The 57,671-nt window shown below is 46.8% G+C and carries 49 protein-coding genes and 1 other RNA gene (2 of these 50 running past the window's edge); 7 read left to right on the top strand and 43 right to left on the bottom strand.

The window, feature by feature from the left end; all coding sequences use genetic code 11:
* The 34 genes from CWI73_RS09085 to CWI73_RS08920 all read right to left on the bottom strand — a co-directional run.
* On the bottom strand, positions 1-1,089 hold the beginning of the coding sequence (locus tag CWI73_RS09085; protein ID WP_126752484.1) for a coiled-coil domain-containing protein. It extends 1,743 nt beyond the left edge of the window; only the first 1,089 of its 2,832 coding nucleotides appear in the window; its start codon is at positions 1,087-1,089; the stop codon falls past the left edge of the window.
* A gap of 44 nt (positions 1,090-1,133) precedes the next feature.
* Positions 1,134-2,537, bottom strand: a complete 1,404-nt coding sequence (locus CWI73_RS09080; RefSeq protein WP_126752483.1) for a hypothetical protein — start codon at positions 2,535-2,537, stop codon at positions 1,134-1,136.
* A 16-nt stretch (positions 2,538-2,553) separates the two neighbouring features.
* Positions 2,554-3,810 carry a glycosyltransferase family 4 protein gene (locus CWI73_RS09075; RefSeq protein ID WP_126752482.1) on the bottom strand — a complete coding sequence of 419 codons (1,257 nt, stop codon included), beginning with the start codon at positions 3,808-3,810 and terminating at the stop codon, positions 2,554-2,556.
* Positions 3,699-4,751, bottom strand: a complete 1,053-nt coding sequence (locus CWI73_RS09070) for a capsular polysaccharide export protein, LipB/KpsS family (RefSeq protein WP_126752481.1) — start codon at positions 4,749-4,751, stop codon at positions 3,699-3,701. Before CWI73_RS09070 ends, CWI73_RS09075 begins: the two co-directional genes overlap by 112 nt.
* Complete coding sequence (locus CWI73_RS09065; RefSeq protein WP_126752480.1) at positions 4,735-5,832, bottom strand: KpsE/RkpR family capsule polysaccharide export protein; 1,098 nt, start codon at positions 5,830-5,832, stop codon at positions 4,735-4,737. The genes CWI73_RS09070 and CWI73_RS09065 overlap by 17 nt, the downstream gene beginning before the upstream one ends.
* Positions 5,833-5,834: 2 nt before the next feature.
* Positions 5,835-6,584, bottom strand: coding sequence for an ABC transporter ATP-binding protein (locus CWI73_RS09060; protein ID WP_126752479.1), 750 nt, complete (start codon positions 6,582-6,584; stop codon positions 5,835-5,837).
* Positions 6,584-7,384 (bottom strand): ABC transporter permease, encoded by an 801-nt coding sequence (locus CWI73_RS09055; RefSeq protein WP_241968879.1) that lies wholly within the window; start codon positions 7,382-7,384, stop codon positions 6,584-6,586. Before CWI73_RS09055 ends, CWI73_RS09060 begins: the two co-directional genes overlap by 1 nt.
* A gap of 19 nt (positions 7,385-7,403) precedes the next feature.
* Positions 7,404-9,173 carry a polysaccharide biosynthesis/export family protein gene (locus CWI73_RS09050; protein ID WP_126752478.1) on the bottom strand — a complete coding sequence of 590 codons (1,770 nt, stop codon included), beginning with the start codon at positions 9,171-9,173 and terminating at the stop codon, positions 7,404-7,406.
* Positions 9,170-9,532, bottom strand: a complete 363-nt coding sequence (locus tag CWI73_RS09045) for a hypothetical protein (RefSeq protein WP_126752477.1) — start codon at positions 9,530-9,532, stop codon at positions 9,170-9,172. The genes CWI73_RS09050 and CWI73_RS09045 overlap by 4 nt, the downstream gene beginning before the upstream one ends.
* Positions 9,533-9,827: 295 nt before the next feature.
* On the bottom strand, positions 9,828-12,242 hold the full coding sequence (locus CWI73_RS09040; protein WP_126752476.1) for an Ig-like domain-containing protein: 2,415 nt from the start codon (positions 12,240-12,242) through the stop codon (positions 9,828-9,830).
* 156 nt (positions 12,243-12,398) lie between these two features.
* On the bottom strand, positions 12,399-13,871 hold the full coding sequence (gene pgi / locus CWI73_RS09035) for a glucose-6-phosphate isomerase (RefSeq protein WP_126752475.1): 1,473 nt from the start codon (positions 13,869-13,871) through the stop codon (positions 12,399-12,401).
* A gap of 24 nt (positions 13,872-13,895) precedes the next feature.
* Entirely contained in the window at positions 13,896-15,806 is a 1,911-nt protein-coding gene (locus tag CWI73_RS09030; RefSeq protein ID WP_126752510.1) for a nucleoside-diphosphate sugar epimerase/dehydratase, read from the bottom strand.
* A gap of 43 nt (positions 15,807-15,849) precedes the next feature.
* Positions 15,850-18,723 carry a YjbH domain-containing protein gene (locus CWI73_RS09025; protein ID WP_241968878.1) on the bottom strand — a complete coding sequence of 958 codons (2,874 nt, stop codon included), beginning with the start codon at positions 18,721-18,723 and terminating at the stop codon, positions 15,850-15,852.
* An 8-nt stretch (positions 18,724-18,731) separates the two neighbouring features.
* Entirely contained in the window at positions 18,732-19,418 is a 687-nt protein-coding gene (locus CWI73_RS09020; protein ID WP_126752473.1) for a YjbF family lipoprotein, read from the bottom strand.
* Positions 19,419-19,537: 119 nt separating this feature from the next.
* Positions 19,538-19,834, bottom strand: coding sequence for a hypothetical protein (locus tag CWI73_RS09015; protein WP_126752472.1), 297 nt, complete (start codon positions 19,832-19,834; stop codon positions 19,538-19,540).
* 125 nt (positions 19,835-19,959) lie between these two features.
* The gene (locus CWI73_RS09010; protein ID WP_126752471.1) at positions 19,960-22,722 is read right to left on the bottom strand and encodes an SLBB domain-containing protein; all 2,763 of its coding nucleotides are present in this window, start codon (positions 22,720-22,722) and stop codon (positions 19,960-19,962) included.
* A gap of 123 nt (positions 22,723-22,845) precedes the next feature.
* Positions 22,846-23,901, bottom strand: coding sequence for an NAD-dependent epimerase (locus CWI73_RS09005; RefSeq protein WP_126752470.1), 1,056 nt, complete (start codon positions 23,899-23,901; stop codon positions 22,846-22,848).
* Positions 23,898-24,446 carry a sugar transferase gene (locus tag CWI73_RS09000; protein WP_126752469.1) on the bottom strand — a complete coding sequence of 183 codons (549 nt, stop codon included), beginning with the start codon at positions 24,444-24,446 and terminating at the stop codon, positions 23,898-23,900. Before CWI73_RS09000 ends, CWI73_RS09005 begins: the two co-directional genes overlap by 4 nt.
* Positions 24,447-24,460: 14 nt before the next feature.
* Positions 24,461-25,408: a UDP-glucose 4-epimerase family protein gene (locus tag CWI73_RS08995; protein WP_126752468.1), complete on the bottom strand. Its 948-nt coding sequence runs from the start codon at positions 25,406-25,408 to the stop codon at positions 24,461-24,463.
* Positions 25,401-26,249, bottom strand: a complete 849-nt coding sequence (locus tag CWI73_RS08990; protein ID WP_126752467.1) for a glycosyltransferase — start codon at positions 26,247-26,249, stop codon at positions 25,401-25,403. Before CWI73_RS08990 ends, CWI73_RS08995 begins: the two co-directional genes overlap by 8 nt.
* A gap of 4 nt (positions 26,250-26,253) precedes the next feature.
* On the bottom strand, positions 26,254-27,366 hold the full coding sequence (locus CWI73_RS08985) for a glycosyltransferase family 4 protein (RefSeq protein ID WP_126752466.1): 1,113 nt from the start codon (positions 27,364-27,366) through the stop codon (positions 26,254-26,256).
* A 40-nt stretch (positions 27,367-27,406) separates the two neighbouring features.
* Complete coding sequence (locus CWI73_RS08980; protein WP_126752465.1) at positions 27,407-28,510, bottom strand: EpsG family protein; 1,104 nt, start codon at positions 28,508-28,510, stop codon at positions 27,407-27,409.
* A 58-nt stretch (positions 28,511-28,568) separates the two neighbouring features.
* Positions 28,569-29,672, bottom strand: coding sequence for a glycosyltransferase (locus CWI73_RS08975; RefSeq protein WP_198675174.1), 1,104 nt, complete (start codon positions 29,670-29,672; stop codon positions 28,569-28,571).
* A 4-nt stretch (positions 29,673-29,676) separates the two neighbouring features.
* On the bottom strand, positions 29,677-30,561 hold the full coding sequence (locus CWI73_RS08970) for an ATP-grasp fold amidoligase family protein (protein ID WP_198675173.1): 885 nt from the start codon (positions 30,559-30,561) through the stop codon (positions 29,677-29,679).
* Between the two features lies 1 nt (position 30,562).
* The gene (locus CWI73_RS08965; protein WP_157980632.1) at positions 30,563-31,498 is read right to left on the bottom strand and encodes a glycosyltransferase family 2 protein; all 936 of its coding nucleotides are present in this window, start codon (positions 31,496-31,498) and stop codon (positions 30,563-30,565) included.
* A 51-nt stretch (positions 31,499-31,549) separates the two neighbouring features.
* On the bottom strand, positions 31,550-32,962 hold the full coding sequence (locus CWI73_RS08960) for a lipopolysaccharide biosynthesis protein (RefSeq protein ID WP_198675172.1): 1,413 nt from the start codon (positions 32,960-32,962) through the stop codon (positions 31,550-31,552).
* A gap of 40 nt (positions 32,963-33,002) precedes the next feature.
* On the bottom strand, positions 33,003-34,046 hold the full coding sequence (locus tag CWI73_RS08955) for a sulfotransferase (RefSeq protein WP_126752461.1): 1,044 nt from the start codon (positions 34,044-34,046) through the stop codon (positions 33,003-33,005).
* Between the two features lie 36 nt (positions 34,047-34,082).
* The gene (locus tag CWI73_RS08950; RefSeq protein WP_126752460.1) at positions 34,083-35,096 is read right to left on the bottom strand and encodes an ATP-grasp domain-containing protein; all 1,014 of its coding nucleotides are present in this window, start codon (positions 35,094-35,096) and stop codon (positions 34,083-34,085) included.
* Positions 35,097-35,111: 15 nt separating this feature from the next.
* Positions 35,112-36,320: an alanine racemase gene (locus CWI73_RS08945; RefSeq protein ID WP_126752459.1), complete on the bottom strand. Its 1,209-nt coding sequence runs from the start codon at positions 36,318-36,320 to the stop codon at positions 35,112-35,114.
* 17 nt (positions 36,321-36,337) lie between these two features.
* Positions 36,338-37,432, bottom strand: a complete 1,095-nt coding sequence (locus CWI73_RS08940; RefSeq protein ID WP_126752458.1) for a DegT/DnrJ/EryC1/StrS family aminotransferase — start codon at positions 37,430-37,432, stop codon at positions 36,338-36,340.
* A 5-nt stretch (positions 37,433-37,437) separates the two neighbouring features.
* Positions 37,438-38,307, bottom strand: a complete 870-nt coding sequence (rfbA, locus tag CWI73_RS08935; protein ID WP_126752457.1) for a glucose-1-phosphate thymidylyltransferase RfbA — start codon at positions 38,305-38,307, stop codon at positions 37,438-37,440.
* On the bottom strand, positions 38,304-39,389 hold the full coding sequence (gene rfbB / locus CWI73_RS08930; protein WP_126752456.1) for a dTDP-glucose 4,6-dehydratase: 1,086 nt from the start codon (positions 39,387-39,389) through the stop codon (positions 38,304-38,306). Before rfbB ends, rfbA begins: the two co-directional genes overlap by 4 nt.
* A 69-nt stretch (positions 39,390-39,458) precedes the next feature.
* Positions 39,459-40,451 carry a Wzz/FepE/Etk N-terminal domain-containing protein gene (locus CWI73_RS08925; protein ID WP_126752455.1) on the bottom strand — a complete coding sequence of 331 codons (993 nt, stop codon included), beginning with the start codon at positions 40,449-40,451 and terminating at the stop codon, positions 39,459-39,461.
* Positions 40,452-40,482: 31 nt separating this feature from the next.
* A complete protein-coding gene (locus tag CWI73_RS08920; RefSeq protein WP_126752454.1) occupies positions 40,483-41,649 on the bottom strand; it encodes a nucleotide sugar dehydrogenase in 1,167 nt (388 codons plus the stop codon).
* A 595-nt stretch (positions 41,650-42,244) separates the two neighbouring features.
* Between CWI73_RS08920 and CWI73_RS08915 the strand changes: the two genes are divergently transcribed.
* Together CWI73_RS08915 and CWI73_RS08910 are read left to right on the top strand one after the other, a co-directional pair.
* Positions 42,245-42,526 carry a helix-turn-helix transcriptional regulator gene (locus tag CWI73_RS08915; RefSeq protein WP_126752453.1) on the top strand — a complete coding sequence of 94 codons (282 nt, stop codon included), beginning with the start codon at positions 42,245-42,247 and terminating at the stop codon, positions 42,524-42,526.
* Positions 42,527-42,602: 76 nt separating this feature from the next.
* Complete coding sequence (locus CWI73_RS08910; RefSeq protein WP_126752452.1) at positions 42,603-44,006, top strand: MBL fold metallo-hydrolase RNA specificity domain-containing protein; 1,404 nt, start codon at positions 42,603-42,605, stop codon at positions 44,004-44,006.
* A 24-nt stretch (positions 44,007-44,030) separates the two neighbouring features.
* Here the strand turns inward: CWI73_RS08910 and CWI73_RS08905 are convergent, their stop codons facing one another.
* From CWI73_RS08905 to CWI73_RS08890, 4 genes are read right to left on the bottom strand one after another with little or no spacing between them, the layout of a single operon-like run.
* The gene (locus tag CWI73_RS08905; RefSeq protein WP_126752451.1) at positions 44,031-45,203 is read right to left on the bottom strand and encodes an FAD-dependent oxidoreductase; all 1,173 of its coding nucleotides are present in this window, start codon (positions 45,201-45,203) and stop codon (positions 44,031-44,033) included.
* Positions 45,200-46,366: a 2-octaprenyl-6-methoxyphenyl hydroxylase gene (gene ubiH, locus CWI73_RS08900; protein ID WP_126752450.1), complete on the bottom strand. Its 1,167-nt coding sequence runs from the start codon at positions 46,364-46,366 to the stop codon at positions 45,200-45,202. The genes CWI73_RS08905 and ubiH overlap by 4 nt, the downstream gene beginning before the upstream one ends.
* Positions 46,348-47,670: a Xaa-Pro aminopeptidase gene (gene pepP, locus CWI73_RS08895; protein ID WP_126752449.1), complete on the bottom strand. Its 1,323-nt coding sequence runs from the start codon at positions 47,668-47,670 to the stop codon at positions 46,348-46,350. The genes ubiH and pepP overlap by 19 nt, the downstream gene beginning before the upstream one ends.
* 3 nt (positions 47,671-47,673) lie before the next feature.
* Positions 47,674-48,240, bottom strand: a complete 567-nt coding sequence (locus CWI73_RS08890; protein ID WP_126752448.1) for a UPF0149 family protein — start codon at positions 48,238-48,240, stop codon at positions 47,674-47,676.
* Between the two features lie 133 nt (positions 48,241-48,373).
* On the opposite strand from CWI73_RS08890, the gene zapA reads away from it, so the two are divergent.
* On the top strand, positions 48,374-48,685 hold the full coding sequence (gene zapA, locus CWI73_RS08885; RefSeq protein ID WP_126752447.1) for a cell division protein ZapA: 312 nt from the start codon (positions 48,374-48,376) through the stop codon (positions 48,683-48,685).
* Positions 48,686-48,710: 25 nt separating this feature from the next.
* A non-coding RNA gene (ssrS, locus tag CWI73_RS08880) (6S RNA) lies at positions 48,711-48,895 on the top strand.
* 22 nt (positions 48,896-48,917) lie between these two features.
* Here ssrS and CWI73_RS08875 read toward each other — a convergent pair.
* Positions 48,918-50,504, bottom strand: a complete 1,587-nt coding sequence (locus CWI73_RS08875; protein ID WP_126752446.1) for an amidohydrolase family protein — start codon at positions 50,502-50,504, stop codon at positions 48,918-48,920.
* 47 nt (positions 50,505-50,551) lie between these two features.
* Here CWI73_RS08875 and CWI73_RS08870 point away from each other — a divergent pair, with 47 nt between their 5' ends.
* The 3 genes from CWI73_RS08870 to serA all read left to right on the top strand — a co-directional run bounded on the left by CWI73_RS08870 (position 50,552) and on the right by serA (position 53,119).
* A complete protein-coding gene (locus tag CWI73_RS08870; protein ID WP_126752445.1) occupies positions 50,552-51,139 on the top strand; it encodes a 5-formyltetrahydrofolate cyclo-ligase in 588 nt (195 codons plus the stop codon).
* A gap of 82 nt (positions 51,140-51,221) precedes the next feature.
* The gene (gene rpiA / locus CWI73_RS08865; protein ID WP_126752508.1) at positions 51,222-51,893 is read left to right on the top strand and encodes a ribose-5-phosphate isomerase RpiA; all 672 of its coding nucleotides are present in this window, start codon (positions 51,222-51,224) and stop codon (positions 51,891-51,893) included.
* The gene (gene serA / locus CWI73_RS08860; protein WP_126752444.1) at positions 51,893-53,119 is read left to right on the top strand and encodes a phosphoglycerate dehydrogenase; all 1,227 of its coding nucleotides are present in this window, start codon (positions 51,893-51,895) and stop codon (positions 53,117-53,119) included. Before rpiA ends, serA begins: the two co-directional genes overlap by 1 nt.
* Here the strand turns inward: serA and phoU are convergent.
* The 4 genes from phoU to CWI73_RS08840 all read right to left on the bottom strand — a co-directional run.
* Positions 53,116-53,838 (bottom strand): phosphate signaling complex protein PhoU, encoded by a 723-nt coding sequence (gene phoU, locus CWI73_RS08855; RefSeq protein WP_126752443.1) that lies wholly within the window; start codon positions 53,836-53,838, stop codon positions 53,116-53,118. The genes serA and phoU overlap by 4 nt on opposite strands.
* 10 nt (positions 53,839-53,848) lie before the next feature.
* Positions 53,849-54,667, bottom strand: coding sequence for a phosphate ABC transporter ATP-binding protein PstB (gene pstB / locus CWI73_RS08850; RefSeq protein ID WP_088769337.1), 819 nt, complete (start codon positions 54,665-54,667; stop codon positions 53,849-53,851).
* A gap of 61 nt (positions 54,668-54,728) precedes the next feature.
* Positions 54,729-56,390, bottom strand: coding sequence for a phosphate ABC transporter permease PstA (pstA, locus tag CWI73_RS08845; RefSeq protein WP_126752442.1), 1,662 nt, complete (start codon positions 56,388-56,390; stop codon positions 54,729-54,731).
* Between the two features lie 20 nt (positions 56,391-56,410).
* A protein-coding gene (locus CWI73_RS08840) for an ABC transporter permease subunit (protein ID WP_126752441.1) crosses the window boundary here: on the bottom strand, positions 56,411-57,671 show its 3' portion. 1,007 nt of this gene lie beyond the right edge of the window; the window shows 1,261 of its 2,268 coding nt (coding positions 1,008-2,268); its start codon lies off the right edge, out of view; it ends in the stop codon at positions 56,411-56,413.

Below are 57,671 nucleotides of genomic sequence, written 5' to 3'. Positions count from 1 at the left end.
CTCCGCTACCGCTTCTTCCAGCTGAGTCTGCAAGCTATGTGCCCACTCGGTCTGTTTTTGCTTTTCTTCGTTGGCCTGGCTTACAACCTGCTCTAACTTTTCAACTTTTGTCTGGGCACTATCGGCTTGTTCTGACTTCTCGTTGAACTGTTGTTTGAGTTGCTCGAGCTCCTTACTCGCGTTCGAAGCATTAGCTGCGGCCTCGTCGCGCTCTTCGCTTACCTCTTTGACGCTAGCTTGCAGGTCTTCAATTTGGGCTTCCGCCTTTTCTGCGCGCTCGGCTAACTTGCCTTTCTCCGCTACCGCTTGTTCTAACTTAGCCTGTAAGTTCCGCGCCCACTCTGTTCGCTTATGCATGGCTTCATTAGCATGCTCTAGCTCGGCTTTAACCTCGTCGCGCTCTGCATTGGCTTTTTCTATTTGCTCTTGTGCTTGTTTTAGTTCGTTAGCTTGCTTCCACTCGGTATGACTTAACGCAAAATGCATTTTCGGAAAGTCAGGGTCGTCGACTTCTTCATTGCGAGTGTGGTAGCCATTTCTTAGCAACCAGCTTTTTAGCTCGGCGGTGCTATTAGAATTTTCAAACAATTTGTCGGTTTGCGAGGTAATACACATAAAGTTAAATGTGCATTTATAGGACGACTCCGAAACCGCTTTAGCCAGCGCTACCCCTTGTGCAGGTATATCGATAATCAGTAAATTATCGCCTTCCGTTATATTCAACTGGGCGAGTATCTCTTCCACCGGCGTCGGTGTTACAGACTCGGTATTAAGAAGCTTTAACCCCGGGAACAGTGCGGTAAGCTCGCTAGCTTTATGTATGCCATTAAACTCGGCCAGGTTGTAGTTATACCAGGTCACTTTTTCCGCGTTAGTGGCGACCACTTTTTGCTGAACGTCTATAGATACACCCTGCTCTTGCAAACTTTCGCTGACTTCAGTGAGCTGTTGGGTGTTATTTTCGTCGCCGTCTATAACGCTCCAGTGCTTTGCCGTTAAGCTTTGGGCGAGTTGCTTAAGCTCTTCACCTTGGCCTGCGCCAATGTAGACAATATGTTCAAATGCTACGTTACTGAATGGGTGCGTCATATGCTGTTTATTCCGGGTTAACTTTAGTATTTATTCGTAATTGCTTAATAAGGCTTGGGCATGCGTGCTTCGTCTTTGCCATGCAGCTCGTAATGCAGTAATGGGTTTGTACCTTCGGCTGCTACATCGGGGTTCGCCTGAAGGTAAAACTCGCTATTAAAACTGTCGCTTGGGTTGCGCCCTTCAAAGCCGCCAAAACGCAAATAATGCTCGGCGGGGTCTATTTTTTCTTTTGCTATGTCGGGGTAGGTCTGCAAGTACCAGTTGGCGTCAAAGTATATCGACTGGGCAATAAGGTCGCGGTGCTGCTTAGCAAGGCCATTGCTTTTGTTCTTTTTTACCAAGCCGAGACGCCGTTTTATTCGGTAAAACAGCGAACGCTTTGGCTGCTGTATTGTTTGTGGAGCGTCACTTTTGTCGGCGACCAGCGCTATGTCGTTGTCGTTGGGCGTGCCGGTGCTTTTTTTCAGCTGAGTTATGCTGTGTTGTTGCTCTGCGCATTGCTTTTGCGCGTCTTGATACTTAATAAAGTAGTTTTCCAACTCTTCTTGCACTTGCTGCAGTTGCAACAGCAGTAGTTCGTTTTCTTCTTCAACTTCTTTTAGCTTTTCGGGTTGCTCTGGTACAACAGCTTTAGCGTCGGCGGCTTCTTTTTTCAGAGATTCAACTTGAGTGGTTAACTGTTTATTCTGAGCGTTAAGTTGCTCTAGTTCGCTTTTAAGTTCACTTTGTTGCCGCTCCAGCTCCTGCGCTTTCTCGTCTTTCTGTTTTAATTCGCCTTCATGGCCTTTACTAAGCTGCTGCTTACTAATAAAGGTGGTTTCAAGCTCTTCTTGTACTTGCTGCAGTTGCAGTAGCAGTAATTCGTTTTCTTCTTCTATTTCTTTTAGTTTTTCGTGCGCCGCTTTTGCCTCTGCTTCAGCGTCTTTCGCTTTTGCGTCGGCCTTTACCGCTTCGGCTAGTGCTGACTCGGCGTCAACCTTTACCTGGTACGGCTGTTCTTCTAGTTGCAGAGTTAACGCTTCAAGGCGGTCTAACCGCGATATAATACCAGGGTTTTGCAGCACTATTTGGTGCCCGGCCATAAGCACTAAGTCACTGGGTTGAGCATTAAAACCGGCTAATGCACTTGCAGCTATGCCAGTCTGCTCTTCCAGGCTAACAGATTGCGCTAAGGCATTTTGAATGCATATAAGGCGAATACGACGCCGGTTTTTACGTTGTATATTCAGTATGTCGTCAATGCGCGCTAACCAGTCATTACAGGCAGTTTGGGCGTCTACCCCATTGCTTAGCTTATTAGCAATGTAAACGCTGGGGTCACTGTAAAACACATATACTGTGCCGCTTTTCTCGCTCAGTTGCTGAGTTATGTGGTCTTTGGTAACGGCGGTTTGTTGCTCATTAAATACATGAACGCTGTTAATCGTTGTTAGGTTGTCGGTCATGTCCTGCCTGTTCCGTTTACAAATTTAATACGTTAAGTAAGCGCCGATTAACGTCGCGCACATTAAACCGTTGCTCTGCCATTGCACGGCTAGCATACCCCATGCTCTGTAACTTGTCAGGGTGACTGAGCATTTTCAGTACGGCGTTTTCCAGCGCATTGGTGTCGTGCCGTGGCACCCGGTACCCGTTAATGCCGTCTTCGACGGTTTCTTTGCAGCCTGGGCCGTCGGTTGTAATAACAGGGCGCCCTATAGCTAAGGCTTCCTGTGTGCTGCGCGGCAGCCCTTCACGATAATACGAAGGCAGCACAAATACACTACTGCTTTCGATATAGGGCACAACGTTTTCAACATGCCCTACGTAGTCGATAATACCTTGCTTTACATAACGTTTCAGCTCGGGCAGTGAAACACCCTGCTTAGCAGTAGCGCCACCAACCACTTTAAACAACACGTCGGGGTGCTTGGCTTTTACCCGCTCGGCTACCCCTAAAAAATAGCGGATGCCTTTTTCGTCTAATAACCGTCCTACAAACACGAAGGTAAGAGGCTTTAACGGCACCGGCGAACATTGGAATTGCTCTAAACACACGCCTATACCACCTAAAATCACGGTGTTCGGCATGTCGACTTTGCACTGCTCTTTTAAGTCTTGTTTGTCGTCTTCGTTAAGCACTATTAATGCCGTACTGCGCGGCAATACCATGCGAAACAGCCAGCACTGTACTTTTTTAACAGCGCGCATTTTTAGGGTTAAGCCGTTTGGGCCTACGGTAAAAGGCTTGCCTAAGCCTTCAATTTTGGCAATGCGCTGTGGTACGCGCGCTAGCCAGGCCGCCAGTGTTCCGTATATGGCCGGTTTCGCGAAATAACAATAACTTAAGGTAATGCGATGCTTTTTATAGGCCCTATATAACTGCCACAAGGTCTTTAAGTCGGCTAACGGGTTTGCCGAGTAACCGTTAAGCGAAAATTTTACCGGTATAAAGCCCATTTCACGAATTTTTAGCTCGCTGGACGTGTCGTAGTCAATGGCAAAGGCGTAAACCTTATGGCCTTTGGCGGCTAATTCGCGCATAAGCTCGCCGCGAAAGCCCAGCATAACGTTTACTTCTTTGCCGACAAAGGCGATGTGCTGTGGTGTCGCTTGACTCATACCGTTTACCGCTTGGCGTTCAGCAGCTTGCGTACTGACTTTTTCAGCAGTGTGCCTGGTAGAGCTACTGCCTTTGCAATAAGGGTGCTTTGTTGCTGGCGTTGTTTCTGTAAACATGCAATGACTTGCTCTGGCGTAACACTTTGGCTGCCACTGTGCGCCAGCCGATACATAGGATAATGAATTAGGGCCGCAGCGACCAGTTCGCTTAGCTCTAATGTTCGTGTGCGTCGCGGTTGCGGATTGTAGTCTGTTGTTAAACCCCAGCCGCTGTAAAATGGCTGCCCATAGCAATGCACTTTTTTCCCGCGTATCAGCGCTTCAAAACCACTTAACGAGGTTAAGGTATGCACCTCGTCGGCGGCGGCAAACACCTGATTAATACTGGCGCTGGTTACGTAGTCGTCACATAGCTGTTTTGTACGCTCTTCGCCTTGCCCGGCCGCTCTGGCACCGGCAACTACGTCGGGGTGCGGTTTGTAAATAATAAAGGCGTCGGGGTTTTGTTCGCGTACTTGCTGCAACAAACCCATATTGGTTTTTATAACCGGCGAGCCCAGCTGTATGCTGGCGTCACTTTCTACCTGACCGGGCACTAAAATAATGCGCTTATGGGTGACCGGTGGCTGCCAGCTGTTGCTGCCGGTGTTGTATTTATTCACACCCGTGGTGTTCAGCTGCTGAATTAGCGCTTTAGCCCGGTGTTTGTCTTTGTCGGTAAAGCTGCCGTTTTGTAAAAGGTGCTCTAGGTCTGACGACTGGGTTGCGTCAAAGTAAAGGCCACGGCTGTCGACCACCCAAGAGCAAGGACGGGTAAATTCAGCACCCAACCCTACGGAGCGAAGAAAACCGTCTTCTACTCTGTATACCTTTACTTTATTGTTGAACGCGCTTTGTGGTGTTTGCAGGCCCCATATTAATGCGCTGGCTCCGGCTGGTACCTGGCTTGGTTTGGCCACAAATTGCGGCTGCAAATAGCCGAAAAACTGTTGCCAGCTGGGTTTCCAAAAGCGCTTTACGCCAACAATGTAAACCGGCGGCTTAATGCTTGTGATCACGTACTATGGCGCGCGCTAGGTGAATAATGGCCGTAATAAATACGGTAAACAGCAAAAACACCATAAAGTTATAGGTGCGGTCTGGCTTGGTGGAATATTCCGGCAGCGTTGGAAACTCTAATATCGATATTTGTTTTAGTTTTCGGGCGGCTTCAATGCGTGTACTTTCCAGTGCAGTAAGTGTGTTGGTGTAAAGTTGAAGCGCAAATTCGGCACGCAACTGCAGGGTTTCAAACTCCGCAGAGGTTTCATTTAAGGCAGTACCGGTTTGGCTGGCCATTTTGTCTTGTTCAAGCTGAGTTTGCTGCTCTAACGAACGAATTTCGCGGGACAACCGCATTACTTCCGGTGAAGTTTCGCTTTGATAGTCGAGCAATGCCTTTTTGCGCGCTTCTAATGCGGCGATTTGCGCTTGCAATTGCGACACCGTAGTAAAAATAGCTTGTACGGTTTGTGTGGGCGACACTAACCCATTTTCGTTCTGAAACTGCAGCATTTTTTCGCGCGCTGCAAATAAGCGCTCTTCCGCTTGTTTTGCCTGCTGGTCTATGAACTCAACTTGCTCTTCAGCCAAGCGCTGCCCCATGCGGTTCATATGTTGCTCACCCTCGTCGAGTAAGACCTGAACTATAGTTTGCGACATTTTTCTGTCGTAGGCTTGCACCTGAATTTTTAGTATTGCTGAGTACTCATCGAACTCGATACTCATATGACTTCGAATGTACTCGTGGAACTTTTCAATGGGAACATCGGCACTGTCGAGCCTGGACCAGGGGTCGATAAAGTCTTGCGAATAGTGACTGCGTAAGTCGAGATCTCGCTGCAGTTTTTTCAGCATCGTCACTGACAATAAGTGGTCGCGCAGCAGTAGCAAGTCGCCCGAGCCCTGGGTACCGCTTAACAGCGATGATATGTTCATGCTGGACATATTCACTTCCGGGCTTTCGAGCACAATGTGCGCTTTGGAAACGTAGCGGTCGGTAGCAATAAGCCCCCAGTAAACAGCAGCCACCAAAATTAAAACCAATGCTATGGCCCAGTGCGGTTGTCGTTTTATTGTCCGTATTAAGGGCGAGTTCAAAGCTATGTCCTCTTATTATCAATTAGGTTTTCTGGGTCGTAGCGGCCCGGTTTCTGTTTTTCATTATAATTGGGCGTTTGACCAATACTTTCATAGTAAGCGTCGAGCGCGTCGTCGAGTTTGTCATACCATATGGCTTTGCCTTCATGCAGAAAAATGCCCGACTGACATAAGTCGCGTAAAATTTTCACCTGATGCGACACCATAATAAGGCTGGAACGGCCAATGCGGTCCTGAAAGGCCTGGGTTGCCTTGTTTTTAAAAGTAACATCGCCTACGGCGGTCGCTTCGTCGGACAAGTACACGTCAAAGTCAAAGGCCAGAGACAACCCAAACGCCAGGCGTGCCTTCATACCGCTAGAGTACGTGGCTATGGGTTTATCAAAGGCTTTGCCTATTTCTGCAAAGGCTTGTACTTCTTCAATAATGTCGTCGACGTATTTATTACCACCCTGTATGCGGCTAACAAACTTGACGTTCTGACGGCCTGTCATAGATGGCTGAAAGCCGCCACTTAAGCCTATTGGCCAGGAAATACGGCAGCGTTCAATAATTTCGCCTTTGTCGGGCGCGTCCATGCCGCCTATCATTCGCAGTAGTGTAGACTTACCCGCGCCGTTTTTGCCAACAATGCCCACCGATATGCCCCGGGGTATGGTAAAGTTAAGCCCTTTTAACACCCAGTCACCGCCAAAGGGGCCGTGGTAACGCTTCCACACATTGCGTGCTTCTATTACTGGCTCTGCAGACATTAGCTTGAGACCATCCGCATTTTATAGCGAACCTGCAACGCCAGCCCAAGTAACAGTGTGCACACGCCCCACTCGTAGACGTAGCTGAGCTCTACGTCCCGCACCATGTGGTAAGTTGAGAAGAAGCTCCCGCGAATAAGCTCAATGGCGTGTAACATGGGGTTATAAAGCAAGTATTCTTGTATGCCGTGCGGCATAAGCTGTATGGGGATCATAACACCGGACAGCAGGTACAGCGGTAATGACACTAGCGCGACAATTTTCGCCGCCTCCGGGAAAAAGGTGACCAATACAGAAAAGCTCATAGCCATACCCAGCCCCAACAATATAACGGCTAGCCAGACTTCTATTGCACCGAGTGGGTCGGCGGGCACCATGTCGAAGCCCAACATCACAAATACGGTTATCATAATTAATGTGACGACGCTGTGCAGTTTGGCTTCCATAGCGCAGCGAATGATCACAGTATCGGTTGGATGCACTTGCCGGTAACAAAACAGCGCTTTATTGCCGTTAATGGCGGTCATGCCGCGGTTCCAAAGTGAACGGAATAAAAAATAAGTGAGTAGGCCAATAACCAGCCAGGGAATAAACTCTGCGCCTGGTACTATGCGGCCTCGGCCAATTAAGTCACGCACCGCAACAAGAAGGACCACATGCAGTATCGGCTCTAAAAACAGCCAAACCGGCGCAAAGCGGTCCTGCGTTAACCGCGCTATGAACTCCCGCATAAACAATGCGGTGTAAACATGCCATGTGACAAGCCACGGCGAGCGCGGTTTTGCCTTGGGGATACTCACGTTATCTCTCGCTTACCGCTTATAAGTCCAGCGCCACTTTGGTCGCTACCGCAATTTGATACAGAATTTGTGTAATAGACTGCGCTAGCTGAACGTTTTTGCTGCTAACCGCTGGTAAAACCAGTATTTCATCGCCCGGGCGCAGTTGAGCGTTGTCAGCATTCACAACTTCGCCATTTTGACGAACAATGAGTATACGGTCGTCGTCGGCTCGGTTAGTGAAACCGCCGGCGCCTTCTATGTACTGGTAAACGTCTTTGTTGTCGACATACACCGCTGACTGAGGCACATAGACTTCACCGCTGACTAATACCGAGTCGGTACGTGCTGGCAGTGTTATGACGTCGCCATGCTGTAAGCGGACGTCGACAAGTTGGTCGTTATTACTGACCACAAGGCGGCCTGAGGGTTTTACGTCGCGCGCTTTTTCCACAAACTGGCTTATGAGTTGCGCTTCCTGCGCTCGTATACTGGCCTCTTCCGCGGTTGACGACGGCGCACCTAAGTAGGTTTGCTCAAGACGATCTAAGCTTTCTTCCAGGGCTTTCTTTTGACGCTCGGCAACGCTTTGACGTCTTATGGATATGTTTTTGTAGTCGGTTTCTTTAGGGTCAATAGAAACCGTGTTTAAAAACTCCATTAAGCGAGCGTTTTTCGGTAAGACAAAATACGATTGTCCGAGGTACTTACCTTCCAGCTGCACCACAATTTGCTCGGGGCGTTTGTCAGCAAAAAAGGCAATTTCGTCGCCGTCTTTTACCGGTACATTTTCAAACTGAGACAAAGTGACATAATCTGCCACGGGGCCGTTGTTGCGAGTACCCACTAACAACGCGTGTGAAACGCCGGCTTTAAGTTGAGACAAGTTTTCAATGTCTTTACCGGTGGCTACTTTTTCTTCCAGTTCGTAATGATACGAGCGCCCGACGTCACCATAAACCGTTACTTTAGAACCTCGCTCATGAACTAATAGCGTGTCGCCCTCTTCAAGCTGCGGCTGCTTGAGGGTGCCTTTTGTCAAAAAGCTATAAAGGTCGAACTGTTTAATGACTTTGCCGTCTCTTATCAGGTCAATTTGGCGATAAGAGCCCAGTTCGTTATCTATGCCCGCGGCCTGGTCCAGAAAATATAAAACTGAGTCGCTTGGAACCCCTGCGTAACGCCCTGGTTTATTGACATACCCCGTAACCATAACCGCAACCGGCTGTATGCCCTGCACGTTGGTGTACACTTTTACGTCACTGGAATACACCGAACGAATAGCGCCTTCAATAACGCTTTTTAATTGCCCGGCTGTGGTGCCTTGCACTTTGACTGGCCCCACCGAGGGAATAAACACATACCCTTGAGCGTCTACCGGTAGTACACTTTCCACTTCGGTGGCACCCCAGACTTTTAGGGTGATTTGATCACCCGGCATAATTTTGTAGCCTGGGTTTAGGCCGTCGCTGCGCAAACCTCTAAAGCCACCGGTAAATAACTCAGCACCAAAGGGTTGAATGGCCTGGCGATCTTCTTCTGACAACATTTCTTCCATAACCGGGCCGTAGGTGCCGGTGCGCCAATTGGTGCGGCTTTGTGTTGGAAGTTGTTGACCCGAGGCTAAGGGAGATTGGTTTGCCTGACTGAACACTTGAGGGTTTGCTGCAGAGGTGTTGGCAGCCGAGCCTTGTTGACTCATTCGCTGCTCGAGCTGTTCGCGCTGTTGTGGAGAAAGGTCAGAAAGGCTTTGAGCTGTTGCTATAACGCTAAATATTAATAAGGTGATGGTGGCTAAAAGTTTTTTCATTGTAGTGCTCTCCCGCTCTCGAGCTGATTAAAGCTGCGGGTTATGCCCCAACGCTCTTCACCATATTCACAGATAACTAACGCGTTTTGCGGTGTCTGTGCTTTGACACAGTCTTTACCGCTTGCAGAGAAGTAACGCTCTTTTACTTGCAGTTCGTACTCCTGGCGGTTTGTATCGACAACATTAAGTACTTCACCCACTTCGGCAAATTTTACTTTTTCCGTGCTTTGGGGGGTTAAATAGTTAATGTTCTCAGCACTATGCCAGCCACTGTTACTGCCTGGGGTTGTGCTACAAGCTGCCGCACCGAGTAAAACCGAGAGACTCGCCACTGCGTATTTTAGTGTTTTTATTTTCATAACTTGTTTTGCCTGCCAGTAAGTTGTCAGCGTTTAGGCACGCTACCGCCCTTGGGATGCTGCTCCCAATAGGCAGATAAAGTCCTTTTATTTTTAGCCTGTCGTCATTCTACCTAGCAGACACAGTCTTATCTAGGAAAAGTCATAAAAAAGCCGCGCTAATTGCTTAGCGCGGGCAAAGTTTCAACAACCAAGTAATAATTAATGACTAAGGTCGTCAGGGCTTGTCTCATAGTTAGGGCGCATCAGGCTACGGGGAATAGCCTGATGCGTTTTCGGTTACTAGGTACTACTGTTAGTGTTTGGGTGCCGGGTTATTATTGAATCGCGGCAAGAAGCCGATGCGTTCAATGTCTCCAGCAGCACGTGCGGAAGCTGCTTTGCTGGCCGAGGCTTGACCCATATCCGGATTGCTTAAGTCGCCCGGTAGGTTGCGTAGCTCCATCATATTAACGCGAGGCTGTACCCAGGTGCGTGACACATCGACCGTGCCATTACCCAGCTCGAAGTCCTCGAATTCATACTCTAGAACATACACCCAGCCGTCTTCCGTTTCATGCAGCAGGTGCCAGCGACGTACCATACAGTCTTCAGACAGCTCCCAAGAAACACATCGCGCAGCTCTTTCAATGTCCAGAGTCTGGCCATTGTCAGAGAGGTACCAGTTGGTGTCGGTATAAGTTGCTGTCAATATAGCCGGGTCGTTGATACACCAGCCTTCGTCATCGACTTCGTTGCACCAAGTGCTCACGTTGTAACCAGTGGTCCCTTGCTCAAACTGCCATCCAAAGTAGTAGTCCAGTAAAGGCCTGCCCGACTCCTGATCCCAGGTTTCTTTTGGCCAACTATTAATATGACCAAACCACAGTTCATTTGCGTCGGTTAGAATATCGTCCGCCACCGCTGCTATTTCCGGATCTTGTTTAACGACACGATTATAGCTTGCGACAATGTTGCCATCAGAGGTCTCGGCCGCCATTAGCGCCCCATAAAGACCACCAATTTGGTTAAATACCTCGACGGTTTGTTCGACGTCACCATAGAACATTTCGACGGTGCCATCAGAAAGCTCCCAGGTACCCTCAACACCGGTATACAGAGCACTGAAGGTTCCATCTTCGTTAAAAGCAACCATGTCGGAGGCGAACTGTAGGGAGCCGTCTTCGCTCGCAAACTCACCCAGCACGTTAACGGCCCATGTGCCCACTACGTCTTCCTGTGTTACCGGAATAAGCTCTAAGCTATCGCCATTTAAATAAACGGTACTAGGAGTATATGTATTTTCACCAGGAGGAATTTGGTAAGTTTCACCTTCCCACTCAAGAGGCTCATACGTAACCGTTTGGGTGTACTCTTCGCGAATACTGTCTTGACGGTTACCCTTGGTAATAACTTTAAAGCGCTTACCGTTTTCAGTATAAGTGGCTTGAACCTGGGCTCTGTCCGCCGCTTCATAGGCTGCTCTAATATCCGGGTCGTCAGTGACATTATGGACAGACAAATAGCTCGTAAATTGAACAGGGTTTTCGTACGTCAAGACATAGTACCCGTCCTCATCAATCTCCCAGGTAAATGCGGAGTTGCTTTGATCGGAATAAACGGGCGAAACCACCATGCCACTGCCGTCGCTCTCAAATACCAGCACTTCATAAGAACGACTGACAAAACCCGGCTGAGTTGGCGATGTTGCCATGTAAAATGACGGCGGCGTTGGGTTTTCTTCCTGCTCGACAAGCTCTGGGTCATTAACAATTTCGTCAACTACAGCGTCAAGTGCTTCGGGGTCTGTTGCTTTAACGTCTTCAACATAGGCGTTGTATGACTCTTTATTTTGCACCAGATCTAACACACTTTCTGTGTCTTCAGGCAACGAGAAATTTTCGTTGTCAACAATCAGCTTAATAACTGCCGATACTTCTAACAGTTCGTTCGGGTCGACCGCTTCTTGAGCAACACTGAGGGCTTCTTCGTCTGCTGGTGCTTCACCACCATTGGCTTCTCTCATGAGTGTGTAGCTCGCGGTTGTAACGTTAGTGACGTTAGTGCCTGGCGCTTCTGAGCGCTCTAGAACACCATCGTCGCCCGCAGCTTGGGCAAGCGTTGCCATTGACTGAAGAGCACTGACAAGCTCGACATGATCCTGATTATTCTCTGCTGAGCCTTGTGCCATTATGGTCAACAGCTCAGCACCTTCTGAAAAGGTTACGTCTAATGAGTAAACGCCGTCTTCGTCGGCTTCGGCAGTGTATGTTTCTCCGCCTAAAGTGACTGTGACTGTTGCGTTAGCAATGGGTGAGTCAACAACCTTACCGGAGATGCTAACGGTTTGTTGAACCGTGATGCTGACATCGGCTGATGCTTCGTCTTCGCCGTCACTTATGGTGTAAGTGAACGAGTCGGAGCCGGTATAGTCGTCGTTAGAGGTGTATAGAATGACGTCGCCGTCAATGGTTGCGGTACCGTTTTCAGGCTCTGAAACATCGATAATTTCGAGTGCGTCACCGTCGGCGTCGGTGTCGTTTTCGAGAACATCAATGCTTAGCTCTGTTGCAGTTTCTGCAGTTACTTCGTCGTTGACTGCTTCCGGAGCGGTGTTGCTGGTATCGCCGCCTCCGTCGCCACCACCAGAGCCTGTGTCATTATCGCTGTCACTACCGCACGCAGCGAGTGTAAGCGCTGCGCCGAATAATAATAAATACGAGTATTTCATGGCTTGTTCCTAGTTATTGTCCATTTTTATTACCCGCACCACCGCTAAAAGCAGTGGTCCGAATAATAGAAACTAGGAAAGAACGTAAAGAAGGTCAACGAAACCTTTACAAAATATTTACAAATCTTTTACACCCGACGTCAATTGACGTGGAGGTTACACCGTCATCCGTTTTATAACCGCATCGGTACTTTGGTCAAATGATTCTTTACTGTCACCGTCTAATACTCGCAATACATCGACGGCAATTTTCTTACCTTTTTCGACGCCCGGTTGGTCAAAGCTATTTAAGCCCCAGATAATGCCTTGCGTAAACACCTTGTGCTCGTACGCAGCTAACAAGGCACCGAAACTTTCTGGTGTCAGCTCATCCATTATGAGCAAATTCGACGGGTGCCCACCTGGGTAGTGGTCGCGTGGTGATTCGGTATTTTCACTGCCTTCCCACAGTAGCCTGCGATGCGCCAGACAGTTCGCAACGGCTAAACGTTGTTGCTCTGCTAAGCCTTCCTGAACGGCTGGTTCAAAGCCTGGTGCTTCGCGCTTCAATACGGTAACAAAGTCGGCGGTAAATTGATCGTAGCCCTGGTGCAAATGTTGGAAAAACGCATGTTGTCCGTTAGGTCCAAAACCGCCCCAAATAATAGGGCCAGTTGGGTAATCTATCGCTTTATTGTCTGCCGTTGACTGTTTACCGTTACTTTCCATGTCCAGCTGTTGCAGGTAGTTGGGCAACATACGCAAGCGACCGTCGTACGGCAAAATCGCCAAGTTATTAATGCCCAGCTCTTCACGGTTATACACACCATAAAGCGCCAGCAACATAGGCAAGTTGTCTTCGGCCGGCGCTGTGAAAAAGTGCTCGTCCATAGCTTTGGCGCCTTCCAGCATTCGCTCAAATGGTCGCACACCAGTGGTCAGCGCTATGCTCAAGCCAATAGCCGACCACAACGAAAAGCGGCCGCCAACTCCTTCACCAAAAGTAAACTGCTGCGCAGGTGGAATACCGTAGTCGGTCATAGCCTGGGCGTTCGCCGACACACCTATTACGTGTTTGTCCAACCACTGCTCCTGGCTTAACGCAGGCTCTATCCAGCGGCGCACAGTATCGACATTAGCGAAAGTGTCGACAGTGCCAAATGACTTGGACGAAATAATGAATAACGTGGTTTCCGGGTCGACAATAGGTAATACCGCGTATAGTTGCCCACCGTCCATCGATGAGACAAAATGCACTTGTAAGTCATGCAAAACTGCATCATCGGCAAACTCTTTTAACGCAAACGAGCCCATTTGCGGACCTAAGTCAGAGCCACCTACGCCAATATTGACGACATCGGTAATGGGCTTGCCGGTAGAGCCTAACCAACGCCCCGAGCGCAGCTTTTGTATCACGTCCACAAAGCGGGTTTTACGGTTGGTCTGCTTAGCCACTGCGTGAACAGAGCGGCTTAAGGTATGGGTCACCGGGCGGTTTTCACTGACATTCAGATATTCACCACGGCTTAACTGCTTGCGGGCATCATTAAATGATTCCGGTAAGCGTTTTGCAGTTTGTTCAATCAGTTCATTCACTGACAGCTTTTGGTAGCTGGTGTCCAGTGCCAGGTAAGGTCCGTTTTTTATCATTAATTACTTCCGTTTTATATCCGATCAGGCTACGTCCGCGTCGTCACCTTTATCTTCACAAGTTCTGTGTTTATTCCAAATTACATCGCAAATACGATCATCAGTCGGCTGATAGCCCGTAGGGGCTTTCAATAACACCTCTCGTAACTCGTCTATGGCAAAGCGCTGGCAGGTGTCATCTAATTTATTCAATAATGCTTCCATATCATTCCACTCGAGCGAGTGCTCGTTAGCACGCAAAATACGAGGGTGATCACTGGCTTCTACGTTGTCGCCAATCAATAGCTCTTCGTACAACTTCTCGCCTGGGCGTAAGCCGGTGAACTCAATGGCAACATCGCCATGCGGGTTTTCCTCGGTTTTCTCTTCAAGCCCGGACAGGCGAATCATTTTGCGGGCTAAATCGACAATTTTGACCGACTCGCCCATATCCAGCACGAATACCGACCCCGAATGCCCCATAGTCCCCGCCTGAATAACCAACTGTGCAGCTTCAGGTATGGTCATAAAAAAGCGGGTTATATCGGGGTGCGTAACCGTTACTGGCCCGCCTCGTTCAATTTGCTCTTTAAACAGAGGTACAACCGAGCCGGACGAGCCCAGCACGTTGCCAAAGCGCACCATGCAAAAACGCGTGTCTGCTTCGCGCAACGCTAACGCCTGCAAGACCAATTCCGACAAGCGTTTTGTGGTGCCCATGACATTGGTAGGCCTGACCGCTTTGTCAGTAGAAATAAGCACAAACTGTTTAACACCGGCGGCAATAGCTGCCTCGGCGGTATGCCAGGTGCCAAACACATTGTTTCGCACACCCTCAACCATATTGTATTCGACAAGCGGCACATGCTTATAAGCCGCCGCATGGTAGACAGTATCGACAGAGAAAGTCTTCAGTACTGTTTCAATGCGGTTACGTCGCTGTACTGTACCAATGACAGGTATCACTTCTGCCCCAATGCCCTGATGCCGACAAATGTGCATGAGTTCGCGTTCAATTGCGTAAAGCGCAAATTCAGAAAGCTCGTAAAGCACTAACGCTTTGGGGCGCTGTTGCAGTATTTGCCGGCACAACTCAGAGCCTATAGAGCCCCCGGCACCGGTCACTAACACCGTCTGTCCGGTTATGTGCTTTTCCATTAACTGCGGCGCCGGCGTTACCGGGTCGCGACCCAGCAGATCTTCCACTCGAACATCCTGAAGCTGGTCAATGGCCATTTCGCCGTTCACCATGTCGGACATACCCGGAACCGTTTGCACCTTAACCGGCAGCATTTCTAAACCTTCTAAAATTTGCCGGCGGCGCGAGCGTGGAGTGCTCGGTAACGCTAACAGTATACGTTGTACGTCACACTCTTTGACTGCCCTTTGAATGTTCTTCGGGCTCACTACTTTTAGCCCAAGAACGGAGGTGTTCTGTAAACCAGCATCGTCATCTATGAACATAACAGGATGAAATTCGTCACCGTTGGTTAGCGCTTGCGCTAATTGACGCCCGGCCGAGCCTGCGCCGTATATCATAACGCGGTCTTTTTTACGGCTAACCGCCCGCTGATACCCTTCTCTTACTATAAGACGGCTGCCTCCTGTTAAAAGGAAGGCAATAAGTACATAGTTCACAATAGCCGCAGCAGGTAGCGCAATTCCCATCCATATGGCTCCAAGGAACAACAAAACACCGCTAAACAAAGCTGTCGCAAAAACAAGGCTGAGTATTTTAAAGCCTACATACCTTACAACGGCTCTATACAAGCCCATACGTATGTAAACCAGTAGTGTTACGCAAAGAACTATGCTTCCTAATAGCACCCACTGTGACGGACGAAGCGGCAGAATTGCGTCGAAACTCAATAAGTACGCACACAGCATGGCTATGGCAATCGAGAAAGTATCGACTGTCAGGCCAATGCCACGCTTAAAATTACGTGGCAACTGCATAAGCACTTTAAATGGTTTCAACGTTAGTTCCTTCTATGCACTATTAGCGGTTATAAAATGGCGCTCTGTCGTCCGTTATACCATACAGCGTGGACTGTCTTTGTAATTGTTGCCCACCATTTCGCATAAGCGGTGTCCAGGAAATACCGACACGCTCACGTGACGGTCGCACGCTCATTAGGTCAAACGGGATATTAACAAAAAAGCCTTTGGTAAAGCTTCCTTCACCATACTCTTCTGACGAGACATTAGTAAAAGCAGCGAAGGCTCCAACAGTCACTCCGCTGTCAAAGCGCTTTTGCACTGTTACATTAACGCCTTTGTCACCCGCCAGGAATTGACCCGCATCGAGCTGAACCATTGTATCGGACAACCATGGCATCTGGTAATAGACGCTAGCAAATCCGGTTGTGACTTCATAGTCTAAGAAGCCACTACCGCCGGTAAAGTTGCGCTGACGAACCCGGTTTACGTTCACACCAAAGGCCCAGGGACTATCAATAGGTCGGTATAAAACTTCACCACCAATACCACCAAACATACGCTCTAAGTAACCGGCATAGGCCATTGAAAACCAGTCTTGCCCTAGTCGTTTAAAGTACGTTAGCTGTGCCGTTTCCAACCACACATCATTGCGCACATAGCGGCGTATATTTGTACGTACCTCAGGTAGCTCTGAAGGACCACCACCTAAGAAGTTAAACTCGTCGTAGTTGGTTGCCAGGTTAAATCCGGCTTCACCAAATAACTCGAGGTTCTCTGTTAACCAGCGACGACCAAACGCATAAACGCCTAACTGATACGTATAGAAGTTCTCGGGGCTACCGAAGTCTTGTTGTAAAAACGGCTTTAACCCATAGCCCGTACTGAAGTCGTAATCGGGGTTTAGCATCCAGTTCGAGTCGTCCTCGGACGGCATGTCCGGAGAATCTAACCGAGCAAATAACTCTGCGGTTTCATCGACGTCTTTACCTGGCTCTGCGTTGTTAATACGGCGTTTAAACGTATCTGCATCTACCTTTGTATTAACGTTCGGGTCAAATAAGGTCATATCGACCATATTGTATGTCTTGACGGACTCGGGTAGTTCCGCCGCCATAATGCGCGCCGCTCTGTCGTACGCTTCATCGCTATCGCGGTAACGACGGTGATGCGCAAACATCGTCACTTCTTCATCATTGTTTTTATAAAAATGAGCTGCACTGAAAGCGCCCTGGCGACGCATATCTGAGCTCATGCCTTGCCAGTCAACTCCTGCTAAAGACTCATTAGCTGGCTGCTGCGGCGGCGTTCTGTCTTTCTTAACTTTTATTTGATCCAGCGTATTAAAGTTAGTGCGTAAGTTAACGTTAAACATAAGCGTGTTTCCCCGCTCGTAACTTAACTGAAAGTCAAGCCAGTCGGTAACCTTGTAGTTGGCGCCAAAGTTCCAGCGGCTGTCTGGCTTAATTGTTACACCAGGTCTATCGGTACTGTAATCGTTACCTTCGTACTCGACTTTTAAGCTCAGAGGCTCCCATGGTGTTTGGTACTCAACACCACCGAAAAACGCTGCTTCACCGGTGAACCAACGGTCGGCGTCAACGGTTCCACCTTCGCCGCCAAATCCACCTTTACGTTCGCAAAATTCGTCAGAAACCTCACAGAAAGGGTTAGAGACATCATCATATGTTCCAAGCCGGCCAAAGCCCAGACCCAGGCTCACATCTAAAGGCCCAAAGCGTTTGTTTGCCACGACAAACTCGGAGTCAAAATAACCCGTTCCGGAAAAGTCTCTGAAACCGGCGCTAACTTCTGGCAACCAGTAACCTTCTTTCCACAAGCGGAACTTAATATCAAAGCCCTTATCGGTGTATATTGTATCTCCGCTAAAGTCTGGCACATTGCTGTACTTTTTATTGGGCATGCGGTTGTAGAATGCGGTTGCTTCTAACCAGGGTAAAACCTGCATATTGACCGTGTAGCGGTAATACTCTTGCATGTCTGAGTAAGAAAGCGCCACTTCACCTTCCTCGGCCATGCGCGCTGTCGGGTTCTGCATTAACCCGACAGAACCAAAGTTGTTGTAACTTGGAGAGAGATCCTGACGAGACCAATGCCAGTCTGACGTGGGTTCAGAAGAAACGGTATACAACGGTGTGTTGGTGGTGGTCTGCACAGACTCATCCGACACAAAGTTTTTTAATAACGCCGTTATGTCATTATTTAAACTCTCGAATTTAGGCGGTAGTTGGTTACTTTCAAAACCCAGCCAAAGAATATCCCCTGCAGCCAACTCTGTATCGTCTTGTTTAAAATAGGCCCAGTTGGCCTTTACTTCCTCATCGACCGTTATTTTAGATGCCGTTGTCTTATTATAAGCACTAAGTAACCCATGTTTGTCCTCTATGCTCTGCAGCCAGTTCGCCAAGGTTTTTCCTGAATAAAATTGATATTTACCAGGCTTACCCACCAAACCATATACGTACACATAGTCTGGGCGCTGCGAAACAACTAACTCGTATTCACCAGCCGGCAACAGCGGGTTATGTGCCAACTCTTGTCTCGCCTGTTCAATACTCAAACCGCCCCAATACTGCTTACCTAACCGCCAAGTACTTATTTGAGCTTTTAATAATTCGGCGGCTTCTGCTTTTCCCGTTTCGCGGCGGCTATGCCAGTACGAAGCGAGCTCATCCAGCTGCGCCATAACTTGTCGCTTATCACTTTGTAGTTGTTCATTTTCATGAACGCTCACCAAACGCACACTTGGCCAGTAAGTATTTACCAGCATTCCTTGATCTTCCATTGCGGACAATGCCTGCTGTAATCTGACTGGCCCTTCAAACTCTATGCTTTTGGTCTCAGTTGCATTAGCAAGGGAAGTGCCAAACGCGGTTGCGGCAAGCAAAGCAGAAACGAACAACGTATTCTTCATAAAAAAGCTCATTTTTCAGTATTTTCAGAGGGAGTGTAGTCGCGACCTATCCAGGTAACCTGAGTTAGCATTAGCTTAGGTGTATTAGGAAACACTTGCTGTTCGCTTTTTACAACATGCCCGTCTTCTTCAATCCAGTATTTATTAACAAAAGACTCTTTAGTCAGTACAAAGTGCCCTTTTTCCGTTACTTCAGTTGCTTTAACAGAGCCAAAAGGCATATTTAAAACGGTTTGCTCACCCACTCTAAACGATGATATTACCTGGCGGCTGACTGTTTCACCGTTAATTCTATAGTCATGATGGCGTTGCCACTTTTTCTTGCAGTTATTTGCATCGGTTACTATACAGCTCAATGGATCTTGATTCTTGTTAGAAACGCTCAGTAAGTTGTCTTCTAACCCTTGAGTTCTTATAACCCGTCCATTCCTTATCACTAGGGTTTCTTTCTCCGCAGTAATGAAGTGCCAGTCATCGGGTTTATCGACGTAGCCGAGTACAATATGCGCCCTAGCCTTACCCTGCCACTGCGCGTACAGAGACGTATAAGGAAAATTTTCAATTTTCTCGGAGGAAAGCTCGGCGTCTTCAGTACTTTTAAATGCATATTCTACTGTCGCACGAACTTCATCGGTCACCGTAGTGCAAGACGACAATAAAATTACGGAGAGAAAAGCAAGCCAGTAACGATACATGGAAAATCTCTTAAGTTATTCGGAATGTTGATAAAAAAATACCGCCAGAAGGCGGTATTTTATCACATGATATTTAAGAAGCTATTGCGAAGCGCTTCGAAATAGCCTACTTAAAACTATTACTGTACTGGAACAGTAATAGTGTAAGTGTTAGTTCCAGTACCAGTCACAGTCACAGTGTGAGTAGGACCTTCTGGCTCTTCCGGCTCATTGTCGTCAACTGCTGGGTTTGAAGAGCTGTCAGAAACAACAGCGATAGTTGCTGCTGCCGCAACACCTGCAAACACCATTGCTTGAGTTGACATGCCGCCGATACCGCTACCAGCAGCTTCGTCACCAGCAGCACCCTGCTGAGCCATTGCTGGTGCAGTCGCTAAACCCAACGCAGCAATAATAGATAATGCTAAAGTTTTCATAAAATTAACCTCACTCCAGAGATATAGATACATGTATCGCTGTAAATAGAAAATATCCGTTTAACAGCAATTTCCATATTATGTTGCTACGCAACAAAATGCAAACAAGATTTATCGAATGACCATTAAATACTCGTAATGGCTGCAACTGCCACTGCCGAGTTATAAATAATATTGGTTACTTGCGACCACAACTCTAAGTTCTCCTGGTACGTCGTATCCAGCGGAACCACAATGGCGTCACCGGGTTGTAGCTCGGTACCACCGCCAAAGCCAAACCAGGTACTGCCGCCTTTATAAGGTTCTATCGCGCCATTAGCTTTGACTACGTATATACGGTCAGTATCGGCTTTCTCTTTTGTTCCGCCACTACGGCTTATGTAGTCATCAACCGTTAGCTCTGGGTCAAACCGATACGAGGTGGCCATTTGTACCTCACCCATAATGCTAATGGAATCACTACGTGAAGGCACATGCAGTGTGTCGCCGTCTTTTAACTGCACGTCACGCGTGCCGTTCATTGACAACACTTTGGGTAAATCCATAATTAAACGACCCACCGCCGGTGTCGACATTAAGTCGGCCAGCAAGGTGCGCATTTGCTCGTAAGACTGGTTAGCGTCGCCGGTACCGGTAATCATATTACTCGCAATTTCACGCTGTAGTTCCTGTGCGAGCATCTCTTTGCGTTTTTGCTCTTGTTCTTGTAGCTCCTCCCGCGTGAATACAGCACCTTCAAGAAACGCATGGTCGGTGAAGCCGCCGGCACGTTCAATAACGTCGGTCAGGGTTTCGCCACGTTTAATGGCGTAAGTGCCGGGGAAGCGCACTTCGCCACGAAGAGTAACTTCGTAAGTATTCTGCCACTCAGGTATACTCAGCACGTTTAAACGGTCACGACCCTGTAACGGCACATCGACTTCACCGTTTAGTACTGCCGCTAAATCTATTTTTAAATAGTCGGTGTTGGCGTTGTCTTTACCAATAGCCCAGCGAGTAATTTCGGCTTGGTCCATGTAGGCACCATTTTTCAGGCCACCCGCTGCGGCCAATAACTTCTCAGCCGTTGCGTTTTCAACTAAGGGGTAAATGCCCGGGTGCATCACCTCACCAGCTACAGAAACAAATGGCGCATTACCCGTTTCCGTGCGCTGGCGCTGCAAGCGCTGCATAATAGGCTCTAGTAAGTTCTGGCGCGAATACATCGCCAACTCTTCTTTTACCGTCGGCTTTTCTTCCTGTTTTTCAGTAAACAGTTCGCGCAACGGTACTATTTTGTCTTCGTTTTCAGCATCGGGACTTTCTGAAGAGCCCCCTAATTTAGTATTAACCACGTCATTTAAGTAGGCGTCGCGATAGGCATCTAACTGGCGCTGACGCTGCTGATATTCACGCTCTTGTTCCGACAAGGTATAACGTGACAAGTTATCGCGCTCTTCCGCTTTGGTTTCAAAGCGGCTGAAAACCACCAGCTGATCACGTTCGTTCAGGCGCAAATTTTCGCCCTCAACACCGTTAATAGCGTCTGCCACATCAAACTGCAGAATTTTCACGTCGCGGCGTGGGCCTTCCTCGCGCACTACCAAACCGTAGCCCAAGTCAGCCTGCTCTAATAGGTCATGGCGAACGTCACGCAATATATCGTTAATGCGCATACCATTTTGCCATTCGTAATATCCTGGCCGGGTAACCGCACCTACAACCATCAGGCTGTTGTCCAGCTCTTGCGATACCTGACGAATGGTTAAAGCGTCACCACCATTAAGCTCACGGTTTAAGTCTTTTTCTGTCGTTAAGTCTACAGTGCTAACCAGGCGTTTACCTTTTACAATTCTGCGCAGTTCGGCAGAGCTTAAATAGGCTGAGTCGGTAGCGCCGCCGGCAAATTCCAAAACGTCTTCTAGTGTCTCATCGCCTTTTAATTCGTAAAGCGCAGGGCGTTTTACTTCACCTTTTACCGCCACCATGTCGCCGCGTGCCGGAATAAAAATAACGTCACCACTTTTTAGAATCTTGTCAGCAGACGCGTCGCCTTGTAGCAGTAAGTCGTATAAGTCAAATTCGGATGCGACTTTACCGCCGCGCATTAAACGCACCGAACGCAATGAGGCAATATCAGAAACGCCGCCCGCTACATACAAGGCCTGGCTTATGGTAGCCAGCGAACTGACGGTGTAGGCTCCCGGTTTGTAGGCCTCGCCCACAATAAATACCTGAATAGAGCGCAGTTCGCCCATGCTAACGGCCGCTTTATAACCAATAAGGCGCTCCTGCACCTGATGGTGAATCATCTCTTGCATAAGTGAGTACGTCATACCGGCAACTTTCATTTCACCTACGTCGGGCAAAACAATGCTGCCGTCACGGTTTACCGTTAGCTTAAAACTCTCATCTTGCTTACCAAACAGTTCTACATGAATAACATCGCCCACGCTAATTAAGTAGTTAGCAGGGATAGGCGCATGCGCTACTGGTGCGAAGGTTTTAGGCTCGCCAGAAAAAATGTCATAACCAAAGGGTTTTAACTCTGAACGGCCACGGCTGAATTCTTTTTCTAAATCAGCCGGTAAGAAAGACGAGCCTGCCTGACCCATTTGTCCATTACTCGAACGCTCACCAACCGGATCTATCTCTTGCTTGGCACTGGAGTCGCCGTCACGCTGGGCGGCGTTAAATTCGTCAATTGCTGAAGGGTCAATACCATACTGGCGCGCCAGTGCCTCTTGCTGCGCACGCGGCAAGCTTTGCAGTTGCTCTAACTGTTCCTGGCTGGGCATAGACTGCGCCGCAGCATTTACTGAAAACAAGCTTGTTACCAAAGCAAAAAAGGCAGCAAAGAAAACAGTAGATACAGATAGTTGCATGGCGTTTAAGGCGTTTTTATTCATAGTCAGCAAGGTGTAACCCTCAATTATCTTTAGTATTAAAACCCAGTATTGAAACTTGAGCGCGGCAACAGGTAAAAGTGTTAAGTAAGATACAGCAATTTGTTAACAGAGAAAAGTAACAGCTTAAGCCATACTGTAAAAGCTGCGATACCAGTCAACCGTGCGTTTCATGCCCTCTTTAACAGGCGTAGCCGGTTTGTACCCCATATCGGCTTCTAGTTCAGAAACGTCAGCATAAGTAGCAACAACATCGCCGGGCTGGATGGGCTGAAAGTCTTTTTGTATTTCCACGCCCGCCGCATTTTCAACAGCCTCTATAAAAGTCATAAGCTCAATGGGTTGGCTGTTACCTATATTATAAATTCTATAAGGCGCCGAGGAGCTGGAAGGGTCCGGTTGTTTAGCACTCCATTCACTGTTGACTTCGCATGGGTTTTCAATAACGCGCACCACACCCTCGACAATGTCGTCAATATAGGTGAAGTCACGCTTCATTTTACCGTTATTAAAGACTTTAATGGTGTCACCGTTCAATGCTGCCTTGGTGAAAATAAAAGGCGCCATGTCGGGCCTGCCCCAAGGCCCATAAACGGTAAAAAAGCGCAGCCCTGTACATTGTATGCCATACAAGTGTGCGTAGGTATGCGCCATTAACTCATTCGACTTTTTCGTGGCCGCGTACAAGCTAACCGGGTGGTTAACTCCGTGCGAAGTTGAAAACGGCATAGCCTCATTCAAGCCATACACCGATGAACTAGAAGCATAACTCAAGTTTTTCACATTGTTATGACGGCAGGCCTCAAGCACATTCATAAATCCGACAATGTTAGCGTCTATGTAAGCGTCGGGGTTTTCCAGTGAATAACGCACCCCTGCCTGGGCGGCTAGGTTACAGACGGCGTCAAACTGCTCATTTTCAAACAGGCCGTTGAGTGCAGCTTTATCCTCAAGTTGTAACTTTATAAAACGGTAGTCTGGATAGCTTTGAGATTGAACTGCAGCCCCGTACTCAATGTCGTCTTTGTCGATACCACTTTCTTTCAGTCGTCCATATTTTAGGTTTACATCGTAGTAGTCGTTAATGCTGTCCAGCCCTACTACCTGGTGGCCTTGTTTAAGCAGTTTCAAGGCGGTGTAAAAACCAATAAAGCCCGCTGTTCCTGTTACTAACACCTTCATTTCACTCTGTCTCCAGAACCTTTGCCGGTAACCGTCATTAAAATATACTGAAAGTAGCTTTTTATATTGAGTGTGCTAATCATTCTTGCGTCGGTTTCTGCCAGTAACTGCGGTGTGGACATGTCTATTTCGTTTACTTGCGCTAACCCGGTTATGCCAGGGCGAACGTTAAACACGTCTTTTGCTTCGCGCGCTTGGGTTAGCTCTTCCTGGTTAAAAAGCCCTGGCCGTGGGCCAACTAGACTCATTTCGCCCTTTAAAACATTCCAAAGCTGAGGAAGCTCATCCAGTTTAGTGCGGCGTAAAAAATGGCCGAACTTAGTAATAGACGTACTGCTGGCTAAATGGCTTGCAACAGAAGCGGTGTCTTTTTTCATGGTTCTGAATTTGACTAAGACAAAGGGCTTTTTGTTTTTGCCTACTCGTTCTTGTCGGAAGATAGGAGAACCTGTGTCGAACAAGCCTATAAGAGTCAGCAGAATGAGTATAGGCAGCCCGACAGCTAAGCCCAGTAGCGCGAATATAAAATCGAGGCATCGAATCATTGAATGAATTACCACTATTGGTTTTCTGAATTAACGCATTTTTGTATGGCGTCTTCGAAGGCGACGGGAGGTTCCCAGTTAAGAGTCTTTTTTGTGTGGCTAATGTCGAGCTGTAAATTACCAAACAGCCTGTCAGCAATGTTTTTTTTACCTAAAATTGTTGCGCCAAGCTTCATTAAACTTACTGGAAATGGCCAAAGTTTGGGGTCTTTACCATAAGCCCGGGTTAGAGTTTCAAAAAGCTCTTTGCTTGAAACATCGTGGTCATCGCTAACCAAAAAAGTACCGTTTAAAGGCTCTGGGTGTTTGACACAAGTAACAATTAAGCTGACAAGGTTGTCGAGCGAAACCAAACTTCTTTTATTTTCTACTGAACCAAACGGAAGCGGCAGGTTCTTTTTTGCCAGCCCCATTAACGCTTTAAAGTTCCCCTTTACCCCAGGACCGTAGACCAAAGGAGGTCGAATAATCACGAGTTCAGTAGCTGAGCCTTCTAACTCTTTTTTTAAGGCCAGCTCCGCGTCGCGTTTTGACTTACCGTATAGGTCTTCTGGTGAGCATTCGCTGTTGTTTCTGTAAGGTGAATTGGGCGGTGTTGACTCACCCATAGCTTTTACTGAGCTTAGAAATATAAAGCGCTTTACGCCGTGTTCTTTTGCTTGCCTGGCTAGGGTTGCTGGAGCTTCTACATTCAATGCACGAACCTGGGCTTTGAACGATTCGTCTTTTGACTCTGGAACATGAGCTAATGCAGCGCAGTGAATGACTGTGTCGATGCCTTCCAGCGCGTGCCCCCAGTCGTCAGTTGTTAAGGGGACAGCCAGAACTCCCGGTCGCTTCTTAGTTGCGGTGCCCGTTACTTCACAGCCGCTGCGTATAAGGTTTTGACTTAACACCTGCCCGATAAAGCCTGTGGAGCCTGTAACGAGAACTCCTATATTTTCTAATGAGCCACTAAGCATTCTTTCTCCCTCGAGGGTCAAACACATTAGAAACATGTATGAGTAACTTCCTTAGTGGAGTAGGTAATAATGCTTTTATTACAGGAAAAGCAACCCCCAAACGGGCTTTTACACCAAGCCCTAGAGACGATACACCACTTAAACCGATTTTATATTGACTCCATGCCACAGAAAGGTTGTTACGTTTATGAGTGTCCTCAGTTATTCTATATTTTATTAATGTTTCTTCTGCGTTTTTAAAGCGATACCCCAGCTCAGCACACCTGAACCACAATTCGTAATCTTGCCTTCTTTTCAGTTTTTCGGAATAACCTCCAGCCGCTAAGATCTTGTCTTTCTTAAACATAACGGAGGGGTGAATCAAAGGACAGGTCCACATCAGCTTATAAATTTCTTGGTGCGAAATGGGTACGCCTCTCAAACCAACTGAAGCCCCATTTGCGTCTATATCAATAGCAGGTGACCCAAGAATATCTAAGTCAGTATCCTTTAAAAAGTAAGACTGTTGTGTTTTTAGCCTCGTTGGATAACTAATATCGTCAGCATCCATTCTTGCTACCAATTCATAATTGCAATAACGCAACCCAACGTTCAATGCGTGAGCAAGCCCCTTATTTCTATCCAGACGGATAACATTTAAAACATCGGGGTTCACGTTGTAATATTTACTTATTATGTTTTCCAGCTTCTCGGAAATAGTACCATCAATAACCAAAACCAACTGACCGGGAGATTGTTCAACGAGAATGCTGTGCAAGGCTTCATCAAACCAATTCGGCTTATCCCCATCGTAAACTGACATTAATACCGAAATGTTCAACTTATTATTTAGTTCTGTCATTGGATTATGTTCCCAGAATGCTTTTATACAGGGACATGTACCTAGAGGCCATTACATCAGCGCTCAATTCTGATTCAATAATCTCGCTTAATGCGGCGGTATAACTATCACGGTTATCACTAATCATACTTTTTAACTTGGAAACCAGCTCATCAGGCTCATTTAATCGGAATTGAGAGCCAATATTAGAGTTGAGCTCAAATATCTCTTTATGAGGAGGGATATCTGACAGAATGACCGGCAAACCAGTTGCCATAGCCTCTAGAGCCGCGTTAGGCATACCTTCCGCTAAAGACACTGATACAAAGCAATCACTTGCTGCTAAATAGTCGTGAACGTTTGTTACTCGCCCAGTAAAATGAATGTTGAGATCTTTAGCTAACAGCTTGCATTCACTTTCAAGCTCGCCACCACCAACCATTACCAATGATACCTTTTCCCCTGTTCCGAACGCTTCCCGGAACGCATTAATTAAGCCTATTGGGTTTTTACGCGAGCTTAAGTGCCCTGTCGATATGAATTGGTATTCGGAAACAGGCAAGTTGAGACTTTTACGACGCTCTTCTTTTATGTCGTTAGATACGGAGCTATACCTTTCAGTATCAACACCATTTAGAACACACGTAACCTTATCCAAACCATAGTGACTAATTAGATTTCGAGTTACAGCTCGTGATACTCCGCAGACAGCAGACATTTTTCTTAATGCTTTTAGTTGATTCAACTCAAGCAGCTTACCTTTGAAATTACCATAGGTCATCAGTAAATCTAACTGAGGAAAGTTCCTTACGGTAGTTATGCTGGGTATAAAGGAAGATGCTCTTACAGCCAAGCTGTCTGAGCGTACACCTTGGCTGTGAATGATGTCGGGCTGCTCATCTAGGATTACTTCCTTTAACGCTTTCTTTGACCAAAAAAGTCCGGCAAGTCTCGAAAGGTTAAGAGATCTAACTTTAACGCCTTTTCCAATAAAGTCGTTTTTAAGAGAATCATTTTCCTCAGGTGAAAGCGTCACCACAACAGTTTCAAATTTATTGCTAACTCTCGAGACCAAGTTTAAAAGCTGGTTCGTAGGTCCAGTCCGCTTCAGTGTGGAAACCAGGTAAAGTACTTTCAAAGTAAAACCTTATAACTGTGCAAAAGAAGTAGATTTTCTGTTACCCATAAACACCCAGCTGCGACGCCGATGAAGGGTAGAAGTAGCTAACCATGCCAACTGCAGTTGCAATAGCAACAACAAGAGTAACTTTAACTTCAAAGCGAAGCCTAAAAGGCAAAAACAAAAAGATAACAGCCAACATTGGCATTAAAGCGTTTGAAAAGTAATGAACCCTAGCCGACATAAGAGGAATAGATAACAAAGCAAAACTGGCTGCAATTAAATAACCATAAACCGAGAAAACGTAAGTGCTCTTTTCCGCTAGGTTTACTTTAGGTTGAAATGCGTACTTCTTATTACTGTTATTTAGAATAAAAAGCGAAACTAAGAAAAAATACGAAATAACTAGTTTTACGTAAAATATCTTGCTGCTGTAGTCATAGTTCGAATATTTCTCAACGCTCTGTAATAGGCTAACTAGACCTAACACGTCCATGAGTATGTAGCCAAATAGCGGAAGAGCAGGCAATAGGATAAGAAGAGCCCGGCCAAGATTCCTCCTCAATGGCAACCATTTGCCAAGTAGAATAGCCAAAAAGAAGATAATAGCGGAGAAATGGGCGAAAAAAGCAAGTACAGAAACAATTAGAAAGCTAAACCCTTTGCGCCTCCAATAGTAAGCAGCAGCAAGCATCATTAGGCTAAGTGCCAACCCTTGCCTTAAAACATTCGCGTATAAAAAGATAAAAGTTGATGATAAAAGAAATAACGCAAAAGCAATAAGTGCGTACTTTTTGTCCTCCAGGAGAAGATAAAACGCTCTGTACATCAATAAAGCAGTTAAAAGAGAAAACAGCGCATGAAATTGCTCTGAAGATAACCCTGTAGCTCTACCTAGGTATTGAAGGAAACTAAAAGTATAGTTTCCATGATATGCATTCCAGACTTTTCCAAATGAGGTTAACTGCTCATACATTATTGTATAATTGCCGAAATCATTTGGTGCTGAAACATCTCGAACTAGCATTAAAATGACGTACAAGAATACTAGTAGGACAGAAAAGAAAAGAGAGTATTTTTTTCCATTACCATCATTACTAAGTAGTAATAATGCGCTAACTAAGCCTATAAAAAAAGTTACAAATAAACCAACGTGCGTCAAAACTTATCCTCAAACCGAAATAATGACAGTATCTTAGTAACCGTTTTTCGCACCATGTTTAATTATTTTTCTGATAAGACAAAAGCAGCCTCTCATACTGAGGTACAATGGAGTCAGGAGAGAACCTTAATGAGGTCCCTATAATTTCATCACTATCCCAGTCAGCATCCAAAACACTAGTTAAAGCTTTTACAAGTCGAGTTTTATTGTTCTTTTCAACAAGAAGGCCATTGACATTGTCAACCACTATTTCAGATGGGCCAGTCGCGCAATCATAACTAACCACCGGGGTACCAACACTTATTGACTCTATAAGAACATTTGGAAAGCCCTCAAACTTAGAAGTCATTAATGTAAGTTTAGCTCCCTTGTAAAGCATTCCTAATTCCTTTGTAAACCCCAAGAATATTACGCGTTCGCTAACACAAAGTTCCCTGCTATAATCTTTAAGATTCTTAAGCTCCCCCCCCTGGCCAACAATAACTAGCCTTAAACTGTCGTAACCCTGTTCAGAAAGCATCTTAAGTGCGTATATTGCATGCCGAAATTGCTTTTGATCGGAAAGTCTCCCTACACTCAAAATATAATTCTCGGGCACACCTTTAATTTCTTTTTTGTTCTTTTGAATTTGTAAGGGTTTTAATGGGTTATAAATAACGTGAGACTTTTTTGGTGATACACCGTAGCTGGATAGTAGCTCCTTTTCCATGCTTTTGCACTGACTTATTACTGCATCAAACTTCTTGTAAATTAACTTTACAAATTTGAAAGCTATTTTATCCAAACCTTCTTTATTCTTTTCAGACGAAGAAAGAGATATATTGTTTCTTAATAGAACTTTATATTTTTTTCTTAAAAAAAGTCTGCATAGCAACAAAAGGGAAGCCGTGTAGTAATGGAAACTTAAAACTAGTGAAGGCTGTTCCTTTCTAAGGAAAGGAATTAAATAGAAAAAAGCAAGCATTAGTCTTGGGGCTTTTAGATCAACTAAGTTAACCTTATCTGTAACAGCACTTTCATAATCACGGCTTTTCAAGTTTACGCAAACTAAGGTTACATCCCATCCCCGAGCCGACAAGAAATTCGCAAGGTTAATGCAAACAGATTCAGAACCTCCTCCCGAAAGAGTTCCCAAAAGTAGAGTAACTGACTTTCCTTTCATTTTATTAATAGCTTGGTGATCCCGTCCAAAGTTTTCCCATCCATAAGTCATGAGCATAGGTCGAGAATTCCTCACTACCTGAGCCATGTGCAAAAGTTAACTCACCAAAGTAAATTTTTCCACCTATATTATACAAATCAACCCTCACGTAGCTAAACGGATCCGCTAACTGCTTGACGACTTCAAGCATCTTTTCATAATTTTTAGGCTTATCTATACTGGTTTTTATAACTGGGTAACGAACTGAGAAAGGAAGCCATTCTAAACTTTCCGAAAAAAAAGAGCGGTTATGATTGGCATTACGATCAAAATCAACATGTAATACAACTTTTTGTGTACCATCCTTATCAGTAAAAACATGAAATTTATAGTCTTCTAAGTCTCGACCATCTTCTGTAATTAAACGCTCTTCTATTAAAACCTTGGGCTCTATGTGACTGTACCAAGGCTCCTTTTGAATTTTACCAAAATCGATACGAAGTTGACGTTCTATGTCATTACAAATGTACTCTAATCGATCGAAACTCTCATTGCCCGTTAATACATAAACCGGACCAGAGTTATGATTGGCTTTCACCACACACCCGTTATTAGCTTCGTTTATGCTAGACAACTGCTCTGGAGACAACGAACTTCCAACGTATAAGTTGGGAATTAAAATGCTTTCATTAACCTTATCGGAGACGTACTCTTTACACTTTATTTTATCGGCGCAAGTTACGAATAAACTATTTTTAGCATTTTTTTTTCTAAAATTAATTTTTTCATTAAATGTTTTTGGCTTCCTGAAGTTAGGGATATATTTATTCTTATAAACAAACCGTAAATAAAAATAAACTCGCCTTAAAAACCAAATATTCATAACTACAAATTTAATAATTTTTTTCATATCAACCCCTACTAAAAACGCTACGGAAGTAGATAATTAGAAGTTTAATAAACGTTAAAGTATCTTTCTTTTTTATCGATACCTTCATATCCGCATAAAAAGCGTTCCTACTGGTTCGAGAGAGTTGTTGCGCTAGTATAGGGTACATATTTGCTATTTGATTATAGGTTTTTAACATCTTTATCCTATGCTTTAGCCGCTCTTCAAGAGACCGACTAGAACTCCAACTTCCAACCGACATAACCCTATAAGTAACCATTTTCTCTGGGATGAAAATAGCCCCACCTTCATAAGAAAATAGGATCTGTAAAACAACATCGCCTACAGGGCTATCAATTTTATGTAAACGTTCAATAATCTCTTTTACATTTCTTACCATAATTGAAGCGGTCGGCATAAATCCACCACCACCTGAAACAACATCACCAACCTCATAATGAACTACATCTAATCCATGCACTGCTAAAGGCTCTTTTCTTCCATTGGCGTATAGTGCTTCCCCTGCTGAAAAGCAGATGTTACAAGTCTCTTTCTCTTCTAGAGCTTTCACTTGTTTTTCCAATTTATCCGAAGCAGTCCAATAGTCATCACCTTCACATAAGGCAATATACTTCCCTTTGGCCTGAGGAATCAAAATGTCTCGAACCGGTTTAACCCCTCTTGAGTATTGGTTCTCTCTATGGGTATTTACTTTAATGATGTTTGGATACTTTGAGGCATACTGTAATATAACATCCAGTGTAGAGTCTGTAGATGCATCATCATTTATGATGATTTCAAAAGGAAATGACGTTTTCTGAGACAGAAAGCCAATAATAGCATCTTCAATATAGTTTTCTTGATTATATGTGGCGCAGCAAATACTTACTAATGGTCGACTATTTTCTGTAGTCCAGTATTTTAAGATATCGGCTTCCTCTGGTGTTTTCTTTGTCAAATTTAGATACCACTCTCTATTCAACTTACTTACCTAAAGAAACATTATTTTTTAGCTTGTTAATATTAACTGAAGAGCCTCCGCTTTTATTATTTTGCTAATAGCTAAAAACACCGACAGTGCAAGAACTCCTCCAATTATTACCTTCAGTGAAGAAGGTAAACTTATAGTATCGATGAAAATATGCGCACATACAGAGGCAGTTAGCGCAGCGAAAAGAGGCTTACCTGCGTCAAAAAGTTGAGACACTAATGAGTAGCCAACCAGCTTTGATGAATAATAAGTATTAGGAATGAGAGCTAAAATGCTACCAACCACTTGACTAGCAGCAATAGCTAAAACTCCATAAGGAATAGCTAAGAAAAGCAGCGTTAAATTAACAATTTTCTTAATAAGACCTATTTTTAATACCAGATCTGAACGCCCTTTAACTTTAAGTAGGTTAATGTTTAACGCATGCAAAGGGTATAAAACACCAACGAGGCTTAACAACTGAACATAAGGCACAGCTCCTTGCCACTTTTCATCAAATAATAATTCAAATAGCGGAGATGCTAAGCATCCAAGTAACGCCATGACAGGAGCTATTAAAAACATCATCAGTTGCATAACTTGACGATATTTATGTCTCAACGTTTCATTATTATCTTGGAGAGTTGACAGTGCCGGAAATGTCGCTTGCTGAACAGAACTGCTAAGCTGATGCGATATAAGATTACTAATCTTCTTTGCAAAAAAGTATAAACCCGTAACCTCAGCGCTAAAAAAACGACCGATTACTAATACATATGAATTCTCAAACGCAACATTCAAGAGACCTTCAGCTAAAAGGTTTTTACCAAATGCGAAAAGTTTTATAAATGACTCTGAGCTAAATACCATTGACGGTCGCCACGAGCTTGCAAACCAAAATATAACTGAAGAGATAAATGCCTGGCTTAGCGTCATAACTACTAAACTCCAAACACCTAAGCCATAGTAAGCCGACGCGACTGCGAGTGCGCCGGAAGCAATAGAAGCCGTAGTATTTGCTTTCATCTGCGCTTTGAAGTTCATAGCGCGACTGAGCACGGCGAGTTGAACCACTTTGGTTGCATTAATAAATACAACCAGCCCCATAACTTGCACCAAAATGGTCAGTTTAGGTTGATCATAAAAGTGTGCGACATAAGGAGCAGAAAAGAAAACAGCAGCATAAGCTATAACACTAAGACCGAGATTAGCAAGAAAGACTGTATTAAAGTCATCATCTGAAACTGATTTACTTCTTATTAACGCTTGGCCAAGTCCCGACTGCACAAATGCACTAGCCAATTCAAAAACGACTGCCGCCATTGCTACTAAACCGAACGCTTCCGGAGCTAAAAATCTAGCAAGGAGAAGTGTAAATACTGTTGTCGCGCCTCTCGAGAAGAACAAATTGGCAAGGTTCCAGAGAACCCCCATTCCAATTTTTCTATTCATTTTTTTCATCAGAAGTTAGCAGCCAACCTCAAATTCAACTCTAACTAACATGAGTGGCTCTACTCCTTGTTATTAGCAATTTTTTATAGACTCGCTCGGCTTCTTCCTGTGAATACTCCGCCAATCTCCACTGGTTAGTATTAGAAAAAGACTTTTCGCCAGAATACTTCGGAACTTGATCAGCAGCTAGTCCATTCTGTTGAATCAATTTCTGCGTTATTTCGTTGTAATAACTCTTCGGCCGTTGGCAGAAATCTTCATACTGAACCACCAGCTTTTTGTGGTCTGGTAATGCGGCAATGCCTTGTTCTACAGAATAGTTAATAGCAGCGATCTGGCCAGCTACGGACTCCAACGGATCTAAGTCTTTTAAATGCGGGTATTCTTTTATCTTAAACGAATACCAGGTGTTGATATCACCGTACTGGCGTTTTCGGGCTTCCAGCGCGGATTGAATATTAAATATGGGAGCTCGACGAATCCAGATAAACAAAGGTTTATCAAACTGTTCAGAGAGCTCTGGGATGTTTTGGTTCATAATCATCCCTTTCATAGCAAAGGGCTTTTCAAAGATGTTAGCTAATGCGTTTAATTCGTCACGGAAGTCTGTCAGATTGGCATTTTCTTTTAACTCTTCCGTTGGCATATAGTCCAGTTCGTCGAAGGGGAGAAAGCGGCGCCAGAAGTACCAGAATTCATTCGGTGCAAGCGCGCCCTTAGTTTTTCCATTTTCAGAATTAAAATTGACCTCAGAATTGAAATCAAGAATTTCATTTCGAAAATTGTAACGAGGATCTGTTAAAAGTTGCTGTATTTTAGCCCCTACTAGTGGGGCGCCATAAAACCTCGACAATAAATTTGTTGGATATGCAACTAAGCCACTATTAGCTAACCACTGTGTTAAAAGTGTTGTTCCAGAGCGAAGTGCCCCAACAACGAAGATTTTAGAATATTTCTCACCATCGCTTACACTAAGCAGCTCTTTATTTCCCGGTTTTAGTAGTCCTGATAAATCTTCTAAAAGGTTCTCTAAGGAGTCGTTCTTATTAAAGTACTTAGAACGTTTTTCGTTGTTTTGGCTCACTTAATTAACCTCACAGCTTTTCATTGAATTTATTAACTAACTATCATTGGCCAGTAAAACATTAATGCTCTTCAAAGCAACTTTATTAGTTAAGGGAGACTGTACGCTAGGCGGCAGCCCGTTAACCTCATCGACTATTGACTGAACCATATTTACACCAAAACTATGACTGAAGGGATAGCCACCTCCAAACCGAGCATTCACCTCTAGAACGTATTGTTTACCATCACGTCCCTTGAAAACATCTACATCTATATTCCCTGGATGCTTAAAACATTTCGATATTTCTTCACCAAGTTTTAGCAAAGAGTCATCCTTAACTGCCATGGCTATATCGGTTTCCCCAGCACGCATTGCTATCTTTTTCTTTGGCACCGTTATTAAATAGTTACCTTTTAAATCGTTAAAAACATCCAACCCATATTCATCACCATGAATACACTCTTGAATTACTACGGATCTATTAAGCTCAGCAGACGATAATATACTAAGATAAGATTCTTGAATCTTTTTGATTGAATAGTTATAAAAGAACTGCAGCTCATCGATGTCATCGGCTTTAAACAGAGAAATGGACCCCATTCCCCACCGAGGCTTAATGATTAAAGGGAAACTTATCTGATTACTTTCTAATGAAGCGAGCGCATCATCAATAGTCAGGAAGGTCGCAGGCACATTAAACTTTTTTTCTCTAAAAAACTTATACGTTTCCCATTTATCATTAGCTATATCGACTACCCACGGGTCACTAACTACTAACTCTATCCCTGAACTTTTAAACCTAGCCTTCTCTTTAGCCAAATAAGGCAAGTCAATATCAAAAAGTGAGACCACTAATTTCACTTCATTTTCATGGCATATTTTTAACAGATCAGAAATGTAATTTGAGCTATCAACCCTAGAAACAACAAACGATTTATCAGCAACAGCCATACCGCTGGTTAGTTTTTCACTATTAGCAGAGAAGACTTTTCCAGTTGTTCCCACAGCTTCTTTAAAGTAGTCGACTAAATAACTTCGACGTCCAACAGAGGTTAAGAGAATATTCATGTATTAAGGCTTAAGTTAAGAGTAGGTGTGCAGAATACTATGTATGTCGTCCGGCTGCTTAACAACTTTACCCTCAGTGGTAACAATACCAGGCTGCGGCATTATAAATGCTGGTGTAAAGTTATTTGAATAGGCTCCTCTATTGTCAAAAACGACAAAATCTCCTGTTGAAAGGTTTCCTTTAAAGTTTGCGACAAGTATGTCGGTTTCCATGCATGTATTTCCTACCAACGTGTATTCTCTAGCGCCTGTTTCCCCATTATCGCTTGAAGATAAGCTTGAACACGATGGAGTAACCTTTGAGCGTGTGGGATTCAATACATTAATGCTAGTGTCTAGTACGGCGTATAAACGTCCGTGCATTTCTTTAATTTCTAAAACCTTTGCGGCTAATTTCATTGTGTCACCTACCAGCGATACACCAGGTTCTATAACTAGCCGGGGGCCATGCTCTCCGTATTCATCTGAAAAGGTGCGCCCCAATACTTCTGCATAACTTTCAAAAGAATGCTGTACTCCACCAAACTGTTCAAGTAAAGCTGCTGGTAAGGTTCCCATAAACCCACCACCAATATTGACTGTCTGAAGATCTGTTAGAGTCAACTCTTTATGAAGTTCAATTGATTTTCTAGCGCGCTTTTCAAAAAAGGACGGAGACTTATCTGAAGATGAGTAATGCGAATGTAACGAAGTAATTTTTACATTGTCGATAGCCTTCAGCATTTCAACAGCACGAGCTAGATCACCATTCTCATAATTAAATCCGAAGCGGCAATCTGAGAAAACCTCATTTGAGTTGTATCTAAGCCCTAACTCTATGCGGCTGAAGTCACCGCTTAATTTTTGGATTAATTCAATCTGGTACCATGAGTCTATATTTACAGTAGAACCTTCCTTTATTGCTTTTTCTATATCACTTTCGGACTTTACTGGTCCATTAAAAATAATGTCTCGACCATCAAGAAACATTCTAGCAACGTCATACTCAAAATTTGACACTACTTCAGCAGTTCCTTTTAAGGTACTGAGACTTCTTATTATTTCAGGCATATAGTTGGCTTTAACCGCATAAGCTACATGGCTGTTCTTGTAGTACTTTTTTAAGGTTTTACTAAACCTAGTATAGTTTTCTTCAAATAGTTGGCTTGAAAAAATGTAAAATGACTTTCCCATTTTTTGAGAAAGCATATCGAGTACATTAAAATCTAGTTTTGACAGCTTCATAGCTTTTTGTCTCAAATTTATATGTTCGGTCTAAGAAAACTGATAATACGTTCACAGTCTGATTCACTTAACCCATTATAAATAGGCAAGCAAAGCACTCTTCTCGATAAACTTTCAGAAATAACCTGTTCTGAATTTTGTTCTAAGCAAGTTACTTCACTTAATGACGGACGGAAGTATCTTCTTGCGTGAATCCCAGAGTCCTGCAACCGCTCTACTTTTTGCTCTAAGGCACTCTCATTTTCAAACACTACCGGAAAATAAGCGTAGTTATATTCTACCCCTTCAGTTTTAGTTTGAAGTTGCAGAAAGCGCTTCAGTCCCTTCTCATAACGTTTCCAAACGTTAGCGCGAGCCTTTAAGTTTTCTTCTATTTCATCCAGAACACATAAACCCATCGCCGCCTGAAACTCATTCATTTTGGCGTTTATTCCAAGCTCTTCTATAACATCCGGCCCTGTTATACCGAAATTGATCATTTTTTTCGCTGTTTCTAAGTCTTCTTTTCGCTTAAAAACAATAGCCCCACCTTCAATAGTATGAAACAGTTTAGTTGCGTGAAAACTCAAAATGGACGCATCGCCATGCTTTAATAAACTTTCGCCTTTGTAGTTCACTCCAAAGGCGTGGGCCGCATCGTAAATAACTTTTAAGTCATGCTTGTTAGCTATGTCATCAATTGCTTCAACATCACAAGCATTACCAAAAACATGCACAGGTACAATGGCTTTGGTTTGAGGCGTTATTGCTTTTTCAATATTTTTAGGGTCAAGGCACCAGGTGTCAGGATGAATATCGGCAAATACTGGCTCAACACCTTCCCACTTAAGTGAGCTTGCTGTTGCTATAAAGGTAAAAGGAGTAGTGATAGCCTCAGGCTTCTCATCGCGGTTTGTGGTGCTAACCCCAAGGGCTCTGTAAGCTATTTGTAATGCAAGCGTGCCGTTAGAAACAAGTAGTAGGTTTTCAACGCCAAGGTATTCTTCTAAACGCTTGGTGAGCTCTTGTACTAAAGGACCATTATTTGTCAGCCATTCACGCTCGTAAATACCGTCTATGTATTTGTCGAGCTTTTCGCGGCTGGGTAGGTAAGGTTTGGTTACAGGTATCATAGCTATTACTTTTTTGGCTTAAGACTGAGTAGATATTCGCCATAGCCATTTTTGCGTAAATCGTGACCGGCCTGTTGCACTTGCTCCCAACTCAGCCAATTTTGTAGGTAGCCTATTTCTTCCAGGCAGGCAATTTTATACCCCTGACGCTTTTCAATGGTTTCAACAAACTGTGCGGCTTCAAGTAAACTTTCGTGGGTACCGGTGTCAAGCCAGGCAAAGCCGCGGCCTAATAATTCAACATTTAAATCACCACGCTCTAAATAGGCCTGGTTAATGCTAGTAATTTCAAGTTCGCCCCGGTCAGAGGGTTCTACTTGTTTAGCTATTTCGACAACGTCGTTGTCGTAAAAGTACAGCCCAGTAACTGCATAATTTGACTTTGGTTGCTCAGGCTTTTCTTCAATTGAAATGGCGCGTTTATTGTCGTCGAATTCAACCACCCCAAAACGCTCGGGGTCTTTCACCTGGTAGCCAAATACTGTTGCGCCTGAAGTTTGGCTTGCTGCATGTTTAAGCTTGGGGCTGAAGCCTTGACCATAGAAAATGTTGTCACCAAGCACCAAACACACGCTGTCATCACCAATGAATTCTTCACCAATAATAAAGGCCTGGGCTAGTCCATCTGGGCTTGGCTGTTCTTTGTAGCTAAGTTCTATGCCGAACTGTGAGCCGTCGCCCAATAGCTTTTCAAAATTTGGTAAATCTTCCGGTGTGGAAATAATGAGTATTTCGCGAATACCCGCTAGCATAAGTACAGACAGCGGGTAGTAAATCATAGGTTTGTCATAGATAGGCAGTAATTGCTTAGATACGCCTTTTGTTATTGGGTATAGGCGCGTGCCCGAGCCGCCCGCTAATACTATTCCTTTCATGCGCTTTCTCCTGCCTGAGAGTTTCCTAAACGCTCACGCTGATAGCTGCCGTCCTGCACTCGCTGACACCATTCCTGATTGTTTAAATACCATTGTACGGTTTTGCGAATACCGGACTCGAATGTTTCTTCTGGTACCCAGCCTAAATCATTCTTTATTTTAGTTGCGTCAATGGCGTAGCGCATGTCATGCCCAGGGCGGTCTTCTACGTAAGTTATCAAGTCTTTGTATGAGGTATTAGTGGGCACTAACTCGTCAAGTATTTCACAAATGGTGGTCACTACGTCAATATTTTGCTTTTCGTTGTGACCACCAATGTTGTAGGTTTCGCCGACTTTGCCTTCTGCCGCTACTTTGACTAATGCTCGGGCGTGATCTTCCACATACAGCCAGTCTCGTATTTGGTTGCCTATGCCGTAAACGGGTAACGCTTTACCATCCAGAGCATTCAATATCATTAACGGAATGAGTTTTTCAGGGAAATGGTAAGGACCGTAATTATTGGAGCAATTGGTGATAACGGTTGGCAAACCATAGGTGCGGTGCCATGCTCTGACTAAATGATCACTACTGGCTTTTGAGGCACTGTAAGGGGAGCTTGGTTTGTAGGCATTGGCTTCGGTGAATAAAGGGAGTTCACCTTCTTGCTCTTCTGGGTGTGGCAAATCTCCGTATACTTCATCAGTCGAAATATGGTGAAATTTAAACGCTGCCTTTTGACTCTCTGGCAGGTTTTGCCAGTAGGCTCTTGCCTGCTCTAGCAGCGTATAGGTACCAATAATGTTGGTTTGCATGAACTCGCCGGGGCCGTCGATAGAACGGTCAACATGAGACTCCGCCGCTAAATGCATGACGACATCAGGCTGGTACTGTTCGAATACGCGCTTTATTTCGCTCGCGTCGCAAATATCGACTTTCTCGAAGGCATATCGGTCATTGCTACTGACAGAAGCTAAGCTTTCTAAATTGCCTGCGTAGGTGAGTTTGTCAACGTTGATGACACTGTGGTTGGTGTCATTTATTAAGTGACGTATAACTGCGGAGCCTATGAAGCCGGCGCCGCCTGTTACTAGTATTTTCATGGAGTTCATTTTATTAATTCAGATATCTCACCTGACGCAATAGCGTCAGGCTACGTGAGGTGTGTTTGGTTATGCTTCTCTGTTGTTGCGTACTAAGTGGCGGATAAAAACAACCAATAGTGATAAGAAGCCACCTAAGAAGGTGCCTATTATGCAAATTAATGCACGAGCGGGTGCGTCTTTTTCCTCAGGCACAACGGCAGGGTCAAGCACTTGAAAAATATACTCGGGTCGAACATTAGCCAGCATAATGGTTTGTGTTTGCTTTTCAATAAGCTGATAGAACACTTGTTGCATGCTGCTTAGATTGGTTTTGCCCAGCTCTTCCTGCAAAAACTCCATACTACTTTCGGCTTCTTCAATGTCGCGTGCTCGCATGTGGTCATTAATGTCTTCAATTAACCACTGTGTCCAACGATGCGCAATAATCGGAGACTGATGATTTATTGCAACAATAATTAACCCGGGTGTCTCTTCATCCTTTTCAACGACCAAGTTATCTCTAAAAGCGTTAACGTATTCCCAGCTAGTAGGCTCCGGTTGTTTCGGCGGCTCAACTTCCCGCACCCACTCTTTCGTTTCTGGGTTGTAGATTTCTTCGTCGTATACCAATTTACCACTGGGCCGGTGCCACTCTTTTACTGCCATAACCTCTGGCAAAATGTCATGCTTTTCCACAAAGTTTTTAATGAACTGGCGCGACTGCAGTATTTCCATGGCCATGGTTACTTTATCGACTTGCTGTTTACCCACGTTAATACCTGCCAGGCTTGCCAAACCACTCACTTCTTCACCAAAACCCTGCCCTTGAGCCTCTTCCGTCGGCGCCAAAGTCGCTTCGGCTTTGTAAATGTCCGGTAAGCTTAAAGAGTAAACAACCGATGCCACGGCAAACACAAAGGTAATGGCAATAATCCACCATTTGCCGTCCCAGATAATTTTAAACAGCTCGCGCAGGTCTATCTCGTCGTCTTGCGGGTAGGGTTGCGCGTAAAAGTTGGGTGGGTATTGACCGGGCCCGTACGGTGCCGGATGGTTCTGTTTATTGTTCTCGTCAGTCATTGCGTTGTCTTATTAGTTAGTCGCTATTAAGCTAGTCGTTGTTAAACAGGTCGCGCGTATACACCTTAGCTTGCACGTCTTTTATGTCGTCGGCCAGTCGATTACTGAGTATGACTTCCGACACGGCTTTAAATTCATTTAAGTCATTTATAACCCGGGAGTTATAGAATTTTTCTTCTGTGAGTTCGGGTTCGTAAACCACCACTTCTATGCCTTTGGCTTTTATGCGCTTCATTACACCCTGAATGGCCGATGCCCGGAAGTTATCCGAGCCCGACTTCATGACCAAACGATACACGCCAACCACTTTGGGTTGCTTGGCAATAATTTGGTCGGCGATAAAGTCTTTGCGGGTACGGTTGGCGTCCACAATGGATTTGATCATGGTTTGTGGTACGTCGTCGTAGTTGGCGAGCAATTGCTTGGTGTCTTTTGGCAGGCAGTAGCCGCCGTAACCAAAGCTGGGGTTGTTGTAATGCGAACCTATGCGCGGGTCTAAACACACGCCTTCAATAATTTGTTTGGTGTCCAGGTTGTGCACTTCAGCGTAGGTGTCCAGCTCGTTGAAGTAGGCAACGCGCATGGCTAAGTATGTGTTAGCGAACAGCTTTATGGCTTCGGCTTCGGTGCTGTCGGTAAAGAGTATGTCTATGTCTTGTTTCTCGGCGCCCTGCTTTAACAGGTTAGCAAAGGTTTCAGCGCGCTCGGAGCGTTCGCCGACAATAATACGCGACGGGTGCAAATTGTCGTACAAGGCTTTGCCTTCGCGCAGGAATTCCGGCGAAAACAGAATGTTATTGGTGCCGAACGTTTCTTTTAATGCTTTTGTGTAACCCACCGGAATGGTCGACTTAATAACCATAACCGCATGAGGGTTCAGTGCCATAACCTGACTAATAACGCTTTCAACGGTTTTGGTATTAAAATAATTGGTTTGCGGGTCGTAGTCGGTGGGTGTGGCAATAACCACAAAGTCGGCGTCTTTGTAGGCGTCTTCGGTTTGGGTGGTTGCTGTGAGGTTAAGTGGCTTTTCTGCTAAAAATTGCTGAATTTCTTTGTCGACTATAGGTGACTGTTTATTATTAATTTTTTCAACTTTTTCTTCGTCTATATCGACAGCAATGACATTATTTTTTTGGGCGAGGAGAACCGCGTTGGACAAACCAACGTATCCTGTACCTGCTACTGCAATTTTCATTAGTTATTAACCCTAACTGCAACGATTAGGCACGCTACCGCCCATGGGTTGCGGTTCCCATAGGCCGATGGTGCGGGTAATTTTGATCAAGCGAGTATGATACCGCACGTAGCCCTTTTCCTACAAAGGCTTTATTGCACATTTTTGACGAGATTTTGAGCGATTGGTTCCGTTGGTTGGCTACGAGGCTGGCGGGGTAAACCGGTATTGCCGAATCTGTCGATTATTAATTTGACATAACTGTCACATTAAACTTGGTTTTGAACATAACTGTAACGCTATTACCTGAAAACCTTGGGTATTTGAAGTAATCCAGCAACGTTAATCGAGTGCGCACGCGCTTAACGGTAGTTTGATACTGGAAAAGCCAAAAAATGTGAATTTTACGGTAGATTGTTTCCGCTTTATAGGCTAAATTCACTGTAATGCAGAAACAAACTACCGGCCAGCACATGAAAAATATAACACTTCAGCTGTTTAACGAGGGTAAATGGTGGGACGCTGCAAGCCTCAACTTCGCCGGAGAGCATTCTGGAATTTCCGGCCATTGGCTTTAATAACCTTCGTGAGAAATTAACTGACTTCGGTGTAAGACATGTCTGATTTATCGGTACAAAAACGGCGCGACATTATGCAGGACATTGAAGATGGTTTAGCAAGTGGTGAACTGTCTATGGGAGATGCTGTGAAAGCTATTCGTACTCGTTTGTACGATATGAGCCAAACCCATTACGCACGCTTTATGGGCATTTCTGATAAAACACTGCGAGATATCGAAAAAGGCAACACCGACCCTCGGTTATCCATTATCACAAAGCTGCTCGAGTCCGGAGGCCTGCGTTTATGTGCCAAAGTCATTCGGGTAACCGTGTCCTAATATCACCCTTTTGTCCGATAGCGGTTTTCCGCCGTTTTTTGTAATCTGGTTGTTTTAAACAAAATGGAACCAGCACATGGATGTTATACATCACGGCGCGTTTGAGGGGGTTACGGGCTCTTGCCACGAGCTACTGTTAGACAGTGACCACTCACTTTTAATTGACTGCGGGTTGTTCCAGGGGGCGGAAACCTCGGGGTCTGGTGCGGATTCCAACACGCAGGAAATTGATTTCGATATTACCAAGGTGCAGGCGTTGGTGGTGACCCACTGCCACATTGACCACGTAGGCCGCATTCCCTGGTTGTTAATTGCCGGCTTTACCGGCCCTATTTACTGCACGAAAGCTACCGCGCATTTGTTGCCTCTGGTTATTGAAGACGCGTTAAAAGTAGGCCTAACCCGCAACGCCGATATTATTGATGCCGTGATAACTCGCCTGCAGCGCCAGCTACAACCGGTGGAGTACGATAGCTGGCTGGAGCTGCCTGCTGACTTTGCGACTGAGCGCTTTAAGCTGCGCTTTCGTCAGGCGGGGCATATTCTGGGGTCGTCTTATGTGGAAATTGAGAACGTGAGTACTCACTATCGCGTAGTGTTCTCGGGTGACTTAGGCTGTAAAAACACACCACTGCTACCCGACCCGACGCCGCTGGAGCGCGCTGACTTTCTGTTGCTGGAAAGCACCTATGGCGACAAGAACCACGAGTCGCGCCTTGATCGCGAGCAACGCCTGAAGTCGGTGGTTGAGCGTTGTGTGGAAAATAAAGGCACCATTTTAATTCCGGCGTTTAGTATTGGCCGTACGCAAGAGCTTTTGTACGAATTAGAAGACATTATTCATAAAGCCCGGGCTAAGGAAGCTGAGACTGGCGTGGCGGATCCCCTGTCTTTCAAAGTATGGCACAAAATGACGGTTATTTTAGATTCACCGCTAGCCGCGCAATTTACCAAGCAGTACCGGACCATGAAGGCGTTGTGGGACGAAGAGGCATTGGCACGGGTAGAAGAAGACCGCCACCCGCTGAACTTCGACCGCCTAATGACGGTAGACGACCACAGTGACCATGAGCGCGTGGTGAATTACTTAAAAAGCAGCGGCGACCCCTGCATTGTTATTGCCGCCAGCGGTATGTGTACCGGCGGGCGTATGCTGAATTACTTAAAAGCCCTGCTACCCGACCCGCGCACCGATGTGTTGTTTGTAGGCTACCAGGCCGCCGGAACCCCAGGGCGCGATATACAAACCTACGGTCCACGCGGTGGTTATGTCGACTTAGACCACGAGCGTATAGACATAAAAGCTGGTATTTATACCTTAGGCGGCTACTCTGCGCATGCCGACCAACAAGAACTTTTAGACTTTATAGACGCCACCGAAGCCCCGGTGAAACGCATACGCTTAATTCACGGCGAGCCCGACGCGCGGGCTGCGTTGGCAGCGAAAATTCGCGAGCGTTATGGCGTGGTTGTCGATTGATAGATCGCACCTGACGTAATAACGTCAGGCTACGGCTATTTCGGCGAGCTTTCTTTTAAGAAATGTCAGCTTGTTGGCGATGCCAAAAGCCAGTGCCCGCAGGCCTTTTACAACCGGGTTGGCGGTACCAAAGCCGCGTTTAAACAGCTCCATGGCGGCTATCATGACCTGGGTGTCGGCTTTGCGGGCTCGTTGGTAGGCGTTTAAGTGTTTGGTTAAGTCGTTCAGCGCTTTTAAGTCCACGCCCTGCAACTGTTTACACAGTTCGTTAACGTCACCAAAGCCTAAGTTAGCGCCCTGCCCGGCAAGCGGGTGAATGGTGTGCGCAGCGTCGCCGGCCAGCACAATGCGCTGATGAAACCACTGGCGTGCGTACTGCATTCGAAGCGGAAAAGCTTTTATGTCAGATACACATTCGCACGCACCCAGTACCCGACCAGACTCGGTTTCTACCTGTTTCGCAAAACGCTCTGGTGTTTCATTCAGTAACTGCGCCGCTAAGGGTTCGTCTGCCGACCAGACAATAGAAACAATCTGTGAGTTGGGCGTCGGTAACAACGCCAACGGTCCGGTGGGTAAAAACACCTGCCGGGCAACGCCGTTATGAGGCTGTTCGGTACGAATGTTAGCGACAATACCGCGCTGCTCGTAGTCCCAGAAACTAATGGGGAGTTCGGCAAATTGACGCACTTGCGAGCGACCGCCGTCCGCGCCAATAACGAGGTTAGCCGAAAGTAATTGCTCACCTACTTTTACTTCTGCCGGGCTGCTGTCGTCTCCGGCACTTACTAACGACCAACTGTCGGTTTTTATGATCTCCACGCCTGCCTGTTCAGCGCTTTCCCACAAAAAGTGCTCAGCCACGTTGTTTTCTACAATAGCGCCAATGTCTTCAGCGTTAATTTCGGCGGCGGAAAATTCAATATGGGCGGGGCTGTCTTTGTCCCACACTTGCATGCTCTTATACGGCCCGGTGCGATGCGCCTGTATTTTTTGCCAGGCACCACAGTCGGCCAGTACGCTGCGGCTGCGATCGTTTAATGCGCTAACCCGTAATGCCAATTCTTCAGTCAGCTCGGGCTGGTCGTGGCGTTCTATAACAGTTACTTGCCGACCCTGTTGCGCCAGCTTGGTGGCCAGGCTCAGGCCTATCATGCCGCCGCCAACAACGACAATGTCAGTCTGTTTGCGTGTCATGGTTTCATCCCCATGGTTAGGCGGGCAAAGCGGGACTTTAACGGTGCGCAGTGCTGCAACAGCATGAGTGCGCTGTTACGCCCCAGTACGGTTGGCCAGAATTGATTGGAAAAGCCGCGCACTAAGCCGTCAGTTAACCGAATAATAGACTCGTAATCACGTTCGCGGTGCTGTTCATAATTATTAAGATGCTCAAAAGCGCCCGGATCGGTTGCGTCTGCTAAGCTTTCGCACAGCTGTTCGACGTCGCGTAGTCCTAAATTAAAGCCCTGCCCCGCAATAGGGTGCAACGCATGCGAGGCATTACCAATAATAACCGCGCGGTGATGCGTTGAACGTTTCGCCCGGCGCAAAATAAGCGGATAAAACACTCGCGGCGATACCGATTTAAAACGCCCGGCTCGATAGCCAAAGGCTTGTTGGCAACGCTGTAAAAACTCTGCGTCTGTCCATTGTTCGGCTTCAGCCAGCTGCTTTTCGGTGAAGCTCCACACCAGCGACGCCTGATTCCCCTGCATTGGCAAAAGCGCAATGGGTCCGTTTTCGGTAAAACGTTCGTACGCCCATCCATTAAGTGGCTGTTCGAGCTCTAACGTCGCAATACAGCCATACTGTCCGTAGTCGGTTACCTCTGACTTTAGTCGTAGCTGTTCGCGCACCAGCGAGTTTTGGCCGTCGGCACCAATCAGTAAACGGCAATGTACCTGCTGTTGGTTGTCCAATACCACGGTCGCCTGCGCAGACTCTTGTTGCACTTGTTCGGCGCGTACACCGCCTAACCAGGTAATATTGTTCAGTTTCTGGCAGCTTTTATACAAGCGCTCTACTAACTCGGACGCCGCCACCACTTTGCCCAGGGCTTCCACGCCTTCTTGTTCAGCATGCAGCTCAGTACCACCGATGAAGCCGCGATCGGAAATATGAATGTGCTTAATGGGCTCGTGAGTAATATTGTCGAGTACGCCCAGCTTTGACAAACGGTGGGCAGATGCAGCGGCCAGCGCAATAATGCGTTTGTCGTTGGGCGGACCTTCTTTGCGGGGTTCGCAAATAACAATACGCCAGTCCGGGCGCTGCTGCGCCAGCATCATACCGGTCAGCGCGCCAACCAGGCCGCCGCCAACAATAGCAATATCGGCAGATATTACTTGCCGCTCATCCATGCTTCTATCTCTTCTATGGTTTTAGGCACGTCGCTGGTGAGGTTTTCATAGCCCTCAGCGGTGACCACCAGATCGTCTTCAATACGAATGCCAATGCCGCGCCACTTTTCATCAACGTCGGCGTCTTCGGGAATATAAATACCCGGTTCAACGGTCAGCACCATACCCGGCTCAAAAGAAACAGGCTTGCCGTTGTCGTCTTTGTAGCGACCCATGTCATGTACGTCCAGCCCGAGCCAGTGCCCTAAACCGTGAATAAAATAGGTTTTCCAACGCATGGCTTCAAAGGCGGTGTCCGGGTCACCGTCGATAATACCCAACTCAACCAGACCGTCGTTAATCACCCGCGCGGCAGCGTTGCTGGCGTTAACCAAATTGCTGCCGGGCTTTATTTCCTCAAACGCCGCTTGTTGCGCTTTTAATACCAGCTCATACAAGGTGCGCTGAGTGTCGCTGAACTTGCCGTTAACCGGGAAGGTACGGGTAATGTCGGCAGCATACCCCTGATACTCGGCACCGGCATCGACGAGGATCAAATCGCCGTCGTTTAGTACGTCTTTGTTGTCGGTGTAGTGCAACACGCAGGCGTTGGCACCACCACCGCAGATCATCCCGTAGGCCGGATACAGTGCACCGTTCATGGCAAACTCATGATGCAGCTCGGCACCCACCTGATATTCGTGTTTGCCGGGCTCGACAAAGCGCATAATGCGGCGAAAGGCGTTGCTGCTAATGCGTGCCGACTCGCGCATGACGTTAATTTCAGCCTCTGATTTTATCAGCCGCATGTCGTCTAACAACGGACGTAAGTCGTTCAAACTTTGTGGCGGTAATGCACCGCTTCGTCTGGCTGCCTGCTGCAATTGGTTACGTGCGCTGTTAATTAGCTCGCCCACTTCGGCCTGCTCGCCCATTAAGTAGAACACGCTGTCCATGCCTTTCAGTATGTCCGGCAGTCGTTCTTCAATGGCGTCTGCGTCTTCAGCGGCGTCGACTTTTAACGTCTGCTCTGCATTTTCATAACCTAAACGCAGGCCGTGCCAAACTTCCTGCTGCGGGTCTTTGTCCTGGCAAAACAGTAAGCTTTGCGGCTTTTCACCGTTAACCAGCACTAGCACCGCGTCGGGCTCGGCAAAACCGGTCAAATAGAGAAAGTCACTGTTTTGCCGGAACGGATACTCAGTGTCGTTACTGCGCGTGACTTCACTGTTACCAGCAATAATGGCGACAGCGCCCAGCGGCATGCGCTTCATAAGCGCCTCTCGGCGTTGTGCAAATTCTTCTACGGAAATTACAGCGGTCATAAATTAGTGCAGTATTTTAGGTGGTTGATTAGCCGGCTGCTCTTTGCGGCCTAACTCGGTGTAGCACATCATGGCCGATACGCGCAGGTATTCGACAATTTCGAAGTAAGCACGCTCTTCTTCCTCGCCGCCTTCTTCGGTGAACTCAATTTTTGCCAGCTCGACCATGTCTTCAATGGCTTCTTTTAAGTCGGCGCTTAAGGTCGCCATACTTTGCTGGTTAACACCGTAGCCTGCAAGAAACGCATTCACCCAACCGGCTAGTGCATTTAAACGCTCTGGCAGTGGCTCGCCGTCTTCCGGCAGCAGTAAACGAAAGCCCAAATCATGGTCGCCCAGCGAATGTTCAATTTCTTCGGCTTGTTGCTGTAATAAATTTTTAAGCTCTGTTGGAATGCTTTGCCCGTCGTAAGCTAAGTCTGACAACACCGCCATAAGCTCGTCACTTTTCGGCTCGCTGCCGGTGGCTATTAAGCCCGTGAGCATGCCCTGAATTTCAGAAGCGCCCGGTGTCATATCGTAGCCCGCGTAAAGTTCGGCTAAACGGTCATAATTAAAGCGTGTGGACATGAAATCTCGCCTTTTGTGAATCTTGCCATAATCCTAACACTGGCTTTACATAATCGCTAGCTGACAAACGCCCGCTGCTCGTGCCATAATGCAGTTATTCACGCTGATGAGTCAGTTGCAAGGAGTCTTTTGAATGGCCGCGAAAACCATGGATATTAAATTGCTGGAGCGTAACTATAAGGTTGCCTGCCCTGTGGGTCAGGAAAGCGCGTTGCAGCAAGCGGCAGACGCCTTAAACCAAAGGCTGCAGGAAACGAAGGAAAGCACGCAGCTGACCAATGTTGAACAAATAGCCGTGATGACCGCATTAAACTTGTGTCACGAATGGATACAAGACCAGAACGAACAGTCGGCCAAAACGGCCAAGCTTGAAGAGAAAATTCAACTGCTTCAGGCGACAATTGAACAAGCAATGAGCGAACAGCGCTCGCAGCGTAATCGCTAAATAGACAAACAGTAACCCTTTCTGCGGTTCCCTGGGGTGTTTGCCAGCAGGCTAATGTCCCTGAGCCGATGCTTGTATTAAAAGGGGATCACTGGCCCGTCATGAGCAAGCCCGGCATGCACCGGGAAGCCTACGACGGATACCACTTGCTCCCCGCCTTGAACCAATGGGTTCAAGGGCTACAGCCAGCAGCGGCACCTTGGGGAACCACCCTTTCTTATTGGTTAAAGCCTTACTCAGCACGTTCGGCTTTTTCTTGTGCAACAATGCGCTTTACGTCTTCCAGCAACGCCTGAGCGTCGTACACAATACCGTCTTTAATGGTGTACTTAACGCCTTCGGTGCGCATGGGTTTGTTCTGGTCGTTGAGTTTGAAGTGACCGGTTCCGTACAGCACTTTAAAGTTCGCCAGTGGGTTTTCCTTCACAATGACCATGTCAGCTTTTTTGCCCAGCGCAATGCTGCCAATGTCGTCTTCCATGCCTAAGGCTTCAGCCCCGGCGACGGTTGCCGCATGTATGACTTCTAACGCATTTAGCCCGGCTTCACGCAGCAATTCCATTTCGCGAATGTAACCAAAGCCATAAATTTTATAGATATAACCCGCGTCAGACCCTAGCGTAATGCGACCGCCGTTAGCGTGATAGTCTTTCAGGAAGGTCATCCACTTGTCGTAGTTCTTTTTCCAGGCAATTTCATTGTCGGTGGTCCAGTCGAACCAGTACGAGCCATGCGCATAACGGCTGGGCTCGAAGAAGTCCCACAGTCGTGGCAGTGTGTATTCGTCGTGCCAAATAGCCTGGCGCTCGCGCATGAGATCTCGCGAGGCTTCGTAAATCGTGAGTGTTGGGTTAATAGTGAAGTCGAGTTCTATCAGTTCGTCACGAACCGCGTTCCACTTTTCAGAGCCCGATTCAGCCGCTTGTTTCCATAACCGCCCTGCTTCTTCAAAACGATGCTGTTCGTTGTTGTAGTTGTAGTGCGCCGGATAGTCCTGAATGCGCTGCTCTTCGAATAACGCTTCCGGTAAACCGTACCAGTGTTCCATAGAGGTCAGTCCTAGACGCGCCGAGTCCAGTGCGTTCATGGACATAACGTTGAGCTGGGCGTGGTGCATCATGGTGCCCAGGCCTTGTTTGTTGGCCTCGTCGAGCGCAGCTTCCATCACCTTACGTGATGCGCCAAAGAACTTAATGCCAGCAGCGCCTTTGTCTTTTATATAGCGTACCCAGTCGCGGGCCTGTTCTGCACCGTAAATGGGCTCGTCCCAACCTTGACCAAAACCGACATAGGGCACAATACGCGGCGATGCAATGTCGTTGTCCTGCGCTTGTTCCTGATGCCACTGCACCCAGTCCAAGCCGTTAAAACTGCCAGGTTCGCGAATGGTAGTAATGCCATGACCCAGCCACAGTTTCAGTACATACTCTGCAGGAATACCTTCGGCGGAGCCGCCAATGTGAGCATGCATGTCGATAAAGCCGGGCAGAATATAATGGCCGGACACATCCATTTCTTTGTCGCCGCGACCTGCTTCAGGACGGCGCGAGTCGATAATAGGCACGCCAGGGTTACCCACACTGACAATTTGAGTAATACGGTCGTCTTCAATAACAATATCGACAGGCCCTTGTGGCGGCGCGCCTTCGCCGGTAATGAGAGTACCGCCACGCAGAATTAAGCGGTCATAAGGCCCTTCGCCCTGCTCGCGCTCCGGTGCTTTCGGTGGTGCCTGCATTAACGGGGCGGAAAACACCTGAGAGGAAGCAGCAAGCAACAAGGCTGCGCAGGTGAAAGCTATCGTTTTTATTGTTTTCATCGGTTATCCTCGACACATTCGTTCGGCTGACTGACACAGACTTTAGCATGACCCGACAAGAACTCCGACGCAAGTTACAGCAAATTCGCCGCAGCTTACCCCAGGACTATGCCAAACAGGCCGGCATGGCGGTTGCTGACGCTGTTGAGCAGCGACTGCGCGGGTTAGAGCCGGCCCAAACCACTGTAGCGGTGTATCACAGTTTTGCCGGCGAGTTGCCCACACAACCGGTTATACAACGGCTTTGGGAAAACGGCTTTCAAACGGTACTGCCGGTACTGCACCCGTTCGCCAAAGGTCATTTATTGTTTTTGCGCCACACCCCTGACACCCGCATGACTCAAAACAAGTACGGCATAGAAGAGCCGGAGTTGCGTGTCGATAACGTGGTGCCACTGACTGACATTGATGTACTACTGCTGCCACTGGTGGGTTTTGACGAAAAAGGCAACCGCCTGGGTATGGGCGGCGGTTATTACGACCGCACATTAGCCCAGTGGTATAACGGACATACACCCCATTTATTCCCGATTGGGCTAAGTTATGACGAGCAGCGGGTTAGTGAGCTGCCTGTCGAGGCCTGGGACATTCCTTTGCCGGAAATTATTACTCCGGGTAAACACTGGCGTTTTTAACACGGTTTTTGCGGTAAAGCGTTCGATAAAAACCAACAAAACTCTTATACTGACGCTAACGATGAACACAGGGGTAATAATGATGTCAGGCAATACAGATTCACTTAAAAAAGCCGCTGCTGAAGCAGCCATGCAGTACATTGAAAATGGCACTGTGGTCGGTGTTGGTACCGGCTCGACAGTTAACTTTTTTATCGATGAGCTGGCAAAACGAAAAGACGATATTGAAGGTGCGGTGTCAAGCTCTGAGGAGTCGACCAAACGCCTGAAAGCCCATGGCATTGAGGTGTTTGACTTAAACTCAGTAGCGGATGTTCCGGTCTATATTGACGGTGCCGACGAAATTAACGAGCACGGCCAGATGATAAAAGGCGGTGGCGGCGCGCTGACTCGCGAGAAAGTTATTGCGGCGGTGGCGGACAAATTCGTTTGTGTGGCCGACGACAGTAAACGTGTGGGTCGTTTAGGCAGCTTCCCGTTGCCCGTTGAGGTTATTCCTATGGCACGCTCTTATGTGGCGCGGGAAATTGTGAAGTTAGGCGGTGACCCGGTGTGGCGCCAGGGCTTCACGACTGACAACGGCAACTGGATTCTGGATGTGCACAACCTGGACATTATGAAACCCATGGAGCTTGAGTCTGACCTGAACAATATTGTCGGCGTAGTCACTAACGGCTTATTCGCCCAGCGTGGCGCAGACGTGGCGCTTATTGCACGCGAAGACGGCGTTGAAACATTGAAGGTAGCAGGCTAATGCAAAAGTCATTGTCGAAAGACAAGATAAAAGTTTTATTGTTAGAAGGTGTGCACGACAGTGCCATACAGCTGTTTCGGCATCACGGTTATTCCAATTTAGAGATTCTGCAGACATCACTTAACGAAGACGAACTGTGTGAAAAAATTAAAGACGCGCATATTGTCGGTATACGCTCGCGCAGTCAGTTAAATGAGCGGGTCTTTGCGGCAGCAGAGAAACTCATCGCGGTCGGCTGCTTTTGCATTGGTACCAACCAGGTCGACCTTGAGGCGGCGAAAAAGCACGGTGTTATTGTATTTAACGCGCCGTTTTCTAATACCCGCAGTGTGGCCGAGCTGGTACTGGCTGAAATTATTATGCTGCTGCGCGGTATTCCTGAGAAAAACGCGGTGGCTCATGAAGGCGGCTGGTTAAAGTCGGCGAAACAGTCTTTTGAGGCTCGCGGTAAAATTCTGGGCATTATTGGTTATGGTCACATTGGCAGTCAGCTGAGCGTACTTGCCGAGCAGCTGGGCATGCACATTCGCTACTACGATGTTGAAGACAAACTGCCGATGGGCAATGCGCAGTCGGTGCCAACCCTCGACGACTTACTGGCTCAATCTGACATTGTCACTTTGCACGTACCGGAAACTGAACAAACCCAGTGGATGATTGGCCGTCGCCAAATAGAGCGCATGAAGCCCGGCAGTTTACTGATTAACGCGTCACGCGGCACAGTGGTCGATATTGAGGCTTTGGCTGAAGGACTGTCGTCTCGTCACTTGGGTGGTGCGGCTATTGATGTGTTCCCGGTTGAGCCTAAAGGCAATAATGACGAGTTTGTGTCGCCACTGCGCGGTTTAAAAAACTGCTTGCTGACGCCTCACATTGGCGGTTCAACACTGGAAGCTCAGGAAAACATTGGTGTGGAAGTGGCCGGGAAACTGGTGCGTTATTCTGACAATGGCTCAACGCTATCAGCGGTGAACTTCCCGGAAGTCAGTTTGCCAACGCATGCGACCACACAGCGATTGCTGCATATTCACAAAAACCAGCCGGGTATGCTGAATGCCATTAACCGTATTATTAGTGACAACCAAATAAACGTGGCGGGTCAGTACTTACAAACCGATGAAACCGTCGGTTATGTTGTTATGGATATCGACAGCGACAATGGTGCCGATATCCTGCAACAACTGAAAGACATTCCGGGCACCATTCGCGCCCGGCGTCTGTTTTAGTCGAGTTTATTCCCCATTACCGTGCGTTCCATGCTCTCTGGTGAGACATGGCGCACGTCTTTGCCTTTCACGAAGAAGATAATGTACTCGGCAATGTTCTGACAACGGTCGCCCATGCGCTCCAGCGAGCGGGCAGACCACAGTACGTCCATAATTTTCGGAATAGAGCGCGAGTCTTCCATCATGTAGGTCATTAACTGACGCGTCAGCGCTTCGTACTGACGGTCGGCTTGCTCGTCCTGCTGATGCACATCGTAAGCTGCTTCTAAGTCCATGCGGGCAAAGGCGTCGAGCACTTTACGCAGCATGCTGAGAATGTGCTGACCTAAGTTTTCCAGGCTGACCAACAGCTGCTGCTGGTCTTTGTTGAAGCTTTCTTTCGCCACTTTGGCAATGCGCTCTGCTTCGTCACCAATGCGCTCTAAGTCAGCAATGGTTTTGATAATAGCAATAACCAAACGCAGGTCACTGGCAGCCGGTTGACGCTTAGCGATAATGTGCACACACTCTTCGTCAATTTGCACTTCCAGCTTGTTAATTTTATGGTCGCTACTTAGCACTTTTTCAGCGAGGTTGACGTCGCCTTTTTGAATGGCTTCCAGTGCATCACTAATCTGTTGTTCAACCATTCCGCCCATACTCAGTACGCGGTTCCGCACAGCCTCAAGTTCCTCATTGAACTTACCGGATATGTGCTTACTCATGTTCATTTTATCCATAACACTCTCCTTAGCCGTAACGACCGGTAATATAGTCTTCGGTTTGTTTTTCCGAAGGCGTCGTAAATAAGGTGTCGGTATCTGCGTATTCTATCATTTTCCCCATGTACAGGAATGCCGTTTGGTCTGACACGCGCGCCGCCTGCTGCATGTTGTGGGTAACTATAACCACGGTGAACTTCTCTTTCAGCTCGGTGATAAGCTCTTCAATGGTTAAGGTTGAGATAGGATCCAACGCCGACGTTGGTTCGTCCAGCAGCAAAATCTCCGGCTCAATGGCAATAGAGCGGGCGATAACCAAACGCTGCTGCTGACCACCCGACAGGCTGAACGCGCTGGCGTTCAAACGGTCTTTCACTTCGTCCCAAAGTGCCGCACCGCGCAATGAGGTTTCTACCGCTTCATCCAGTACACGTTTGTCTTTTACGCCTTGCAGGCGCAGACCGTACACCACATTCTCGTAAATCGATTTCGGAAACGGGTTAGGACGCTGGAACACCATACCAACACGGCGTCTTAGCGCAGCAACATCAACGTTTTTATCGTATATATTCTGGCCATGCAGCTCTATTTCGCCATCAATACGGCAAATTTCCACCAGGTCGTTCATGCGGTTAATGCAACGCAATAAGGTTGATTTACCACAACCTGACGGGCCGATAAACGCCGTAACGCGGTTTTTCGGAATGCGCATGGAAATGTCATGCAGCGCCTGATCTTCACCGTAGTATAAGTCCAGGTTCTTAATGTCCAACGCGGTTTGTTCAGCTGGCAAGTTGTGTAAGTCCAGCTTTTCCATGTTGCTTGTACTCGGGTTTACCGAAATCATAAATTCTGACCCTTTCGCTAATTCATCAAAATCTTTTTTGTAAATTCTTTCGTGCTCAATTTTAGTGCTCAAGTGAGCGGTATTTTTCACGTAAATGGTTACGCACACCAATGGCCGTCAGGTTAAGACCGACAATGACGGTAATTAGTAAGAACGAGGTGGCGTACACCAGCGGTCGCGCCGCTTCAACGTTCGGGCTTTGAAAGCCAACGTCGTAAATATGAAAGCCTAAGTGCATAAACTTACGGTCTAAGTGCAAGTACGGGAAGTTCCCGTCTACCGGCAGCATAGGTGCCGACTTGACCACACCCACCAGCATTAGCGGTGCTACCTCACCAGCCGCACGAGCGACAGCCAAAATAAGCCCGGTCATAATAGCCGGCGATGCCATTGGCAATATAATGCGCCAGATGGTTTCCCACTTGGTTGCACCCAGCGACAAACTGCCCTCGCGCAACGATGGCGGAATGCGTGACAAGCCTTCTTCAGTCGAGACAATAACCACCGGCAGTGTCAATATAGCCAGAGTTACCGCAGACCAGAGCACGCCTGGCGTACCAAAGGTTGGGTTAGGTAAAGCTTCTGGATAGAAAATTTGGTCCAGGCTGCCACCTACCATGTAAACGAAGAAGCCCAGACCAAACACACCGTAAACAATAGACGGTACACCGGCCAGGTTAATCACCGCAATACGAATGAGCTTGGTGACCGGGTTTTTACCGGCGTATTCGTGCAGATAAACCGCCGCAACCACACCAAAGGGCGTCACAATAATGGACATGAGCAGTACCATAAATACGGTACCGAAAATGGCCGGGAACACGCCGCCTTCTGTGTTTGCCTCACGCGGGTCGTCACTGACAAACTTACCAATTTGCTGGAAGAAATGACCCAGTTTGGCGAAAAAGCCCATGTCATTCGGGAAGTTAACATCCAACACCCGGTACATGGGCACTTTTACGTCTTCTCCGCGGAAGTCTTTCACGATTAACGCGTCTCGCTGTGCCTGCTCACGTAAGTCGAACAGCTCTTTTTCGTAGACTTGATAGTCGGCGTTTAACTGCTCACGCTGTGCCTGCAAGTCGACGATGGCCTGTTCGGTCAATTCACCTTGTAGCTCCAGACGACGGCGCTCAAGCGACAGCTCATTCAGCTGGTAGTTAATTGACGATATTTCGCCTTCCTGCAAGCCCATGGCTTGCTCGTTCAGCTCGACAGCACGTTCAACCCGTTCAAACATGACTTTTCGGAAGTCTTCGTCACTTTGCTTGGCAACAACTTCGCCATTTTCGGTGACTGCCGTAATGCGCCCGTAGAAGTTGCCGTCTTTGCTGCGTTCAATAACCGCCATGTCTTTTGGTGTGGTGTCTTCGGTGACCAATGACTCCAGTACCCAGGTAAAGTCCAGCGGCACGTATTCACGGTTACCAATTTTCATTAGGTAACGAGTGACGGTTTCTGATTCTATGTCGGCCAAGTCGACCATGGACTGTGGCAAACGCGTTGTCGGCACCACTTCTGAGTCGTACACCTCACCGATTATGTGCTTGGTGCTGCCGTCAGCCTGCTTAATATCCATTTCATGGATGGCTGATGGCCAGAAGAAGGACAGTCCGCGCCAGCCAATCATGATAACCAGCCCAATGACCGCAATTAGGCTGATGCTGACCGAGCCAGCGGTTAGCCAAATCCAGGGTTTTCCGGTTCTAAACCACTTTTTCATCGTTAAACCTCAATTCCGGATTACATTGAGCTGTATTTGTCGCGCAAGCGTTGGCGCACAAATTCAGCAATGGTGTTAAAGAAGAAGGTGAATATGAACAACACAAAGGCTGCCAGGAACAGAATGCGGTAATGCGAGCTGCCTACCTCTGACTCCGGCATTTCGACGGCAATGTTCGCCGACAGGGTGCGCATACCTTCAAAGATGTTCCAGTCCATAATTGGCGTATTACCGGTCGCCATGAGTACTATCATGGTTTCACCAACGGCACGACCCAGCCCCATCATCACTGCCGAGAAAATACCCGGGCTGGCTGTCAGCAACACGACTTTGGTCAGGGTTTGCCATGGTGTCGCGCCCAATGCCAGTGAACCGTTCGACAAGTGCTTAGGCACGCTAAACACCGCGTCTTCAGCAATAGAGAATATGGTTGGGATAACCGCAAAGCCCATTGCAATACCGACCACCAGCGAGTTCCGTTGGTCGAAAGTAACGCCAAGTTCGTTAGTAATGAAGCGACGTGCGTCACCGTCAAAGACCACTTGTTCAACCCACGGACTGATTTCAAACGAGAACCAACCCACAGCCAGGACAACAGGAATTAACAGTAATGCGGCGCGGCCGTCGTTGACTTTGCTCTTAATTTGGGTCGGTAACTGGCTCCACAGGGCTGCCATAAGAATAATAGCCAGGGGCACCAGCAAGAGCACTGCCACAAATCCGGGCAAATAGGCCTCTACCAAGGGTGCTAACCAAAGACCGGCAAGGAAACCAAGAATAACCGTGGGCAATGCTTCCATTATTTCGACGGTCGGTTTGACGTATCTACGCACCGACGGTGACATAAAGTAAGCCGTGTAAACCGCTGCCGCTAAACCAATAGGCACCGCGAATAACATGGCGTAAGCCGCTGCTTTTATAGTACCGAAAGAAATAGGCACCAGGCTGAATTTGGACTCAAAGTCGTCAGAGCCCGAGGTTGATTGCCAGGTGTAATCCGGCTCTGGATAGCCTTCGTACCAGACCTCCTGCCACAAACCACTCCAGCTGACTTCCGGGTGCTCATTGTCGACGTCGTACAAGCCATAACCTTCGGCTGTTTTCATCAGCAGATAGTTAGCGCGCGGGTCAACCATGACTGCTTGAACTTTAGCCTCGGCGGGCTTACCTCGATAGAGATCTGCCTCTGCCGTGGTATGAAAAATGTTCATGTCGCCGTTTTCAGACAAGGTGTAAAACGTACGGCGATAATATTCTACTTCAATTTCAGTGATCGGTGAG

The organism is Idiomarina piscisalsi (genome assembly GCF_003987095.1).
GTDB classification, from domain to species: domain Bacteria; phylum Pseudomonadota; class Gammaproteobacteria; order Enterobacterales; family Alteromonadaceae; genus Idiomarina; species Idiomarina piscisalsi.
Note: the sequence above shows the minus strand (reverse complement) of the source record. Positions and strands in the feature narration are given on the sequence as shown.

Excerpts from the sequence above, each read along its gene's own strand:
- CWI73_RS09060 (WP_126752479.1), bottom strand. The coding sequence starts at position 6,584 with ATGTCTGCAGAGCCAGTAATAGAAGCACGCAATGTGTGGAAGCGTTAC.
- CWI73_RS08890 (WP_126752448.1), bottom strand. The coding sequence starts at position 48,240 with ATGTCCACACGCTTTAATTATGACCGTTTAGCCGAACTTTACGCGGGC.
- CWI73_RS08945 (WP_126752459.1), bottom strand. The coding sequence starts at position 36,320 with ATGAAGCTGTCAAAACTAGATTTTAATGTACTCGATATGCTTTCTCAA.
- CWI73_RS08925 (WP_126752455.1), bottom strand. The coding sequence starts at position 40,451 with ATGACTGACGAGAACAATAAACAGAACCATCCGGCACCGTACGGGCCC.
- CWI73_RS08960 (WP_198675172.1), bottom strand. The coding sequence starts at position 32,962 with ATGAATAGAAAAATTGGAATGGGGGTTCTCTGGAACCTTGCCAATTTG.
- CWI73_RS09005 (WP_126752470.1), bottom strand. The coding sequence starts at position 23,901 with ATGAAGGTGTTAGTAACAGGAACAGCGGGCTTTATTGGTTTTTACACC.
- CWI73_RS09020 (WP_126752473.1), bottom strand. The coding sequence starts at position 19,418 with ATGTATCGTTACTGGCTTGCTTTTCTCTCCGTAATTTTATTGTCGTCT.
- CWI73_RS08915 (WP_126752453.1), top strand. The coding sequence starts at position 42,245 with ATGTCTGATTTATCGGTACAAAAACGGCGCGACATTATGCAGGACATT.
- CWI73_RS09000 (WP_126752469.1), bottom strand. The coding sequence starts at position 24,446 with ATGATTCGATGCCTCGATTTTATATTCGCGCTACTGGGCTTAGCTGTC.
- rfbB (WP_126752456.1), bottom strand. The coding sequence starts at position 39,389 with ATGAAAATACTAGTAACAGGCGGCGCCGGCTTCATAGGCTCCGCAGTT.
- CWI73_RS08910 (WP_126752452.1), top strand. The coding sequence starts at position 42,603 with ATGGATGTTATACATCACGGCGCGTTTGAGGGGGTTACGGGCTCTTGC.
- CWI73_RS08975 (WP_198675174.1), bottom strand. The coding sequence starts at position 29,672 with ATGAAAGGAAAGTCAGTTACTCTACTTTTGGGAACTCTTTCGGGAGGA.
- CWI73_RS08875 (WP_126752446.1), bottom strand. The coding sequence starts at position 50,504 with ATGAAAACAATAAAAACGATAGCTTTCACCTGCGCAGCCTTGTTGCTT.
- rfbA (WP_126752457.1), bottom strand. The coding sequence starts at position 38,307 with ATGAAAGGAATAGTATTAGCGGGCGGCTCGGGCACGCGCCTATACCCA.
- CWI73_RS08990 (WP_126752467.1), bottom strand. The coding sequence starts at position 26,249 with ATGACAGAACTAAATAATAAGTTGAACATTTCGGTATTAATGTCAGTT.
- CWI73_RS09010 (WP_126752471.1), bottom strand. The coding sequence starts at position 22,722 with ATGAATAAAAACGCCTTAAACGCCATGCAACTATCTGTATCTACTGTT.
- CWI73_RS09040 (WP_126752476.1), bottom strand. The coding sequence starts at position 12,242 with ATGAAATACTCGTATTTATTATTATTCGGCGCAGCGCTTACACTCGCT.
- phoU (WP_126752443.1), bottom strand. The coding sequence starts at position 53,838 with ATGGATAAAATGAACATGAGTAAGCACATATCCGGTAAGTTCAATGAG.
- CWI73_RS08970 (WP_198675173.1), bottom strand. The coding sequence starts at position 30,561 with ATGAAAAAAATTATTAAATTTGTAGTTATGAATATTTGGTTTTTAAGG.
- CWI73_RS09015 (WP_126752472.1), bottom strand. The coding sequence starts at position 19,834 with ATGAAAACTTTAGCATTATCTATTATTGCTGCGTTGGGTTTAGCGACT.
- CWI73_RS09045 (WP_126752477.1), bottom strand. The coding sequence starts at position 9,532 with ATGAAAATAAAAACACTAAAATACGCAGTGGCGAGTCTCTCGGTTTTA.
- CWI73_RS09080 (WP_126752483.1), bottom strand. The coding sequence starts at position 2,537 with ATGACCGACAACCTAACAACGATTAACAGCGTTCATGTATTTAATGAG.
- CWI73_RS08870 (WP_126752445.1), top strand. The coding sequence starts at position 50,552 with ATGACCCGACAAGAACTCCGACGCAAGTTACAGCAAATTCGCCGCAGC.
- CWI73_RS08920 (WP_126752454.1), bottom strand. The coding sequence starts at position 41,649 with ATGAAAATTGCAGTAGCAGGTACAGGATACGTTGGTTTGTCCAACGCG.
- CWI73_RS08950 (WP_126752460.1), bottom strand. The coding sequence starts at position 35,096 with ATGAATATTCTCTTAACCTCTGTTGGACGTCGAAGTTATTTAGTCGAC.
- rpiA (WP_126752508.1), top strand. The coding sequence starts at position 51,222 with ATGTCAGGCAATACAGATTCACTTAAAAAAGCCGCTGCTGAAGCAGCC.
- CWI73_RS08905 (WP_126752451.1), bottom strand. The coding sequence starts at position 45,203 with ATGACACGCAAACAGACTGACATTGTCGTTGTTGGCGGCGGCATGATA.
- CWI73_RS08995 (WP_126752468.1), bottom strand. The coding sequence starts at position 25,408 with ATGCTTAGTGGCTCATTAGAAAATATAGGAGTTCTCGTTACAGGCTCC.
- CWI73_RS09050 (WP_126752478.1), bottom strand. The coding sequence starts at position 9,173 with ATGAAAAAACTTTTAGCCACCATCACCTTATTAATATTTAGCGTTATA.
- CWI73_RS09075 (WP_126752482.1), bottom strand. The coding sequence starts at position 3,810 with ATGTTTACAGAAACAACGCCAGCAACAAAGCACCCTTATTGCAAAGGC.
- zapA (WP_126752447.1), top strand. The coding sequence starts at position 48,374 with ATGGCCGCGAAAACCATGGATATTAAATTGCTGGAGCGTAACTATAAG.
- ubiH (WP_126752450.1), bottom strand. The coding sequence starts at position 46,366 with ATGGATGAGCGGCAAGTAATATCTGCCGATATTGCTATTGTTGGCGGC.
- pepP (WP_126752449.1), bottom strand. The coding sequence starts at position 47,670 with ATGACCGCTGTAATTTCCGTAGAAGAATTTGCACAACGCCGAGAGGCG.
- CWI73_RS09025 (WP_241968878.1), bottom strand. The coding sequence starts at position 18,723 with ATGAAGAATACGTTGTTCGTTTCTGCTTTGCTTGCCGCAACCGCGTTT.
- pstB (WP_088769337.1), bottom strand. The coding sequence starts at position 54,667 with ATGATTTCGGTAAACCCGAGTACAAGCAACATGGAAAAGCTGGACTTA.
- pstA (WP_126752442.1), bottom strand. The coding sequence starts at position 56,390 with ATGAAAAAGTGGTTTAGAACCGGAAAACCCTGGATTTGGCTAACCGCT.
- CWI73_RS09030 (WP_126752510.1), bottom strand. The coding sequence starts at position 15,806 with ATGCAGTTGCCACGTAATTTTAAGCGTGGCATTGGCCTGACAGTCGAT.
- pgi (WP_126752475.1), bottom strand. The coding sequence starts at position 13,871 with ATGATAAAAAACGGACCTTACCTGGCACTGGACACCAGCTACCAAAAG.
- CWI73_RS08940 (WP_126752458.1), bottom strand. The coding sequence starts at position 37,432 with ATGATACCTGTAACCAAACCTTACCTACCCAGCCGCGAAAAGCTCGAC.
- serA (WP_126752444.1), top strand. The coding sequence starts at position 51,893 with ATGCAAAAGTCATTGTCGAAAGACAAGATAAAAGTTTTATTGTTAGAA.